This window comes from Moorena sp. SIO4A5 (assembly GCF_010672005.1).
Classification (GTDB): Bacteria; Cyanobacteriota; Cyanobacteriia; order Cyanobacteriales; family Coleofasciculaceae; genus Moorena.
Map to the genome: position 1 here is coordinate 1 of NZ_JAAHHZ010000039.1, position 57671 is coordinate 57671.

General features: G+C 43.2%; 50 protein-coding genes, 1 tRNA gene and 1 pseudogene (1 of these 52 running past the window's edge). 27 read left to right on the forward strand and 25 right to left on the reverse strand.

Annotated features, from left to right (window positions below):
• Window positions 1–191: 191 nt before the first annotated feature.
• The 3 genes from F6K57_RS14040 to dxs form a co-directional block, all read right to left on the reverse strand.
• The gene (locus F6K57_RS14040; protein WP_293041402.1) at window positions 192–809 is read right to left on the reverse strand and encodes a L,D-transpeptidase; all 618 of its coding nucleotides are present in this window, start codon (window positions 807–809) and stop codon (window positions 192–194) included.
• Window positions 810–899: 90 nt separating this feature from the next.
• Window positions 900–1961, reverse strand: coding sequence for an S-methyl-5-thioribose-1-phosphate isomerase (gene mtnA / locus F6K57_RS14045; protein ID WP_293020624.1), 1062 nt, complete (start codon window positions 1959–1961; stop codon window positions 900–902).
• Window positions 1962–2054: 93 nt separating this feature from the next.
• Window positions 2055–3962: a 1-deoxy-D-xylulose-5-phosphate synthase gene (dxs, locus tag F6K57_RS14050; RefSeq protein WP_293020622.1), complete on the reverse strand. Its 1908-nt coding sequence runs from the start codon at window positions 3960–3962 to the stop codon at window positions 2055–2057.
• An 89-nt stretch (window positions 3963–4051) separates the two neighbouring features.
• On the opposite strand from dxs, the gene F6K57_RS14055 reads away from it, so the two are divergent.
• From F6K57_RS14055 to F6K57_RS14075, 5 genes are all read left to right on the forward strand, one after another.
• The gene (locus F6K57_RS14055) at window positions 4052–5647 is read left to right on the forward strand and encodes a histidine kinase dimerization/phosphoacceptor domain -containing protein (protein ID WP_293068501.1); all 1596 of its coding nucleotides are present in this window, start codon (window positions 4052–4054) and stop codon (window positions 5645–5647) included.
• Window positions 5647–7209 (forward strand): ATP-binding protein, encoded by a 1563-nt coding sequence (locus F6K57_RS14060; protein ID WP_293068504.1) that lies wholly within the window; start codon window positions 5647–5649, stop codon window positions 7207–7209. The genes F6K57_RS14055 and F6K57_RS14060 overlap by 1 nt, the downstream gene beginning before the upstream one ends.
• Window positions 7210–7319: 110 nt before the next feature.
• A complete protein-coding gene (locus F6K57_RS14065; RefSeq protein ID WP_293068507.1) occupies window positions 7320–8930 on the forward strand; it encodes a DUF2079 domain-containing protein in 1611 nt (536 codons plus the stop codon).
• 127 nt (window positions 8931–9057) lie between these two features.
• Entirely contained in the window at window positions 9058–9237 is a 180-nt protein-coding gene (locus F6K57_RS14070; RefSeq protein WP_293020614.1) for a hypothetical protein, read from the forward strand.
• A gap of 46 nt (window positions 9238–9283) precedes the next feature.
• Window positions 9284–10915: an Hsp70 family protein gene (locus F6K57_RS14075; RefSeq protein WP_293068510.1), complete on the forward strand. Its 1632-nt coding sequence runs from the start codon at window positions 9284–9286 to the stop codon at window positions 10913–10915.
• A 189-nt stretch (window positions 10916–11104) separates the two neighbouring features.
• On the opposite strand, the gene F6K57_RS14080 is transcribed toward F6K57_RS14075, so the two are convergent.
• Complete coding sequence (locus F6K57_RS14080) at window positions 11105–11317, reverse strand: DUF433 domain-containing protein (RefSeq protein ID WP_293068513.1); 213 nt, start codon at window positions 11315–11317, stop codon at window positions 11105–11107.
• Between the two features lie 56 nt (window positions 11318–11373).
• Window positions 11374–11586, reverse strand: coding sequence for a hypothetical protein (locus F6K57_RS14085; RefSeq protein WP_293068516.1), 213 nt, complete (start codon window positions 11584–11586; stop codon window positions 11374–11376).
• A gap of 94 nt (window positions 11587–11680) precedes the next feature.
• Here F6K57_RS14085 and F6K57_RS14090 point away from each other — a divergent pair, with 94 nt between their 5' ends.
• The 3 genes from F6K57_RS14090 to F6K57_RS14100 are packed head-to-tail and all read left to right on the forward strand — an operon-like array spanning window position 11681 to window position 12848.
• Window positions 11681–12025, forward strand: a complete 345-nt coding sequence (locus F6K57_RS14090; protein ID WP_293068519.1) for a hypothetical protein — start codon at window positions 11681–11683, stop codon at window positions 12023–12025.
• 42 nt (window positions 12026–12067) lie between these two features.
• Window positions 12068–12679 carry a Uma2 family endonuclease gene (locus F6K57_RS14095; protein ID WP_293068522.1) on the forward strand — a complete coding sequence of 204 codons (612 nt, stop codon included), beginning with the start codon at window positions 12068–12070 and terminating at the stop codon, window positions 12677–12679.
• A gap of 34 nt (window positions 12680–12713) precedes the next feature.
• Window positions 12714–12848: a hypothetical protein gene (locus F6K57_RS14100; protein ID WP_293068525.1), complete on the forward strand. Its 135-nt coding sequence runs from the start codon at window positions 12714–12716 to the stop codon at window positions 12846–12848.
• Window positions 12849–12893: 45 nt separating this feature from the next.
• Here the strand turns inward: F6K57_RS14100 and F6K57_RS14105 are convergent, their stop codons facing one another.
• Together F6K57_RS14105 and F6K57_RS14110 are read right to left on the reverse strand one after the other, a co-directional pair.
• Entirely contained in the window at window positions 12894–13937 is a 1044-nt protein-coding gene (locus tag F6K57_RS14105) for a hypothetical protein (protein ID WP_293068528.1), read from the reverse strand.
• Window positions 13938–13968: 31 nt separating this feature from the next.
• On the reverse strand, window positions 13969–16017 hold the full coding sequence (locus F6K57_RS14110) for a pentapeptide repeat-containing protein (RefSeq protein ID WP_293068531.1): 2049 nt from the start codon (window positions 16015–16017) through the stop codon (window positions 13969–13971).
• Window positions 16018–16418: 401 nt separating this feature from the next.
• Here F6K57_RS14110 and F6K57_RS14115 point away from each other — a divergent pair, with 401 nt between their 5' ends.
• The 3 genes and pseudogenes from F6K57_RS14115 to F6K57_RS14125 all read left to right on the forward strand — a co-directional run.
• Window positions 16419–16589 carry a hypothetical protein gene (locus F6K57_RS14115; protein WP_293068534.1) on the forward strand — a complete coding sequence of 57 codons (171 nt, stop codon included), beginning with the start codon at window positions 16419–16421 and terminating at the stop codon, window positions 16587–16589.
• Between the two features lie 338 nt (window positions 16590–16927).
• Window positions 16928–17200 carry a type II toxin-antitoxin system Phd/YefM family antitoxin gene (locus tag F6K57_RS14120; RefSeq protein ID WP_293058220.1) on the forward strand — a complete coding sequence of 91 codons (273 nt, stop codon included), beginning with the start codon at window positions 16928–16930 and terminating at the stop codon, window positions 17198–17200.
• 43 nt (window positions 17201–17243) lie between these two features.
• Window positions 17244–17453, forward strand: a pseudogene (locus tag F6K57_RS14125) (Txe/YoeB family addiction module toxin); the annotation flags it as partial.
• A gap of 482 nt (window positions 17454–17935) precedes the next feature.
• Here the strand turns inward: F6K57_RS14125 and F6K57_RS14130 are convergent.
• On the reverse strand, window positions 17936–18145 hold the full coding sequence (locus tag F6K57_RS14130; RefSeq protein ID WP_075904992.1) for a hypothetical protein: 210 nt from the start codon (window positions 18143–18145) through the stop codon (window positions 17936–17938).
• A gap of 365 nt (window positions 18146–18510) precedes the next feature.
• Between F6K57_RS14130 and F6K57_RS14135 the strand changes: the two genes are divergently transcribed.
• Window positions 18511–19251 carry a Uma2 family endonuclease gene (locus F6K57_RS14135; RefSeq protein WP_293068539.1) on the forward strand — a complete coding sequence of 247 codons (741 nt, stop codon included), beginning with the start codon at window positions 18511–18513 and terminating at the stop codon, window positions 19249–19251.
• A 111-nt stretch (window positions 19252–19362) separates the two neighbouring features.
• Here F6K57_RS14135 and F6K57_RS14140 read toward each other — a convergent pair whose 3' ends face one another.
• Together F6K57_RS14140 and F6K57_RS14145 are read right to left on the reverse strand one after the other, a co-directional pair.
• On the reverse strand, window positions 19363–21168 hold the full coding sequence (locus F6K57_RS14140; RefSeq protein WP_293068541.1) for an ABC transporter ATP-binding protein: 1806 nt from the start codon (window positions 21166–21168) through the stop codon (window positions 19363–19365).
• 667 nt (window positions 21169–21835) lie between these two features.
• The gene (locus tag F6K57_RS14145) at window positions 21836–22906 is read right to left on the reverse strand and encodes an ABC transporter permease (RefSeq protein ID WP_293020597.1); all 1071 of its coding nucleotides are present in this window, start codon (window positions 22904–22906) and stop codon (window positions 21836–21838) included.
• A 253-nt stretch (window positions 22907–23159) separates the two neighbouring features.
• On the opposite strand from F6K57_RS14145, the gene F6K57_RS14150 reads away from it, so the two are divergent.
• The gene (locus F6K57_RS14150; protein WP_293068544.1) at window positions 23160–23315 is read left to right on the forward strand and encodes a hypothetical protein; all 156 of its coding nucleotides are present in this window, start codon (window positions 23160–23162) and stop codon (window positions 23313–23315) included.
• On the opposite strand, the gene F6K57_RS14155 is transcribed toward F6K57_RS14150, so the two are convergent.
• Window positions 23273–24148 (reverse strand): Npun_R2479 family HD domain-containing metalloprotein, encoded by an 876-nt coding sequence (locus F6K57_RS14155; RefSeq protein WP_293020595.1) that lies wholly within the window; start codon window positions 24146–24148, stop codon window positions 23273–23275. The two genes, F6K57_RS14150 and F6K57_RS14155, sit on opposite strands and share 43 nt — an antisense overlap.
• A gap of 430 nt (window positions 24149–24578) precedes the next feature.
• Between F6K57_RS14155 and F6K57_RS14160 the strand changes: the two genes are divergently transcribed.
• Window positions 24579–24650: transfer RNA gene (locus F6K57_RS14160), tRNA-Gly, on the forward strand.
• A gap of 13 nt (window positions 24651–24663) precedes the next feature.
• Here F6K57_RS14160 and F6K57_RS14165 read toward each other — a convergent pair.
• Both F6K57_RS14165 and F6K57_RS14170 read right to left on the reverse strand, forming a co-directional pair.
• Window positions 24664–25749: a glycerate kinase gene (locus tag F6K57_RS14165; RefSeq protein WP_293068547.1), complete on the reverse strand. Its 1086-nt coding sequence runs from the start codon at window positions 25747–25749 to the stop codon at window positions 24664–24666.
• Between the two features lie 89 nt (window positions 25750–25838).
• Window positions 25839–26189, reverse strand: coding sequence for a DUF565 domain-containing protein (locus F6K57_RS14170; RefSeq protein ID WP_293020591.1), 351 nt, complete (start codon window positions 26187–26189; stop codon window positions 25839–25841).
• A 101-nt stretch (window positions 26190–26290) separates the two neighbouring features.
• Between F6K57_RS14170 and F6K57_RS14175 the strand changes: the two genes are divergently transcribed.
• Window positions 26291–28228 carry a glycosyltransferase family 39 protein gene (locus F6K57_RS14175; RefSeq protein WP_293068603.1) on the forward strand — a complete coding sequence of 646 codons (1938 nt, stop codon included), beginning with the start codon at window positions 26291–26293 and terminating at the stop codon, window positions 28226–28228.
• A gap of 133 nt (window positions 28229–28361) precedes the next feature.
• On the opposite strand, the gene F6K57_RS14180 is transcribed toward F6K57_RS14175, so the two are convergent.
• Window positions 28362–29399, reverse strand: a complete 1038-nt coding sequence (locus F6K57_RS14180) for a DUF2235 domain-containing protein (RefSeq protein WP_293068550.1) — start codon at window positions 29397–29399, stop codon at window positions 28362–28364.
• A 685-nt stretch (window positions 29400–30084) separates the two neighbouring features.
• Entirely contained in the window at window positions 30085–33747 is a 3663-nt protein-coding gene (locus F6K57_RS14185; protein WP_293068553.1) for an ATP-binding protein, read from the reverse strand.
• A gap of 316 nt (window positions 33748–34063) precedes the next feature.
• Between F6K57_RS14185 and F6K57_RS14190 the strand changes: the two genes are divergently transcribed.
• The 4 genes from F6K57_RS14190 to F6K57_RS14205 all read left to right on the forward strand — a co-directional run bounded on the left by F6K57_RS14190 (window position 34064) and on the right by F6K57_RS14205 (window position 38306).
• Window positions 34064–34984 carry a circadian clock protein KaiA gene (locus F6K57_RS14190; protein WP_081431403.1) on the forward strand — a complete coding sequence of 307 codons (921 nt, stop codon included), beginning with the start codon at window positions 34064–34066 and terminating at the stop codon, window positions 34982–34984.
• A 127-nt stretch (window positions 34985–35111) separates the two neighbouring features.
• A complete protein-coding gene (gene kaiB, locus F6K57_RS14195; RefSeq protein ID WP_008182352.1) occupies window positions 35112–35426 on the forward strand; it encodes a circadian clock protein KaiB in 315 nt (104 codons plus the stop codon).
• A 103-nt stretch (window positions 35427–35529) separates the two neighbouring features.
• Complete coding sequence (kaiC, locus tag F6K57_RS14200; protein ID WP_143727893.1) at window positions 35530–37089, forward strand: circadian clock protein KaiC; 1560 nt, start codon at window positions 35530–35532, stop codon at window positions 37087–37089.
• A 149-nt stretch (window positions 37090–37238) separates the two neighbouring features.
• The gene (locus F6K57_RS14205) at window positions 37239–38306 is read left to right on the forward strand and encodes an LOG family protein (protein WP_293068558.1); all 1068 of its coding nucleotides are present in this window, start codon (window positions 37239–37241) and stop codon (window positions 38304–38306) included.
• A 105-nt stretch (window positions 38307–38411) separates the two neighbouring features.
• On the opposite strand, the gene F6K57_RS14210 is transcribed toward F6K57_RS14205, so the two are convergent.
• A complete protein-coding gene (locus tag F6K57_RS14210) occupies window positions 38412–39311 on the reverse strand; it encodes a DUF928 domain-containing protein (RefSeq protein WP_293058143.1) in 900 nt (299 codons plus the stop codon).
• Window positions 39312–39707: 396 nt separating this feature from the next.
• Between F6K57_RS14210 and F6K57_RS14215 the strand changes: the two genes are divergently transcribed.
• Window positions 39708–40151, forward strand: coding sequence for a hypothetical protein (locus tag F6K57_RS14215; protein ID WP_293020574.1), 444 nt, complete (start codon window positions 39708–39710; stop codon window positions 40149–40151).
• 8 nt (window positions 40152–40159) lie between these two features.
• The gene (gene bioF, locus F6K57_RS14220) at window positions 40160–41329 is read left to right on the forward strand and encodes an 8-amino-7-oxononanoate synthase (RefSeq protein WP_293068563.1); all 1170 of its coding nucleotides are present in this window, start codon (window positions 40160–40162) and stop codon (window positions 41327–41329) included.
• A gap of 19 nt (window positions 41330–41348) precedes the next feature.
• Here the strand turns inward: bioF and F6K57_RS14225 are convergent, their stop codons facing one another.
• Window positions 41349–43022 (reverse strand): CocE/NonD family hydrolase, encoded by a 1674-nt coding sequence (locus F6K57_RS14225; RefSeq protein WP_293068606.1) that lies wholly within the window; start codon window positions 43020–43022, stop codon window positions 41349–41351.
• Window positions 43023–43059: 37 nt separating this feature from the next.
• Between F6K57_RS14225 and F6K57_RS14230 the strand changes: the two genes are divergently transcribed.
• Window positions 43060–43281, forward strand: a complete 222-nt coding sequence (locus F6K57_RS14230) for a hypothetical protein (RefSeq protein WP_293068566.1) — start codon at window positions 43060–43062, stop codon at window positions 43279–43281.
• Window positions 43282–43288: 7 nt separating this feature from the next.
• Here F6K57_RS14230 and F6K57_RS14235 read toward each other — a convergent pair whose 3' ends face one another.
• The 5 genes from F6K57_RS14235 to F6K57_RS14255 all read right to left on the reverse strand — a co-directional run bounded on the left by F6K57_RS14235 (window position 43289) and on the right by F6K57_RS14255 (window position 47391).
• Complete coding sequence (locus F6K57_RS14235) at window positions 43289–44779, reverse strand: SLC13 family permease (RefSeq protein ID WP_293068569.1); 1491 nt, start codon at window positions 44777–44779, stop codon at window positions 43289–43291.
• Window positions 44780–44986: 207 nt separating this feature from the next.
• Window positions 44987–45439 carry a cupin domain-containing protein gene (locus F6K57_RS14240; RefSeq protein WP_293068572.1) on the reverse strand — a complete coding sequence of 151 codons (453 nt, stop codon included), beginning with the start codon at window positions 45437–45439 and terminating at the stop codon, window positions 44987–44989.
• Between the two features lie 683 nt (window positions 45440–46122).
• The gene (locus tag F6K57_RS14245) at window positions 46123–46542 is read right to left on the reverse strand and encodes a S16 family serine protease (protein ID WP_293068575.1); all 420 of its coding nucleotides are present in this window, start codon (window positions 46540–46542) and stop codon (window positions 46123–46125) included.
• 70 nt (window positions 46543–46612) lie between these two features.
• A complete protein-coding gene (locus F6K57_RS14250; RefSeq protein WP_075904737.1) occupies window positions 46613–47089 on the reverse strand; it encodes a nucleoside deaminase in 477 nt (158 codons plus the stop codon).
• A 158-nt stretch (window positions 47090–47247) separates the two neighbouring features.
• Window positions 47248–47391 carry a hypothetical protein gene (locus tag F6K57_RS14255; protein WP_293027367.1) on the reverse strand — a complete coding sequence of 48 codons (144 nt, stop codon included), beginning with the start codon at window positions 47389–47391 and terminating at the stop codon, window positions 47248–47250.
• A gap of 406 nt (window positions 47392–47797) precedes the next feature.
• Between F6K57_RS14255 and F6K57_RS14260 the strand changes: the two genes are divergently transcribed.
• The 3 genes from F6K57_RS14260 to F6K57_RS14270 all read left to right on the forward strand — a co-directional run bounded on the left by F6K57_RS14260 (window position 47798) and on the right by F6K57_RS14270 (window position 53529).
• On the forward strand, window positions 47798–48424 hold the full coding sequence (locus F6K57_RS14260; protein ID WP_293027370.1) for a Uma2 family endonuclease: 627 nt from the start codon (window positions 47798–47800) through the stop codon (window positions 48422–48424).
• A 218-nt stretch (window positions 48425–48642) separates the two neighbouring features.
• On the forward strand, window positions 48643–50100 hold the full coding sequence (gene murD / locus F6K57_RS14265; RefSeq protein WP_293068582.1) for a UDP-N-acetylmuramoyl-L-alanine--D-glutamate ligase: 1458 nt from the start codon (window positions 48643–48645) through the stop codon (window positions 50098–50100).
• Window positions 50101–50220: 120 nt separating this feature from the next.
• A complete protein-coding gene (locus tag F6K57_RS14270) occupies window positions 50221–53529 on the forward strand; it encodes a patatin-like protein (RefSeq protein ID WP_293068585.1) in 3309 nt (1102 codons plus the stop codon).
• A 364-nt stretch (window positions 53530–53893) separates the two neighbouring features.
• Here the strand turns inward: F6K57_RS14270 and F6K57_RS14275 are convergent, their stop codons facing one another.
• From F6K57_RS14275 to F6K57_RS14285, 3 genes are all read right to left on the reverse strand, one after another.
• Window positions 53894–54301 carry a metalloregulator ArsR/SmtB family transcription factor gene (locus F6K57_RS14275; RefSeq protein WP_293068588.1) on the reverse strand — a complete coding sequence of 136 codons (408 nt, stop codon included), beginning with the start codon at window positions 54299–54301 and terminating at the stop codon, window positions 53894–53896.
• Window positions 54302–55218: 917 nt separating this feature from the next.
• Window positions 55219–55524: a hypothetical protein gene (locus F6K57_RS14280; RefSeq protein WP_293027385.1), complete on the reverse strand. Its 306-nt coding sequence runs from the start codon at window positions 55522–55524 to the stop codon at window positions 55219–55221.
• A gap of 161 nt (window positions 55525–55685) precedes the next feature.
• Complete coding sequence (locus tag F6K57_RS14285; RefSeq protein ID WP_293027387.1) at window positions 55686–56189, reverse strand: RNase A-like domain-containing protein; 504 nt, start codon at window positions 56187–56189, stop codon at window positions 55686–55688.
• Between the two features lie 190 nt (window positions 56190–56379).
• On the opposite strand from F6K57_RS14285, the gene F6K57_RS14290 reads away from it, so the two are divergent.
• Window positions 56380–56763: a pentapeptide repeat-containing protein gene (locus F6K57_RS14290; protein WP_293027390.1), complete on the forward strand. Its 384-nt coding sequence runs from the start codon at window positions 56380–56382 to the stop codon at window positions 56761–56763.
• 9 nt (window positions 56764–56772) lie between these two features.
• Window positions 56773–57671, forward strand: the 5' portion of a protein-coding gene (locus tag F6K57_RS14295) for an endonuclease/exonuclease/phosphatase family protein (RefSeq protein ID WP_293068593.1). 283 nt of this gene lie beyond the right edge of the window; 899 of the gene's 1182 nt are visible here — the first part of the coding sequence; its start codon is at window positions 56773–56775; the stop codon falls past the right edge of the window.

Below are 57671 nucleotides of genomic sequence, written 5' to 3' on the forward strand. Positions count from 1 at the left end.
GGAGATGGGGAGATGGGGAGATGGAGATGGGGGAGATTTTATTAAGGGTAATTATCCGGAAATCATATAAGTTTCTATCGGCAGTGCGATCGCGTTATCAGGGGTAGGTTGCTGAGTCTCAGGTTCCCTGAGGAACCTGCCTCAATCCCCAGCACGAGGATTACTCGCGCCGGGGGAGTTGTCAAAAATAACTATTCCTGTACCTTTACAGAAGTTCCCAAAGCCACTCTGTTATACAAAGCTTTGACATCATCATTACGCATCCGGATGCAACCGTGAGACACTGCTTCTCCCACCAGTTCCTCAGCATTGGTACCATGGAAGCCGATGTAGTTTGTTCCATCACTCCAAAATGCCATCCACCTTGGACCAAGAGGGTTTTCTGGTCCTGGAGCAACGATTTCACCAGTTATAGGATGCTTCCAAACTGGATTTTGAACCATCTGTGTCACTTGGAAATTGCCTGTAGGGGTTTCCCAACCAGGCTGACCGATGGCAACTGGATAACTGGCTTCGAGTTTATCTCCTCGATAAACATAAACACGACGCTCACTTAGTTTAATCACTAAACGAGGGGTATTATTAAAGAAATCTTCCTCTTGCCGCAGATAGTGATTGACTTCTTCGAGAGGAGACAATTCTGGTGTTTCAACCCTTGGCAAAAAGCTTTCATAGCGAATTTCTTTCCAGTTAGTGAAACTAGTATTGGTTAGATCAGCGGCGGCGGTGGCTACCTCTGCGTATAATAACGGGATAGCTACACTTAAGCCACACACAATTAAGCGTTGGGTGGACAGTTTTCCGTTCACGATTTCCTCTTAGCTATTTGATATTTTATGTTATTTTAATTGATCATTTTAGTTACCCCTACTCCCTACTCCCTAAAACCAAGATAGATGTCACACTGATTGCTTAATGTTAAGTTGTGACAGCTCACTGGGGGCAACTGCACCTTTTTCAGTAATAATGGCAGTAATTAACTCCGCCGGAGTCACATCAAAAGCTGGGTTATAAAATTCCACTTTAGGGGGACAAATCACTGTCTCCCCAATCTGATAAATTTCTGAGGGGTGACGTTCTTCAATGGGAATCTCTTGGCCTGTAGATAGCTGAAAATCAATGGTTGAGATCGGAGCAGCCACAAAGAAGGGTATCTGATGAGCTTGAGCAATCAGGGCTAAACTATAGGTACCAATTTTGTTAGCCGTATCCCCATTGGCAGCAATTCGATCAGCTCCCACTACAACCGCATCAATTAGCCCTTGTTTCATACAATGGGCGGCCATGCTATCGGTAATTAAAGTAACGGGAATACCTTCTTCGACGCATTCCCAGGTCGTTAACCTAGCACCTTGCAAGCGGGGGCGGGTTTCGCCAGCATATAATCTGGCTAATCGCCCATCCCGCCACGCCGAACGCACCACTCCCAAGGAAGTACCATACCCAGCGGTTGCCAACGCTCCTGCATTACAATGGGTCAGAAGACACAGTTTGTCGGGGGTTTTCGGTAATACCTCTAATCCGCGATCGCCTATGGCTTGACAGGTTTGTAAATCCTCCAGCTGAATTTGTTTAGCTGTTTCAAGTAAGGAAGCTTTAATCTCTTCTACTGTCCCGATCGTTTCATAGGCATTTTTAAGCATCCGCATGATTGCCCAAAACAAATTCACGGCTGTAGGACGAGTTTGCCGCAACTGCTGCGCTACAACTTCAAGCTGTTCAAGGAAAGCCTTACGTTCTTGAGTTTTAATCTCTCTTGCGCCAAGGTAAATGCCATAAGCCGCTGCTACCCCAATAGCTGGTGCTCCCCGAACAATCATAGTTTTAATCGCCTCAACCATATCTTCACAGCGACTGATTTCTACAATGGCATATTTTTTGGGTAAGCTGTTTTGGTCAATAAGGATAACTCGGTCGTTTTCCCAAACAACGGGATACACTTGGTATGTGGATGAATTCATCGAAAATCTGTATATTGTTAATTTCTATATTGTTAACGGTTAACGGTTCCGTTAACCGTTAACCGTTAACTGTCAACTGTTAACATTCATAGATTAACTAACACCAGAGGGCTGTCTATTAAAGAATGCTTCCCTGATCTGTTCAGCAATTTGAGAGCCAGTTAGCCCCAAATCAGCTTTTGATTCATCGGGCTTGGCATGATCCACTAATTGATCCGGTACACCAAAGCGCTTGAGGGGAACTAATATATCATTATCCATCAGTGCTTCTGCCACCGCTGAACCAAAGCCACCCATTAAGCACCCTTCTTCTAGGGTAACTACACGACCAATTTTCTGAGCCAAGGGGAAGATTAATTCTGTATCTAGGGGCTTGACAAAACGAGCATTAATCACCGTTGTTTCAATACCATGCTCGCTAAGAATTTCAGCGGCTTGCATGGCGGTGTAAACCATACTGCCGTACCCTAGCATTAACAGGTCGTCACCATTACGCAAGAGTTCTGCTTTACCAATGGGTAGGGCTTCCCAACCATCTTCCATCAGGGGAACGCCATAACCACTACCCCGAGGATAGCGCATGGCAATCGGACCATCGGTGTGGTTTACTCCTGTAACTACCATACGTTGCAGTTCAGCTTCGTCTTTGGGAGCCATAATTACCATATTGGGAATGCATCGCAAATAGGCGATATCATACATCCCTTGGTGAGTAGGGCCATCAGCACCCACAATTCCCGCACGGTCGAGGCAGAAAAAGACCGGTAGGTTTTGGATACAAACGTCGTGAATGATTTGGTCGTAAGCCCGTTGTAAGAAGGTGGAGTAAATAGCTGCAACTGGCCGCATTCCTTCACAGGCTAGGCCAGCCGCTAGGGTGACCGCGTGTTGTTCCGCAATCCCCACATCAATGTATTGGTTAGGGAGTTTTTCTTGCAATTTATTCAACCCTGTCCCAGTAGCCATAGCTGCCGTGATGCCAATGATTTTGGGATTATTCTGAGCTAGTGTGACCAGGGTGTGGGCAAACACTTTGGAATAGCCGGGGGGTTTGGGTTTTTTAGCGGGAAGCGCTTTACCCGTAGCTAGGTTGAAGGGACTTTGGGCATGGTAACCCACTTTGTCCGCTTCTGCGATCGCATACCCCTTGCCCTTCGTAGTTGCCACATGCACCAGCACTGGTCCATCTAGCTTGTGGGCGTTGGTAAAGGTGGAAATTAACTCCTCTAGATTGTGACCATCCACCGGTCCGATGTAAGTAAAGCCAAGTTCTTCAAATACTGCTCCGACCTTAGGTACAGCTAAACGCTTCATCCCTTCCTTGAGCCGTTGCAAGTCTGGGGATAAAGACTCACCGACAAAGGGGAGATGTTTGAACTGTTCCTCCAAATTGTCAGTAATAAACTGCATTGGCTCAGAAAGCCGCACTTTGTTGAGGTAACGAGGAATAGCCCCCACATTGGGGGAGATGGACATCTCATTGTCATTGAGCACCACCAGCAGTTTAGTATGGGGTAAATGTCCTGCATGATTGATGGCTTCCAAGGCCATGCCACCGGTCAGAGCACCATCACCAATAACTGCTGCAACTTTGAAATTTTCCCCTCTGCGGTCTCGGGCGAGGGCCATACCCAAAGCAGAAGAAATACTGGTGGACGCATGACCTGCTCCAAAGTGATCAAACTTATTCTCGCAGCGCTTTAGATAACCAGCAATACCATCTTTCTGCCGTAGGGTATGGAATCGGTTATAGCGCCCCGTGAGCATTTTGTGGGGATAAGCTTGGTGTCCCACATCCCAGACTACCTTATCATAGTCAAGGTCAAGTGTTTGATACAGAGCTAGGGTTAATTCTACCACTCCCAAGCCTGGCCCTAAGTGACCACCACTAGTAGCTATGGTTTGGAGATGTTTCTCGCGAATTTGACGGGCAATTTCCTCTAGTTGACGAATCGATAGACCGTGCAACTGATTTGGATGAGTAATTTCACTGAGATGCATACCGTCTCTTTGAATTGCTACTGGATTGTGTTAATGTTTATCTTTCGACTCCCTAAAAGTATCCAATAATTTGGCGCTTCAAGGGTTATATGGAAGCTAAAGATTACCTGAAAAATGGCATTTCTGGTCAATTTTCCATTGTAAATTTTCCTGGCGACCAGCAGCCCCTCACCATTGCTCCCGATACTCCAGTAACGGAAGCGATCGCTACGATGAATCAAACTGGAAGGAGCTATGTGCTGGTAGTACAGCACCAGAAATTGGTAGGAATTTTTACAGAACGGGATGTGGTCAAAGTAGCAACAGCTGGAATGGTACACTCAGGGGTTTCCATTGCTGATGTGATGACTCAAGAGTTAATTACCTTGCCCATCATACCGACACCGGACATTTTCTTGGTAGAGTCCCAATTACGTCAACACCAGATTCGTCACCTACCCCTAGTGGATGAGCAAGGTCAAGTAGTACGTGTGGTGACCCCCCACACCATGGCAGCAATCCTCTCTGCTATCGTGACTAAGGTCGAAGACTTACAGCAACAGTTGACTCAAAAAGAAAGGGAATTAGTGGCAGCTAATCAGCGATGGCAGCAGGAAGTTGCTGTCAATCAGCAGTTTGAGGAGGAATTGGGGGAAAATGAACATGCTTGGCAGTTGAGCCAAGAACGTCTTGAGAGTATTCTGGCTGACCTAGAAGCAGTGGTATGGTCTTTTGATCCTTCGATTGACAAACTGCTTTATCTTAACAGTGCTACCGAGCAAGTCTATGGTCGCAGTATCACTGAGTTCTTCGGAAACTTACGCCTGTGGGAATCAGTGGTTCACCCAGACGATCTCGAAACCTATCAACTGGCAGAGCAAACCCTGCTGTCAACTGGTGCCAAAGATATTGACTACAGAATTTTGCGACCGGATGGAGCTGTGAGTTGGATTCGCCATCGTGCTCACCTCCTCAAGGATGCTAATAACACTCCCACTCGGATCTATAACATAGCCATCGACATCACACAGCTCAAACAGGTCGAGGAAAACCTCAAAGCTACCCTAGTTGAGAAAGAGGTGCTGCTCCAAGAAATTCACCATCGGGTCAAAAACAACTTACAAATTGTTTCTGGCTTGCTACACTTGCAATCTGTGACAATAGATGAACCCCAAACCCGACTACACCTTTCGGAAGCTCGCCATCGCCTTGAAGCCATGGCTCTAATTCATAAGAAACTTTATGGTGCCTCAGTGATAGGCAACCTGGATGTAGTCGATTATATCCAGAACCTAGCCGTGAACTTACTGGTAGCTTATCAAATAACTAGCGATAGGATTCAGTTGCACACCACTATTGAACCCATTCCGCTCAGTATTGATCAGGCCATCCCTTGCGGTCTAATCATCAATGAACTGGTATCCAATTCCCTGAAGTACGGGTTTCCCAATGGACGCTCTGGTGAGATTCACATTGAATTGCACCGTAGCGGGGACGATGACGTTGAATTGATTGTCCGAGATAATGGAGTTGGTTTACCAGAACAGTTAGATTGGCGTAATACCCAGTCTTTAGGATTATCGTTAGTTTATGACCTGGCAACGGAGCAACTAGAGGGGAGTATGTTTCAGGGCCATAGCGAGGGCACAGCTTTCAGAATATTATTCTCAACACCAACAATTGTAGAGGCAATAGGACAACAATAGTGGTTACCAGGGTGTTAGTTGTAGAAGACGAAGTTATTGTTGCTAAGACAATTGCTAGCCAGCTTAAGCAACTGGGGTATATGGTATCAGCTACTGCTTCATCTGGCTCTCAAGCCATTACCAAAGCCGCTCAAACTAAGCCTGACTTAGTGCTGATGGACATTTTCCTCAAAGGCAAGATGGATGGTATTACTGCTGCTAGGCAAATCCGTGAACATTTACGTATTCCTATCGTCTATTTAACTGCCTATGGGGATGAAGATACCTTGCAAGGGGCTAAAGTTACCCAACCCTTTGGTTATGTGACCAAACCCTTTAACGACAGAGACTTGCGGGTTGCTATTGAAATTGCTCTCCAGCAATACCAGATGGAGCAGTCGTTGCAGAGCAGCCAAGCTCAGTTGTCATCCATTTTAAACTCTATCGATGATGCAGTTATTGCTACCACGACCCAAGGTATCATTACCTTTATGAATGCTCCCGCTGAAGCTCTGACTGGCTGGAACCAATCCGAGGTATGGGGGCGAGATCTGACCTCAGTGTTGCCAATTGTTAATGATCTGACTGGTAATCTAGTCAAGTATCCCCTAGATAAAGTAATCAAGACCGGACAAGTTGTCTATCTGGGCGAGCATAACTCTTTGATTACAAAGGATGGTGGTCGAATTGCCGTTGGTAATAGTGCTTCACCCCTAAAAGACCAACTGGGAAACGTGAATGGAGTAGTGCTGGCGTTTTGGGATATCAGCGAGGATCCTCAGACAGAAATGTTAGAGCAGGTGTTGGAAAAAGAGCAAGAAATCCAAGATTTCCGCTCCCAGTTCGTCTCCACCGTTTGCCACGAATTCCGTAATCCCCTCAGTGTGATCCTAACTGCCGCTGAATTACTTAAGCGCTATGGTAATCTGGCCACTCAGGAGCAAAAGCAGCGTTATCTAAAACGAATTACTATTTCAGTAGAGCGCATGACTGAGTTGATGGAAGAGGTGTTGCTAATCGGTCAAGCTGAAGTAGGTCGGCTAGAATTTATTCCAACTCCGATGAACTTAGAGCAATTCTGCCAGGATTTAATTGCAGAACTATGCCTAGATGAAGCCAGCCGCAACCGGATTGTTTTTACCTCTGACGGGGCCTATACAGAAGTCTGTATGGATGATAGACTTATACATTACATTATAACTAATCTGCTTACCAATGCTCTGAAGTATTCTCCTTCTCATGAAATCGTGACCTTTCACCTAACTTGTGATTTGAAAGAGCAGTTGGTTGTGTTCCGCATCCAGGATAAAGGAATTGGGATTTCTGAAGCAGACCAAAATCAAATTTTCGAGTCTTTTTATCGAGCAAAAAATGTGGGAACAATTCAAGGGACTGGTCTGGGATTATCGATTGTGAAACGCTGTGTGGAACAGCATCAGGGAGAGATTGAACTGACTAGTCAATTGGGCGTTGGTACAACATTTACGATTAAAATCCCCATAGTAAGTAATGGGGAAGTCAGATGTCAGACGTGTGACGTGATAAGTGCTGATTGGCAAGGGCTCGGGAGTAGTAGCAATTAGCAATTACCTTTGTAGGGATTTAGTTCGGGTGTGTTTAAAACAAGAGTAGTTTTAAAAAAGCGAAACTTTATGTATGGAGCTTAATACCAAGGACAAATGACAAAGGACAAATGACAAAAAAACCTGGTTTAAAACTTGTTATTACTGCGGCGATCGCATTTTTTTTATTCACCTTAATTTTTACTCTACATCGACACTATACTTTTTATTCTTCCTACGATCAAGGAATTTTTAATCAAGTCTTCTGGAATGGCAGTCACGGTCGCTTCTTTCAGAGTACCCTTTCATCCCAACTGTCTACTAATGTAGTTCATAATGGGGAAGTTCCAAATGTATATTACCACCGATTAGGGCAACACTTTACTCCCGCGCTATTACTTTGGTTACCGTTATATGCTTTGTTTCCATTTCCCGCTACCCTAACGGTTTTGCAGGTAACCTTGGTAACAGCTGCTGGTGTTGTTTTGTATATCCTGGCCAGACAGTATCTGCAACCGATGTTAGCAGCAATGATTACGGTTAGCTTTTACTGTGCTAATGCTATTCTCGGTCCGACCTTAGCCAACTTCCATGACATCTGCCAAATTCCCCTGTTTGTGTTTGGGCTACTGCTAGCTATGGAAAAACGCTGGTGGTGGCTGTTTTGGTTGCTGGCAATTTTGATTTTAGCTGTGCGGGAAGATTCCGGGATAGGTTTGTTTGGTGTGGGATTCTATTTAATTGTCAGTCGGCGCTATCCTCGCATTGGTCTGGCAGTTTGTACCCTCAGTTTCGGTTACATACTTGTCTTGACCAATCTAATTATGCCTATATTTTCGGAAGATATTTCTCAACGGTTCATGATTGAGCGTTTTGGTCAGTACGCTGATGGGGATGAGGCGTCTACTCTGGAGATTATTAAGGGTATGCTGACCAATCCCTGGCGTTTACTAGTAGAACTGTTTACTCCCTTTTTTGGTACCATTCAGTATTTATTAGGTCAATGGTTACCGTTAGCATTTATACCAGCTATTGCTCCCGCTTCTTGGTCTATTGCAGCATTTCCCTTGCTCAAACTCCTGTTGGGTAAAGGTCAATCAGTGCTTGCGATTAATATCCGCTATGCGATGACCGTAGTACCTGGGCTATTTTATGGCGCGATACTTTGGTGGTCAGCTCATCCCCAATTTAGTGAAGCTGTGATCTCTGCTAGGTCTAAGTTTCGGCGCTTTTGGATTTTTTGTCTAACCCTTGCGGTAGTGTTGACCATTACCTCTAGCCCAAATCGAACCTTTTATTTCCTGCTTCCGGATTCCTACCAACCCTTTGTATATGTGCCGTTAACGCAACAGTGGTCTCGTGTAGGGTCGATCCGGTCATTACTGGCTCAGATTCCTGCAAATTCTAGTGTCTCAGCTACTACCTATCTAGTGCCTCATCTGTCAGGACGTCGGGAAGTCATCCGCTTAGGGGATTTACAGTTGCGCAATGATAATGGCGAGGTGGTGAAGGTGGATTATGCGATCGCAGATTTATGGCGGTTACAACGCTATCAAATTGCCTTTAAGCATGATGGTCAGCGGTTGCGCTCCTTAGTTAACATGATTGACCGGGTCACCAAGACTAACGAGTATGGCATCATTGGTTTTAAAGATGGTGTGATTTTGATGCAAAAAGGAGTAGCATCTAATCCAGAGGCGATGGCAGCATGGCTAAGCTTTAGGCAAGAGTTGGAGGTCTAAAGGGAACAGGGAATAGGGAACAGGGAACAGGGAGTAGGGAACAGGGAGTAGGGAGTAGGGAACAGGGAACAGGGAGTAGGGAACAGGGAGTAGGGAACAGGGAATAGGGAATATGGGATTAAAAATTATGACAATTCCGATAGGGATTGCTAAAGCGTCTTCCTGGGTACAGCTCCGGTTATTAGACCTCTTGCAAAAGTATTTTTATGATAGTGTTTATGTCAATTCTTGTCCACTGTTCCCTGTTCCCTGTTCCCTGTTCCCTACTTCTGCAAGAAGTCTATTGAGTAGTTCGGCCATAAACTGATATTTAATAATAAAGAATATCAATAAGATCAGTTCAATAAACATTAATGCCTAGCACCAGTACTACCTCCTACGCTATTGACTTTGGCACGAGCAATACGGTAATCACTCGCTGGAACCCTGTCACGGAAACGCCAGAAACGATCACGTTACCAGGACTTGCTCTGCAACTTAGTCAAAATCCTCCCTTAATTCCCAGTTTGGTGTATGTGGAAGATGCTGCTCAGGGTAAGGTTATGGTTGGACAGGCAGTACGCGATCGCGGATTGGACCTTACCAGTGACCCTCGATTCTTCCGCAGCTTCAAACGGGGGATTGGTGCTGAGGTTCAGGGATTTCTGCCAGAACTGGATGGCACCGTGATCACCTTTGAACAAGTTGGGGAATGGTTCCTCAACCAAATTATTGAAAATCTATCAGCCCTCCAGTCCGAGGCGGGGGATTCTGCGATTGAATCGGTGATTCTGACTGTGCCTGTGGATAGCTTTGAAGCTTACCGCCATTGGCTTAGTGGCATCTGTCAATCGTTGCCAGTGGAACAGGTGAGGATGCTGGATGAACCGACAGCGGCTGCCTTGGGCTATGGTATTGCCGAAGGGGATACTCTGCTAGTCATAGACTTTGGTGGTGGCACCCTGGATTTATCTCTGGTGCAGCTGAATCAGGAGGCTCAAGGGAATAAAAAACCTCTCGGGTTTATTCTTAAGTGGGGGCAAAAGTCCTTTGGTGAAGAGTCTAGCCAGAAGGTGAAGATTGCCCGTGTGCTGGCGAAAGTGGGACAAAACTTGGGTGGGACAGATATTGATAACTGGCTGGTGGATTATTTTGTGGAAACTCAAGGGTTAATGCGATCGCCTTTGACTACTCGACTAGCAGAACGCCTGAAAATTCAACTGTCTGAGCAGTCTGAGGCCACTGAAGTCTATTTTAATGATGAAACCTTCGAGAGTTACGAACTAAAACTAGACCGGGAGACCTTTGAAACTATTCTCAAAGAACACCAGTTTTTTGATACCCTTGATGATAGGATGACGGAAGTGCTGCAACAAGCAAGACGCAGCGGTATAGAAGTGCCAGATATAGATGGTGTCTTGTTAGTGGGTGGCACGGTGAACATCCCAGCAGTTCAGGCATGGGTAAACCAGTACTTCGACTCAAGCAAGGTTCGTTGCCAAAAACCCTTTGAAGCGATCGCAACTGGCGCACTTCAGCTCAGCCAAGGTATCGAAGTCCAAGATTTCCTCTACCATAGCTACGGAATTCGCTATTGGGATAGACGGCTAAAGCGTCACAACTGGCACTCTATAATTAGAGAAGGACAGCCTTACCCCATGAGTGAGCCAGTAGAACTATTCTTAGGAGCATCCGTAGAGAATCAACCGAGTATAGAGCTAATTTTAGGAGAGTTAGGCTCCCAAACTGGTGGCACAGAGATTTATTTTGAAGGCGATCGCTTGATTACTCGTCAGTTAGGCCAGGGTCAAACTGCTGTGCAACCCCTCAATGACAGGGATGGGGCAAGAAGTGTGGCTAACTTAACACCCCTGGGCAATCCCGGAAGCGATCGCATTAAACTCCAGTTTCAAGTTGATGCTGAACGTTACTTGAGAGTTACTGTTGATGATTTACTCACTAATGAAACCTTATTGGCAAATCAGGTAGTAGCTCAATTAAGTTAATTGGTCAGATCATGTTTGCTTGAATACTTATAAATAGTAGTTAATAGGGAAAAGGGAACAGGGAACAGGGAATAGTGCGTAGGGTGCGTCGTGCGTAGGGTGTGTTAGGAGCGGGCTTGCCCTCATGTTAAACTTCGTAGCGACTGTTACAACAGCCCGCTCCGTAACGCACCACCCAAGGGCTCGCTCCTAATTGCGTCGTGCAGCAAAAAGCAAACAACCTTGAATATCTGGCAGTTCCAAATCGGGGAAATCTTCTAAAATTTCAGTAACACTAACATTTTCAGCCAACATTTCTAAAATATCGGTCACTCGAATTCGCATCCCTCGAATGCAGAGACGACCACCACACTGACCAGGGGTTTGAGTAATGCGAGCGATCAAGCTGGTTTTTGAATTCATGAGGGTGTCTACAAGTTGCTTTGTTTGTATTTATTTTAGTTACCGCTATTCCTGAATCAATCGTTTAATTCAGCTATCACATCATCAACTGTCCCTCGAAAAACGTTACCTTGTTTATAGTCTTGGTGAGCTTTAGTAATATTAACAGCGATTTCTTCTCTTCTTTGTTCAATTTGTCTATGTCTAACAATATTAATTAAATCGCTCTGTTCCTCTAAAGAAAGAGCGTCAATCATTTCTAAAATTTGATTGAATTGACTTATTTGCATATTTTTGACTCTTTTAAGCTACGGGCGATCGGATTATGAGTCCGATAGAGTTATTGTAACTCACAATAAAAGATAAAATATTAGGGTAACAAGTGTGAAAATCAAGGGTTTTGGGTGGTGCCTTCCTTATAATCAATCGGTTGAAGCAGCAGATGTTGATTACTTTGAAGGCACCCTACAATACGCTAAGCACTATTGCCTCTTATCTCTTCCCTGTTCCCTGTTCCCTGTTCCCTGTTCCCTAAAATTTGTACCTCACCTAATTGAGAGGTTGTCTGAGAAGTCTCATTTGCTACATCCAAGCCCCCTAAATCCCCCAATTTTGGGGGACTTTTACCAGCAAATTGATTCTTGTTCCCCCCAGAATTGGGGGGCTAGGGGGGCAAAATTCAGTATCAAAAAACTTTTCAGATATCCTCTGAAAACCGCTATAGTTTAATTAGGTTTTGATAACAGTACGGTTTTAGTAGGAGATCCCTCTATGATTCTATCAGCAACCAAAACCGGTATCAGTCCAGAAGAATTTATTGCTCAGTATGGAGACGATCAACGTTACGAACTCATTGATGGAGAGCTAATTGAGATGGAACCAACTGGCCCCCACGAGCAAGTAGTGGCGTTGATTAGCCGAAAGCTTAATGTAGAAATAGATCGTTTAGATGTACCTTATTTTATCCCACACCGTTGCTTAATTCAGCCCTTGGAAACCTTCAACGCTTTCAGACCAGATCTGGTTGTGCTTGATGAAGGAGAACTAATCAACGAACCACTTTGGGCAAGGGAACCAGTGATAACTCTGGGTACTACTGTAAAACTTGTGGTTGAAGTCGTTAGTACAAACTGGCAGAATGATTATGCTCGTAAGTATGAAGATTACGAAACTTTGGGAATTCCAGAATACTGGATTGTAGATTATCTCGGTATTGGCGGAAAATACTTTATTGGTAGCCCCAAACAACCGACGGTAACGGTCTGCTGTATGGTAGATGATCAATATCAAAACGTAATGTTTCGTAGAGGGGATTGTCTCAAATCTTCGCTTTTTCCTAATCTTAAGTTATCTACAGATCAATTATTTATAGGGCTGCGCTGAGGCAAGGGGAAAGGATCTCTAGTTTGACCCGGTGGTGCGTTACGGGCCGGGCTGTCTCAACCGATATCAACAGGGAGAAAATCAAGGGGAGCCCGTCCCTAACACACCCTACGCCAATATTGCCTCTTATCTCTTCCCTGTTCCCTGTTCCCTGTTCCCTGTTCCCTAAAATTTGTACCTTACTTAATTAAAAAATTTGTAAATTAGATAGCTTCTAGTTTTCCGGAATAACCGGCAAATTCGGTAACTCAGTCTTGATATAACCTCTGTAATAAGAACTCTCCAAATAGGATTTAAATTGCAGCATATCTATCTGGTTGACTTCTAGTGGAACTCCACCAAAATCAATAATGGCTTCTATCGGTACATCCTTAATCAAGCTGTTTTTTACATAACCACTACGATTACTACTGAATGTACCCAATTTAACTTTTGTAGCTACATATTCTTTCCCTTGCTGAAATAGTCTACTTCTTGCAGAAGAATTGCGATTAGAATATAAACGCAACTGAACATTTTCTTTGGTACTTGTAATTAATATAGCACAACTTATTGATTGAGTACTTGAATTTATATTGGGAGATTTTTGGCAATTTTTAAATTGATATATAATACCTTTACGTTCAAATATTTTAGGTTTATCTTGAGTAATTATAGTGGGTGGAACTGTCGGAGTTGGTGAAATTTCTGGAGAAGGAACAACAGGAGGTGGACTGGTTTCTATTTTAGCGATTTTAGCATTTAATTCTTGATTTATATTCTCTAGTTTATCATTTTGTATTTCTATTTTTTTTAGTTCATATTGGAGATTTTTTAATTGTATATTAATCTCATCATCCTTAGTAATTTTAATTCCTACTAATTCGGGAAACTTTGTCACAATAAATTTTCGGACTTTATACCCTCCAAAGGCAAATAATGGTGCTGTAACAATGATTAGGATTAAGGCAAACTTAAAAGAGTTTTGCCATGTCTGCGTTTTCGATTCTCTATCCATTGGTTCACACACCTCATCAATATCATTTTCAATAAGTAGATCAGATAGTTCTAAGTCCGTTAAAATATCCATCACCGCTGTAATGGGGATTCTTCCATGCAGCTCATTTTTACGTTTGGAAAGCCGTTTTACTAATTCTTCTAATTGCTCTTGGGTTAAGCTATTATTTTTGGTAATTCTTCCCTCCAGCTTATCTTTCCGTTTGGAAAGCAGTTGTATTAATTCTTGGCATTGCTCTTGGGTTAAGCTATTTTTGCTCATCTGATTGACCTTAAATTTAGTTTTTTTATAGCTAAGCCTCTCTCCATCCCTCAATGAGAGCCATAAAAATATCAACTAAGGGATGGTCTATCGCTTGCTTAAAAGCTTCTTTTCCTCCTGATTCGAGGGCATGAATTACCTTAGATTTCAGGGTTGGGTTATTCTTTATTTCCTCAGCAGCCGTGGCTACAACTGTTAACTTTTCTATTTCAGTAGTAGTAGGATTATTCTGAGATAGTTGGTTTAGGAGTTGCTGGATTTCTTCTGCTGCTTCCGTTAGGTTTTTGTCAGGTGCTTCGTTAATATTTTGTTTAGGATCATTTTGCTGAATAGTAACAGACTGAGCTGTGTCAACATGGCTCTCCATGTTAATATTGGCACCACGCTGGTCACGCATGTCAATATTATTAATATTAGTAGTTTCTTTCTCTGCCATTGTTTCAACAACTCCCATTAATCTAGTATTGTCTTTACGTATACATTCTATTTGTTTATCAAAAAACTCTGTTTGTTCATATAAAAGCTTTATCTCTATATCTTTAGCCTCTAATTTTGCATTGTATTCTGCGCGAAATTTTCGCTCGTATTCGGCTTCATCAACCTTTTCAGGGACTTTTACACGAATAACAAAAGCACCGTCGCCTTTATTTTCCATCGTCTGTATGAATGGTCGCTCTTCTGTGTCGTTTTCCACTTGAAGGTCTTGAAAGGTTTTCAGAAAAGTCTGCCAGTCGATACCATCTTGAAAAACTAAATCGACAGTATGAGGAATTCTCTGAGCTAATTTAGCAAATTCCCCTGCTTCAAAATTTCTCTGTTGGTCAGCAGGACGACGTTTTGTATATTGAGCATTGTCAGGAGATAGTTTCAGGAAAATATAATCGCATTTAATTTCAATTAGTTTAGTAGTATTGCTGATTCCCCAATCTTCGATACATGCTCCCGTTAAGGTGGCTCCGGTTAAATCTGCTCCTTCTAGTAACGTTTGAACTAACTTAGCTCTGGAGAAATTAGCATTTTCTAAGTTAGCTCGGTTTAAGTCTGTTCCAATGAAGCTAGCATCTTGTAGATTAGCTCCCTTTAAATTAATACCTCTTAAGTCAAGACGATCAAAGTTTTTATCTTGTCCGTTTCCAGTTATGAGTAATTGTCTAACGTTTTTATTTTGAAGGTAGCTTGTTGCTAGTCTAGCTTGGTCAAGCTTAGTAGTATTTTGCCAACAACTACGAGTGAGAGTAGCCTTTGTTAAATCTGTACTTTTGAGGATAGCTCTCGTAAAATCGGCATCAGTTAGGTTAGCTTCGTAAAAACTGGTTCCTGCTGTAGCAACAAAACCAATCACAAGATTACGAATCCAAGCATTCTTGGGATCGTCCTTTAGAGCACGCCAGCCCAAGTACATGGTAAGTAAAACGAAGGCTAAAGCTAAGGCTAAAGCTAAGGCTTCACCTATGTCGAATGCTACAGCTGCAGCTTCCGCTCCAGCTACCGCTACCGCTTCGGCTACAGCTACCGCTATGGCTAGGGCTACGGATCCACCTAGAGCTTCGGCCATGGCGAAGGATCCAACTACCGCTACAACTTCGACTACGGCTAAGGTTCCGGCTACAGCAAATGCTACAGCTACACCTCCGGCAAAAGGTACGGCTATAGCTGCGGCTACCGCTACCGCTACGGCTAGGGCTACGGCTCCTTTGATATTTTGACGAATGATAACAGCAAATAAGACAACTATTACAATCAAAGCTATCCAGCTGTAAACTTGCTCTGCTACGCCGCTAGAGCGAACTATTAATACTACTAACGCCCCACCAAAGAAGGAGCACATTCCCGATAGTCCTGATGTGATCCATGAAAGCAACAGAAGAACAATTACCAATCGTCTTTGTAATCCTGCCTTCGCTTTACAGAACTTAGTTCCTGTTAAATTAGCATTCTTAAAATTTGCCCCTCTAATATCAGCTTCACTAAAATCTGCTCCTGAAAGGTCTTTCTCCTGAAATGACTGACCTCTAAGATTTGCCCTGCGGAAATCCCTTTCTCCTGCTGAATACTTTTCCAGAACTTCATTAGCTTTCATCAGCCAGAATTATATATAGCGGTGTTCAATTAGGTTAGGTACTTTCGTTATGGATTAATGGCAACAGAGAGCAGGAAACAGGAAATCTATAAAAAGCCTGAAGTCCTATCCGTCGCACATTTAATCTGCTAATTTTCTAACGAAAAGGGTACCTATGTACCTGATAGTTATGAAAAACGCTGTATATAGGAAATGTAACTGGGAGTATAAAACAAAAATTATCACAATTCATTTGATTTTCAGGTAAATGCTGCCTCGCTTCTTATTTAAACTATTTAGATCTGGGATGTCAACACACTTATTGTGGGAAAAGTCATGCAGGCAATATGCAGAAGGGAATAGAGAAAAAAAAGCAAAAATTTTATTTAATAAGAGAAAAAAACTCCTAGGTTTACATCATAGTGGGCGCATACCCTCTACTCACAACCTTGCTGCCGTGCCACCGTTGCGATGCTCTTTTGGAGCCCCTAAAAGCGATTGGCCGTAGGCCACGCTACGCGATGAAGCAAAGCTTCCGCGCTTGTGCGATCGCATCTATACTAGAGAAGTTTAGTTATAGTTTAATACTATAATAAATAATCATTGTTAATTTTTATAAATATTTATTAATAAACCTTGCCTTATTGTGTTGATTAACCTACAGACTGTTTCGGATAGAGACTCAGGGATAGGTTGTTGTAGCTGAAGCCGACTCTACCGTTGCGATGCTCCGTTCGCGTAGCGTGGCCAACGACCAAGGAGCCGCTAAAAGCGATCGCACCATTCCCTTGAAACCTTATTCTTTTACTTCAGCAAAGCTGCCTTCGATAAACTTTTATTATCGGTATTCAACCAGACTTAAGATGAATGCTTACAAGCAACTCAAGGAAATATTAACCTGCTATACTTAAGTATAAATGAGGAAAAAACCGTGAACTCTATTCCTATCAAGCAATTTAAGACTAACATTCAAGACTTTATTAAACAAGTCATTAATCAACATACTCCCCTCAAAATCACCGATCCCAATCAGGGAGACTTTATTATTATTAGTGCCGAAGATTGGGAACAACAACAAGAAACATTGTATGTATTACAAAATAGCCATTTAATGGAACAGATTAACCATTCTCAAGCTACCCATACCAAAAATAAAGGCTACTCTCCCAATCAACAAGAACTAGATGAGATACTTAGTATTTGAGGGCAAAACTTGGGAAATTTACGAATAACTTCGTAAAAAAGACAAAAAACTCCATCAAACCCTTTGTAAAATCATCAAAGAAATGCTGAGAGACGATCCCGCTAAAGGAATGGGAAAACCTGAACCGTTAAAACATAATTTATCGGGGTTGTGGTCAAGAATAATTTCTCAAAAAGATCGCCTTATTTACAAATTTGATGATAACTATGTTTATATTTTTGCAATAGGTGGTCATTACGATCAATTTAATTAATTTTAGTTGATGTAGGGTGGGCAGTGCTTAATACAGATCAGCTGACAAAACCCGTTACTAGGCACTGCCCACCATAGGTGTAGCCCCAATCATACAGCCGTTTTCAGATGAATTGACCTCACTACCTTTAGCTGCAAGCCCCCTAAATCCCCGACTATCAAAAAGCGAAGCATCCGCTAATTCCCCCCAAAATTGGGGGGTTAGGGGGGCGGGGGACTTTAACTCAATTTCCCCCCAAATTTGGGGGGCTAGGGGGGCAAAATTTGCTGTAAGCCGATAGCTGTTCGCGTAGCGCATTAGCTGATAGCTGATAGCTGATAGCTGATAGCTGATAGCTTACAAAAAAAATAGCCGTAGAAATACTATCCACGGCTAGATCAATACTGTAAACGCAATTGTCTTGTCTATCAGTTTCCGAATCAATCCGGATGTGATCCTACCGGACCAGACCGGGGGGGAAACCCCCCCATAAATTTAACCTATTAACGCCAAGTTTGATACTTGGTTGCAAAACTAATTACTTGCCCCGGAATGCCGGTTGCTTGCAAAGGGCTCCAGTCGGAAACCGACCCATACCCCAGTGCAGAAAGACCGTAAATAGTCTTAATTACTGCTTCAGGAGAGCCCTTAATGTACTTAATACGTTGTTTTTTTAGATTATTGTCGTGATTCGGAATAAAGTCTGTAGACATGAGTAAAAAACTAAATTACGTTTATACTGATTATTGTAATGATTATAAATTATTTGTCAAGGGTTTTTATAAATTTTTTTTCCGGGGGTAATTTTAGGATAAAAAAAAAAGCGAATGCTAAATTATCAGCATTCAGCTATCAGCTATAGCCAAGGAAACAGGTGTACCTGATAGTGAGGAAAAACGCTGTTATCATTTATTATCTGAATGGTTGCGATCAGAGATTGATAATTTTTCAAATTTGTTCAGATATTACTTGACTATATCTAGCGATTGGCAGATCAGTTAATTATAAAAATGGTGCAAAAAAAAATTAAATTGCTATAGACTAATAAGTACCACCTACTTATTAGACCCTAGCCGCGATGTCTTTGACTCAAGAATTAAAAAATCCAACAGAAATTGCAACAACTGTACCGGAAGATGTTATATTCCCCCCTAGGGATTTACTCAGTGACGAACCACCTTTGGAAACTGATCTACATCGACTACAAATGACCCTACTCATCCAATGCCTAGAGTGGTTGTGGGATGAGCGTGATGATTTCTATGTCTCGGGAAATCTGACTATTTATTACAGTCCTCGACAACGTAAGTCTGAAGAATTCCGTGGGCCTGACTTTTTTGTGGTGCTGGGAACTGAGCGCAAACCTCGGAATAGTTGGGTAGTGTGGCAAGAAGAGGGGAAGTATCCTAATGTGATTGTAGAAATTATTTCCCCGACCACGGCAGATACGGACCGAGGATTAAAGAAACAAATCTACCAGGATACATTCCGTACTCCCGACTATTTCTGGTTTGACCCCAACACCCTGGAATTGAAGGGCTTTCACTTGGTAGATGGTTGTTATCTCGAACTTGAGCCTAATCAAGAAGGTTGGTTGTGGAGTCAACAGTTGGCACTATATTTGGGAATTTATGACTCAAAATTACGTTGGTTTACCGCAGAAGGACAACTAGTTCCCACCCCTACTGAAGCAGCCGAACTCGAAAAGCAACGAGCCGAACAAGAATGTCAAAAAAAGGAACAAGCTCAGGAGCAATTATCTCAAATGGAGTCATTGTTAGCTCGTTATCGAGAACAGTTTGGTGATTTGCCTGAGTGATATAGCATTTCTCATAGCTATGAGATACACAGGTTTTTTTTCCTGTTCCCTGTTCCCTGTTCCCTGTTCCCTAAAACCCATAATGAAAGTACCTCACCCCATTGATAACTGCTAGATCTGTAATGAATGTAATTGTGTATAGGTTCCATGTTTCGCCAGCAGTTGAGCGTGATTGCCAACTTCTACAATATGCCCTCGTTCCATAACTACAATCCGGTCAGCTTTCCGAATCGTTGACAGGCGATGAGCTACCACAAACGTTGTGCGGTTTTCCATCAAGTGTTCCAAAGCGTCCTGAATCAAAGCTTCCGAAGCAGTATCTAGAGACGATGTTGCTTCATCGAGAACTAACACCCGTGGATTACGAATTAAAGCACGAGCAATCGCTAATCGTTGCCGTTGACCACCAGAAAGTTTTGCCCCATTTTCCCCAATTAGAGTATCAAGTCCCGAGGGCAATTCCTGAATAAATTCTAAAGCATTGGCATCCTGAATCGCCTTGATTAACTGTTCTTCATCCAATTGTTTACTGCCGTACACAATATTCTCTCGCACCGTACCTTCAAATAAGATAGTCTCCTGGGAAACCACTGACAGGAATTTCCGATAGGTCTGTAGGTCGAGGCTACTCATATCTGTACCATCTAGTAAAACTCTTCCGGTCGTGGGAGCCATGAAACCAATAATCAGACTTAATAAGGTAGATTTTCCGGCTCCGGATGGTCCGACGATGGCAATGGTTTCCCCAGGATTGACCTGTAGACAAAAGTCTTCAATGGCAAACTGTTCCGTATCGGGATACTTATAACTAAGGGACTCAAAGGTGAATTCACCACGCAGCTGTTGCAGAGCTATCTTACCAGGATTGCGCTCTAGGTCAGGACACTCCAGAATTTCACCCACTGAGCGAATGGATTCAAAACCTTTGCCAATCTGTGGCAATACAGCTAAAATTTGCACTATCGAGCTAGTCAGGGAATCAAAATAACCAGTCAGTAACACCACATCCCCCACTGTGATTGCCCATTGCTTGGTATAGACTAACCAGGCTGAGGTGATCAAGCAAACCAGACTGAATAACCGTAGGGTTACCCAAGAAGAAGAATCGGTGATGGCGTTAATCGAGTCAAGTCGCACCGCTGCCTGTTTGACCGTCACTAACTTGCCATCAATCCTTTCTATCTCAGTCTGTTGAGCACCATGAGCTCGTGTGACTGGGATTAGCTGAATCATCTCGATTAAGCTAGCTGCCATTTCTTCTAGTTGTTGTCGGAAAGCAGAATTGCGATCGCGAATCGGTCCTCTGAGTACCGAGATCAGAATCACAGCCGCTGGGACAGTTCCCAGGAAGAACAGCAGGAACCAAGGAGCACGAATAGCAGTAGCGACAATTGCTACTAAGATAGTTAGCATAGCTGCAGGGACAAACTGGAACAGGGTTGTTGCCAACCCTTGAATTTGTTCCACATCCCGCAAGAGTTTGGTTTGTAGTGCTCCCTTGCTGTTATTTTTGTAGAACCCAATTGAAAGCAGTTGCAGCTGCTGGGTGATTAGTGAGCGCAGATTCGACTCCATGTTGCGAGTCGCGAGACTCATAAACCGGATGTGTAAGTAATGGGTGGGGATATTTTGCACTACAGAAATCCCTAAGATAGCCCCATTAATCCATAACTCCGACAGTGGGTGAGTGCTTGGGTTGGCAATAATATCAATTACATTAGCAATCACCAATGGTCTGATCCATTCCGGACTGTGTTTGATCACATACACCGCCATCGACAGTCCGATTTTACCTAGGTCTTGGCGGTAGAGATAAAGTAGTGTCCGGAAGGGATACTCACTCCGATACTCTTGAGGAGGTGACTCCTTGGGTAGATTAGATGGTGCCGTAACACTTGCCACTGATAATGCTTTCATGTCCCCAGTCTGTATGTCTCTTCTAACTGCTACTGTCTTGCCACATGGACTGTAAAGAAACAGACAAGGAATTGTCGATGATTATAAAGAAACAAAAAATATTTTTTTTATCGAAACTAGGTCTTTTTTACAGTATTTATCGTTGCCAAAAATAGTACTATGTTAAAATTAATTGGAGCGCAAAATGATAACAGCCACTAGCCAGATTTACTATTGTTTAATTGCCGTGATATTCTTCTTTGCTCTGGATTGGGTTTGTATTTTAGGTTCTTCAGTACCTTTTATGCTAAATTTCAACTTAAAAAACTCATAAAGCTTACTGTATAAGGAAAATGAGGCTATTTAACTAACAAAATTTTCTGAATACGGCCTCTTTACACTACTCCCTGCTCCCTTAGCTAAAGTGTTTATTTAGCATAACAAGTACGGAAGAGCCGTATTTTATATATTATTGTCTGAGCCAGTAAGTATTTGATAATGGGTAAACACAGCCACAAAACATTCTATTTATAATATTATTGTTCCCTGAGATTTTTTGTTAAAACTGAAGTCTGTGGACTATTGTGGTAAGGGCTAGCGCTCAAGGAGAGCAAGGCTGATGATTGAACCCAGAAAAAAAGGCTTTTTCCAAACTCGACCCATCCTTCCCCCTTGAGTATTAAAATAGCTAGCGCTGTAAACTTCTAGGATCGAGAGCATCCCGCAACCCATCCCCAAGTAAATTAAACGCCAACACCGTCAGAATAATCAGCAGTGCTGGGGGCCAAATCAACCAAGGCTGTAGCACGATGATTGAGGCATTGGTTGCCAAAGACAACAAATTTCCCCAGGACGGGTCCGGTTGCTGAATTCCCAACCCAATTAAACTCAGCACCGACTCGGCCACAATGAAACCAGGAACTGCCAAGGTTGCTGATATAATCACATAGGAAGCTGTCTGGGGCAGAACGTGCCGTACAATGATATAAAAGGGATTCGCCCCCATAGTTTTGGCAGCTTGGACAAATTCCCGCTCCTTAATCGATAACACCTGTCCTCGGATCACTCGTGCTAAGCCAGACCAGCTAATAAACGAGGTAATCAAAACAATTAACAAAAACCGTTGGGCACTAGTTAGACCAGGTGGTAGCACAGCAGCTAAGGCGACGAGTAGGTAAATACCAGGAATAGTCATCAAAACTTCTACCAGACGCATGATGATCCCATCTACCCAGCCGCCGAAATAGCCAGAAATTCCCCCAATGATTAGACCAAGGGGAAAGGAGATCGCAATTCCGACTAGACCAATACTAAGACTAATCCGACCCCCATACACCAAGCGACTAAACTGATCACGAGCTTGCTCATCGGTACCTAATAGATTAATCTTACCCTCACCCACTGTACCGAACAGGTGACGGTTGAAGGGAATCACTCTAAACAACTTATACTCCGGAACTGGAACAAATAGACCCACTGGCGAAGGCTTTTGCCAGTCTACAATCAGTTTGCGATCGCCTGTCTCTAAATCCGTTGGTCCTTGGGTTGTGGGATAGACATGGGGACCAATAAACTTTTTGGTTTGCTGGTTACGCCAGTAGATCTTGGTAGGTGGTAGCAGGGAACCATCTGGCTGAGACACATAAGGATCATAGGGAGCAACAACATCTGCTGCAATGACAATTAGATAAAACGTCAATAATAGCAATGCCCCAAAACGGGCGAGAGGGTTCTTGGTAAGTTTTTGCCACCAGTTCATAGGATTCTGACTAGGATTCTGACTCCGGAAGGGCGAAAAGCACCTCGCGTTTACTTAGTATGGGTCTTATTAGTATGGGTCTTATTAGTATGGGCGTGTCTTGGATTAGCTATGTTTTACCCATACCCCATACTAATAAGATGGTATCGAAATCTGGTGCAACCATCCTTGAGCCAACACCCTTGACCCAACACCGTTCACCCTTAAGCCTTCACCTTTAATAGCTTCTGGTTATATAGCGCTTATCATATTAATGAGGTACACAGGATTTTTTCCCTATTCCCTATTCCCTATTCCCTATTCCCTATTCCCTATTACCTGTTCCCTAAAACCCGGGATTAAAGTACCTCAACAGATTGGTAACTGCTATACATTAACCTTTTGTGTCATTTTCACCATTCCATTTTGATTTTCTGAGTGTTCAACCACAAACACATTGGAGAAGAGATTAGCCGTAATTTGTTTACCTTCCTGAGTTAAGGATAGGTAACGCAAGGCATCCTGAATATAAGGATATACCCCATTCCAGTAAAACTTAGAGTAGCCTTCCCGCAGATCTCCAGGATGGCGGTAGCCAATGGCTTTGTTAAATCCAGTTTCTTCAAACTCGTAGAACAAAGCACTAGTTTTTTTGAGATAGCGTGGGTCACTCAGTTGACCAATCAAGTCAGAGGCGCGAATTAATCCAGGATAGTTACCTGTATCTTGATGATCCCCTTGCTTCGGCACAGGGAAACGAGTCAGTTCAATGTTGCGCTTGATAAACTCGGCATCAATCAGGTTGTGACCACCAAAGCGCTCATCAATAAATAATTTTGCCCGATCGACATGATAAGGAGTCAGAGCAGCATCGGTAGACCCTTGGCGTAAATGAACCATCTCCCCATTTTGACCAGTAGCGTAGAGTCGTTCATTTTCTCGGTCTTGGCGACATACTCCTTTAACATAGCCAATATCATGACATGCCAAAGAAATGATAAAGTGTAACCAATCATGAGGAGTTACACCACCTTCACGGATATGTTTGCCTCGCAAAATCTCTTGTCCGACGAGGGTAACTAGGATGGAGTGTTCCACATTGTGATAGAGGGCATCACTGTTGGCAATATTTTCCATGGCCATGCTGCCAGCCCAAGCAATTATATCTTCGTTGTCAGGTTTGAGTCCCCCGTAAGTTCGGCGGTAGCCTTCCCGGAGTCTTATAACAAAGGCGTTAATTAGAATTTCAGTGGTGTTAAACATGATTTTTGATTGACTTAAATGCTAAGACAAAGTCCAGTATTCCCATGACACTGGCTTAGTTTTACTAGTTTGGTAGAATTCAATTTTTGGTAGTTTAACCTTTTGTATAGCTCCCTTAGGGTTAACGCCTTAGATCTAAACTCTGAGATCTAAACTGGGTAATCCTTGGACGCTATATCAGCAGCAATGGGGAACGCTAATATTTGTCTTCAGCTTACCAAAAACCCAAGCTGAAAGCCCCGATCAGATCATGTCCAGGTAATTAACCTTAATAAAAATCTTCCCCATCTCCCTATCAATCTTTTTTATAATGAGTATTTTTGCGGACTTGATCTACCAATTCTCAATCGAGTCAAGTCCTTGACCCAATTAAGAAGTGGTATAATACCAATACTAGTTAAATAATAGTTAAAAAAATAATTAAAGGATTGCGGGTGTAATTCAGTGGTAGAATGTCAGCTTCCCAAGCTGAACGTCGTCGGTTCGAGTCCGATCACCCGCTTGTTGGATCCATGCTAACCAGTATACCCTGGTGAATAAATCACACCAGGTGTGTGGTCAGGATTAATTTCAACCACCAAGTCTACTAGATTTGGGTTTCTAGTCAGGGGTGTAATGAATAATTCTGGATGGAGAGCTTTCCAAAAATAGTTGACAAAATCTCTAATTTGTGCATCTCCCATCCCGGACTTCCCCTGAGCAATCATCTGTTTCTCTGCCTGTAGTCGCCATTGCTGACTGAGGCGGTAGTCAGTAGGGTAGAGTACCATCAATCGGTCTAATCGTTCCCACAGCGGTACATAAAGCCTCAGTTGCTGATTCATATCCCGAGCAAACTCTCGGTCTTCCAGGGTCTGAATCGGTTCTGGAAGGGAGCCATCAAACACCTCTGGCTCAATGGGTCGAACCCCAACAAACCACCCTTCAAACAATACAATATCAATACTTTCGACCACCTCTGGAGTGATTCGGTCTCCAGCCCCCCCAAAAGCTGACTTATCAAACCGAGGCACGAGGATTTCTGCGGTAGGGGAAGGGGATCGTAATTGGTCTAATAGCTGTAAACCCAGCTCAACATCATGAGTGCCAGGGGGACCACGCCAGATCAGCCTGGGGTCTTGTTCTTGAAGCTGTTGTCGCTCCTTGTAGGTTTTGTAGAGGTCATCGATAGACAGGGTGAGAGTGCGTTCGCCTAATTTGTGGATAATCACACTTAAGACTGCCGCTAGAGTCGTTTTCCCAGTGCCCTGCCCTCCTAATATGCCTTGAATCAAAGGACGTCCCAGCTGTTTACGACAGGATACCAACGCCATGGCTAAAGGAAGCCAGAGGTTCCAAAGGGATAAGAGAGTCTTTTGCTGTGTTTCAGGAGTAGTTTCAAAATACGGTAGAGCGAGAATATCTGGGTAGACTATCTCAAACAAATGCGATCGCGCTTGGATTACCTGTTCACCATTATCCTCTGTGATGCCAAACGCCTTTGCCTTTTGGTGATCAGCCAGTTCCTCAGCCAACAGTTGCTGACATTCAAGGGGATTTGGTTTTTGTCCTGATACCCACTGCTCTAGAATTGGACCAACGCTCTTGGTGTCTCTTTTCATTTATCGTTTGTCGGTCAGTAGTTGCATGGGAAATATCGCTTCTGAGGACTCAGCAGTGATTACTAACTGATTAATAACTGATTACTATTTCAAGAGCCAAGCTTGAAGGCTTCTAAATACATACTGTATACCAGACCAATCTTAAAAGCATTGACTAGATCTGCCAACCATGAAACCCGGTCAACGGTTTGATTTGATTTACCTTTTGGAAATTTACCGCTATAAATCAACCAGCTAAGTGGTTCTGTAAAAATAATCAACATCCCAGATAGTATCAATTCCTGGCCAGTTCCTGCTGTAGTACACAGGCCTTGTCCTACCAAGAAGCCACACAGAAAGCTAATCAGGATCATGGACAGGCGTCGCCAGGGATTAGCAAACCATAGCCCCAGCCGCGTCGATAAAAAATCAACTAAATTATTAAGACGGGTATTCTGCATCTACTACACTCAATGAAACAAGAATAACACACCTGTAGACCATGCTATCCCTTTTGGACTCATGATAGCCTGCTAGACCTCAATCACCCCCTAGCCCATTGATGAAGTTTAAATTAACTAATAGGTTTAAAAATTGGTGGCAATCTTGGCAACAGCATCCCACCACCCTATGGACACTTTCTATTCTGTGGTTACTCCTGATCAGCTGGCTAGCTTTTTTGTGGAATTTGGGCAACATCGGTTTAGTAGATGAAACTGAACCCTTGTTTGCTGAGGCCGCTCGCCAGATGACGGTTACAGGTGACTGGATTACCCCTTATTTCAATGGTGAGACTCGCTTTGATAAACCACCCCTAATCTACTGGTTGATGGCAATTGGTTACCGGTTGATTGGGGTGAATGAATGGGCAGTAAGACTGCCGTCAGCCCTGAGTGCGATCGCATTAACTGGATTAGGCTTTTACACCCTACGATATTATGGGATTTCCCGTCCTGCTGGCTTTACCCCTGATCTAGATTCTAGTCAGCACAGGGATAGCCAAATCAACCCTTCCTATCTCCAGCGGCAGTTGTGGATCTGTGCCTGGATTGGTTCGACCCTGATGGCAGTGAATCTTCAAACCATTATCTGGGCAAGAACCGGTGTCTCAGATATGCTACTCAGCGCCTGTGTAGGGGGTGCATTACTAAGCTTTTTTCTAGGGTATGCCCATGGAAACCAGAGGAGCACAGCAGCACAGGAGCTCGGAAGCAGCGAAACAACTGTTGCTAAAAGCCCCTCACCCCCTCACAAACACCCTTGCGGTTGGTACCTAGCCTGTTATGTGCTCATTGCTCTAGCTATCCTTACCAAAGGACCAGTTGGTATCGTTCTACCCACACTAATTATTGGTGGTTTTCTGCTTTACCTGGGCAATGGCAGGGAAGTATTGCAGGAAATGTGCTTATTTAGAGGCATTGTGATTATTTTGGCTCTGACACTGCCTTGGTATGTATTAGTAACCCTAGCCAATGGGCAAGGCTATATCGACTCGTTTTTTGGCTATCACAATATTCAACGCTTTACTCGCATCGTTAACCGCCACGCTGCGCCTTGGTATTTTTATTTTCCAGTAGTACTAGTAGCTTTTGCCCCTTGGTCGAGCTACTTGCCGTTTGCGATCGCACGACTAAAATTTTGGCGGCGGGTGCGGTGGCGTAACTCACCCCGTTCTACTCATTTGGGTTTATTTGCTCTGTTCTGGTTTGTAGGGATTTTCGGCTTTTTTACCATTGCTGCCACTAAACTACCCAGCTATGTCCTACCCCTAATTCCAGCTGCCGCCATTCTTTTGGCTTTATTGTGGAGTGACCAACTCACCCATACTAGTAACCTTTCCTGGTCTAGCCCTCTGCCCCTTTCCCCATCCATGCTACTCAGTAGCCTATTTAACCTCTTGTTGTTAATTGCCCTTGCCACCGCCATTTTCTTGGCTCCGGAATATATCGGTAGTGGACCTGCAGCACCCAACTTACCGGAGCAGTTGCAAGAATCGGGCTTAATGGTGAGGGGAGGTATTATTTGGAGTTTAACTGCTATTGTAGCAGCACTATTGCTGTGGCGACGTTGGTTGTTTGGGGTATGGATAGTCAACCTAGTGGGATTTTTAGCCTTTCTTATTTTCGTGTTGACCCCGACTTTCTTATTAGTGGATCAAGTGCGTCAATTACCCCTACGGCAATTATCTGCCATTGCTGTTCAAGAAAAGCAATCCTCAGAAGAATTGATTATGATTGGTTTCAAAAAACCCAGTGTGGTTTTTTACACCCAGCAACCCGTCACCTACATGAGCAAAGGCAAAAAAGCACGAAATTACATGAAAGAAATAGCAGTGACTCAGCCTTCACCTCCCTCAGTTTTGATGTTAGCTAGGAATAAAAGGCTAAAGAAAGCCAAGCTAAAACCTGACCAATATACTACCTTAGCTAGTCTTGGTCCCTATAAACTGATTCGGGTTTCAAAACAAATTTTTGTTGATAACTATAAAATTAAAAATTGAAAATTAAGTTGTCACACTTCATAATTCATACTTCATACTTCATGCTTCATGCTTCATAATTCACAATTTTATTCAAATAACAAATTACTAATTATTAGCTGTTGACTAGTCAACCAAAATTGACATCATTATTTTACTTCTGTTGCTTCTGTTCTAATAGTTGATTGAGTCTGGAGACGTGCTTTTTAGGCAGATTGCTCGGTCGATAATCTGGCCGCCTCAGCCAGCGTTCTCTTACACTCTCGTGAAGGTCATTAAAGTTATCAGAAATAATCTCTCTTTGCTTGCGCCGTGTGAACTTAAATAGACCCAGATCATTGTTGAAATCAATTTCATAGTCAATGTTGATACCAGTAGGAATTGCGCTTGGGTCAAACTCAAGACCAAGACCGATCTTGGCGATTGAGTCCATCATCCACTGCAGTGCGCAGTCGGACAAGCCGCTCTGCTCCTGGGAGCCACCACCGACGGAGCCGTGAACCCCTGGAAACCATACTTCAAGAACCTTAAGGTCGCTTTTGTCCATTGGAGTCACGTCAAACACTTTGCGCTGCTCATCAATGGATACAGCGTGCAACCCATGCTTAATAATCGGACTCAAAGAGGTATCGTGGAATCTATACTTTTCGTTGACCTTTTTGTCAAACCGCAAAAAGGGGGATAAATTAGGGATACCAAGGGAACCAACGGTATCCCAGCAGCCAAGCAAGGTAATGGGAACACGTTCTCCGTATTTTTCGCGGAATGCTACCATTTGTTGGTGATTGGGCTTGATATCCCGAGAGCGGTACAGTTCGTAGGCTTCCGGAGCTTTACGGATCTCGGAACGGGATAGCAAGCCTGAGTTATAAATCATTCCAGCGAGACTGCGCACGGTGTAAGCCCCACGACTGAAACCGAACAGGTAGATTTCGTCACCAGGGACGTAGTTCAAGCAAAGAAAGCGATAAGCATCCTGGATATTGCTATCAATCCCTCTTCCAAAAGCGCCACCGAAAAGCTTGCTCTTCAGAGAGTCTTCTGTGCCAATTCCCTCATCGTAGAATACGATTTGTAGAATTCCGTCACTACCCAGTGGTTTAACTGCCTGAGCAATCTTAACCACATTGGTTGGGTAAGTACTTGATAAATCTTGCCATGTTCCATCACAACATACCACAAGACGTTTCATGGTCTACCTCCTTTAAAAAACTTACTTACTCTTACTTACTATTTGAAACTATTTCAATTAATTAAAGTAAATACTTTCGAGCAACTCAGATGATAGAGCGATCGCTCTATTCATTAACCATAAGCCATATTAGATATTTGCACTTATTTTTGTAAAAAGTATTACTTTTTAATCATCCTTTTTTCAACCGTTTATAGTTTTTTGGTTTGCCGTTGCAATTTTTAGTTTTATTATTGTTAATTAGTTTTACAAAAAATTAATTAACAATAATAAAACTAATTAACGATTACGGTATTAATTAGCAACAAATATTAACTGTGATTAACTATAAATGCTAAGGGAAACGTGATCAAAATCCAAATAACTTTGGGTGGATAGGAGCTGTCTTATCCATATTAGCTTTAATTTCGAAAGAAGGCTCACGCCATAATCGTTGATTTGCGGTGGGATGAATTGCGACCAACCAACACATTGGGCGCAGGGCATCCTTATGGTAAACTATCATGATCAGATAGTTAGGAATTGCTTTTGTTTGTACTTGAATGCAAAAGAGGGAGGTTAACAAAACAGTTTGCCATAATTGACTAGATGATCCCCACGGCTGGCTTTGTTCGCAACAAGTGTCTCCAAGACTGGATGGATAATCACGGTGTCAGATAATATGACCGACTTGCATCCCACTCCTTTAAAGGGTTGGGTTCATGACCTGCTTAATCTGTTTCAATAACTGGGTCATTGACTGAGAATTCCAGTGTACAATCTGAGTAGCAATTTTCTCAAGCAGCAACTCCAACTGAGAATTCAAGTTACTACTGTTACTACTCTGGATTACTGGATCGTGCTGCTTAGGGTCTAATCGATGATCCAAAACCAGAATGGGTGGTTGCTCTGGCAATTGAGCAAGAGTTATCAATCCTTTTGAATGTTCTGAAGGATTAGTGAGATCTGTTAATCGAATCAGCAGCAAGTCCACACTTTTTCCCTGAATTTGACGGTATACTTCTGCCCAAGAACAGGCGAGTAAGCTGCAATAACCAGCAGTTTGTAAGTATTGAATCAGTGCCTGTAGCCAAGATGTTGATGATTTTCCAGCCATTGACAACCCGTAGGATAAGTCAGACGATTCAACGTTCAATCTGTTAACCTGTAACGGATTACCCCTAAACTTTGTCCTCTGCTCCCCCGTGTCCATCACTAAAATGGTAGGCTTGCAACTGATTCCAGCTGCCACTTGAATGACTTGCAGTATGGCAGCCATCTTTTGTTGATTATTTGGTGCTAAACAGGGATAGACCGAAAGACCAGTTACTTGATTAGCTGCTTCTGTAGTTTGGTGATCCAGGGTTACTAGTGGTAAACTACTCAAGCCAGGATATGATGAAAACTGATTCAAGTAGATGAAAGGGTCTATCAGTCGAGCACCATTTAATACAATCACATCTGGATTCCAAACCCGGCTCAATAACTCAGCTTGATCGAAATCATCGGCTTCGAGTACCCGATAATTGAGGTCTAAGTGTTCTAGACTCAATAGTGAAGTTAACTCATAAGTCAGTTCAGACGAGTCAGGGTTCTGGTAAGATTCTACAGAATAGCCTTTTCGTCCATCACCAGGATTGAGATAGAGAATCGTTAGCACACTACTGGTATTACTCTCGTCTTTAGCCAGACGAGAAAGGTTTTCTCGTAATGCTTCCTCTTGTACCGGCAAACTTAAGAAACCATCAGCTTTGTTGTGGGTTGCCTGCTGTTTTTCAGCCTGGGTTGCTGTTACCAAAACCGGAATGTGATTAGTTTGGGCATCGGACTTTAGCAGTGTTAGGACATCCCAACCAGAAAGTTTTGGTAGTAGGGGATTGAGTAAGATAGCATAGGGTTGTAAACGACGGGCTTTTTCGATTGCTTCCGTACCAGAGCGGGCAACCACTACCCAATAGCCTAAACTCTTGAGCTGTTCCGTCAATCCTTCCAGGTAACGAGGTACAGCTTCCACAATTAACACTAAACGGTTGGGCGTCGAAGATGGGGGGTGAGAAGTTGCCGTCGGGGCAATCCCTGATAGTTGCTCATCCCAATTGTCCAATTGATCAGAGGAAGCCTGGGGAGGACAAGGGGGGAAGAGTAAGGTAAACTGACTACCGACCCCTGCCTTGGAAATAAACGAGACATCTCCACCATGCAAGTGAGCTAGATGTTGTGTTAAGACTAATCCCAGACCCGTCCCCTCAAAGCTACGAGTGAGAGGCTTTTCCAGCTGTTGGAATTTCTGAAAGATCAAGTGCTGTTTATCAGCGGGAATACCAATGCCAGTGTCCCAGACCGTGAAAGCAATCCAACCTTGCCACCAATTGACCTTCAGACCAATTTCACCACTGCCATCGGTAAACTTAAGGGCATTAGAAAACAGATGCACCAACATTTGCCGTAAGCGCAACTCGTCAGCAATCAGCATTTCTAAACCCGGTTCAATCTCTAGGGTGAATTTTGTGGGATAATCTCGATTGTTGTCCTCGGAGTGTTTTGAGTCTATCTCAGAGCGAGCTTGGTCATAAGCGCGATCGCATACAGTCCGAATTTGCACCGGTTCGACGGTAAGTTTCAGCTGACCAGTCTCCATACGGGTCAAATCCAGAATATCGTTGACCACAGCCATTAGCTTACGTCCACTCTGATAAATTAACTGCGCATAACGGGATTGACGTTGATTGAGTTCCCCTAGGGCTTGGTCTTTCAACAAAGTTGACAAACCCAAAATCGCAGTTATAGGTGTTTTCAGTTCGTGGCTAATGCAAGCTAAAAACTCATCTTTGAGTCGGTTGAGTTGCACTAAATCAGCATTTTTCGCTGCCAGTTCTTGGGCAAAGAGTCGTTGCTCTGTGGTATCTTGAGCCAAGACTAGGTATAATTTAGAGTTGGGTGACTCAGACCTAGAGATTGGAGATCTCGAATAGTCAAAAGCGACCTTAGGCTCGCAACTGTCAGTTTCTAGTCCTCCTTCCCAAAGAGCAGCGATAGCAGGTGACAGAGGAATTTTGACAAACGAGAATACCCGCTCCTGGCTGTTTGAAAGAGTTGGATCAGTTGGCGCAGCGGTTTCCTGGCAGGGGGTATGGTTTCCCCTGGTTTTCTTGACTGGTGATGAAAAGAGCAGCACGCGCTCGTGAATAGTGGTTGCTGCTTGATAGGGAGTATCAAGAGCACAGTATTGCCCAAGCGCAGCTTGTTCAGAGGTTTTGTCTCCCTGGTCAGAAACATTGCCCACAGATAATGGCCATTGTCCTGGAGAGGTCGGAGCAGATTGGTCATGAAAGGTTGGGGAATTCTGGGTATCAGGCTGACGCCACTGGAAGTCTGATGTCAAGGGCTCTTCCATCGATTGCTTCAAACCTTCCTTACTGACTTCCCTGGAGACATCATTGGATAACAGACGATTGTAAGAAGAACGGTAGGGTATCTTTTCCCTAGCTCCAGGGTTTTTCTGGGCAGAGGTACTATTCTTAGTGCCTGTGGTGCTACTATTTCCCGGATTCCCCTGGGATGATGTCTCAATCTGCTCACGCCAGGTCAGATTCTCGGCTAAAACTTTTCCCGTCGAGGTTTGTATGCTTAGGGGTAATGGCAGTTGTTCTAACAGTTGGACTAATGGGTTAATGCCCTTGAACTGGGGAGTTTTAGTTAGGGCTTCCTCCTGAGTTTTCAGTCCTGAGTTGATTCGAGATGATAATCCTAGGGAATTGACCCAAGAACTCTTGGCTGTTAATCGATAGTCTGGGTGGTGAGTCCTGAGGGGATTAGGGTTCAGTCCCTTGGGTTGAGTACGCTTTACTATCGATTCAGAACGTTGTTGGGTGAATGTGGATGCTAATGATTTTAACAGCAGCCAACTGTTAAGGAGTCCGATAAATTTCTGGTCCCCATCTACTAATGCCCAGTGTTCCTGATCTCGGATGGGGAATTGGTTAAATTCTCTATCCCAGTTGCTGCCCAACTCCCCTAACCCCCCCTCCCTACTTCCATGGTCTTGTAGGTAGTACCAGAATTGGTTTAGACTCAGCTTACCTGGTAGGATGGTTATGGGTTCAATGATGTTTGGCTCTAGCCAAGATAGTGGTTTGTGAAGAAAACCAGTTGTCATTGTTGTTCCTGAGCTACATACCTTAGCTAAGGAGAGCAGGTGAGGCATGATCTGCCTTAGCTTCACTACTCCCACAGGATATTGGTGTTCGCTGACTACCACAATCGAGTCATGCCTTGAACCATTAAAAATATCTAGCAGAGTAGCCAACTCAGAGGTCCTTTGACAAACAGGAACTAGCTGGGCAAATTTTTGGATACTGGGAGTAGGCATGGACATAACCAATCTAGCTTCAACAGCGGTTGAGCGCTACAGTAGCAACACATCCTCCTAAAGTAGCAACAAAGGAATTCACTCAAGCCCAACAGGGCTAGACTATCCCCTAATGCTTGAAGAGCAAGTACTTTTCAATATACTGCTCAACACTGGGGATATAGTGAGGCGCGAAATCAAAATTAATTTCAATTATCAGACTGTTTCAATTTAATTTAATTTATATTAAGCCCATTGTTAAAAAAAATGTTAAAATCTTACTGGTTTAAGCACTCTTATATAGTAAGAGTAACCAGTTTGATATTCGGGACCTGTTGTGTTGCTTTCCCAACTAACCATATGTACGCTGATCAGTTCTGATGCCCTAGCTCAATCCCTTTCTCAGGTTTTGGGTAGCGAGCAATATATTGTACACTCTACTAGCTCAGAATCTGAGTTTTTCGAGGTGGTTGAGCAACATAAACAGGATCTTGATTGTTTGGTATTGCAGGATACCGACACACTTCCCCAGGTGATCCAGTACTTGTACCTGCAAGGAACCACCTTACCTGCAGTATTTTTGCGGTCGGACTCCCCAGAAATTCCCCCTAGGGTTGACAGAAATCAACAGCTCGGCTCTAACCAGACGACCCATAAATTCACCACCAGATCCAGGGCTTATCTGTTCCATCCGGCAGAAGTCGAACTTAGTATTCACCAATTACCTGAAATTGGCGATTTCATCCAAAAGGCGATCACCGGGTTTTTGTCCCTGGCTCCCGCCTGTAACTTACCCAGGTCATCTGACCCGGTTTATCCTACCCTCGCAGTAGCTAATTACAGTTTCTTGAGTAAGCAGCAGCATCGGTTAGCTGAAAAGCTCAGGGAAAGACTTGGATACCTTGGTGTGTACTACAAGAGAAATCCTCGGCTTTTTTTTCGTAATCTATCTCTCAACGACAGGGATGAGCTGTTAGAACACTTAAGATCAGAGTATCGTCAAATTGTTCTACAGTACTTTGCACCGGGAGATACCCTAAACCAAGACATTGATCATTTTGTAGAACAAGTGTTTTTTGCGGATATTTCTATATCTAAGATTGTAGAAATTCATATGGAACTGATGGATGAATTTTCCAAACAGTTGCAGCTGGAAGGCCGTAGAGAGGATATACTGCTTGACTATCGCCTGACGTTAATCGACGTGATTGCTCACTTAGGTGAAATGTATCGCCGTTCCATCCCCAGAGAACTGTAAGATCAGCAGAATCGGATCAACATTGAGTAGTAAGCTTGATGGGAGGCTCTCCTAAAAAACCGTTTCCTTGAGTTCCTTGATCCCTTGTATTGACCTTTAACCCATCTTCTCCTAAACTTACGAGCCTATGAGTTCCTATAAAAAAACCTATGTTCTCAAGCTTTATGTAGCTGGGAACACCCCCAACTCCGTCAGGGCTTTGAGAACACTGAAAACTATTCTCGAACAGGAATTCCAAGGGGTTTACGCTCTCAAAGTAATTGATGTTCTTAAGAGCCCCCAACTAGCTGAGGAAGATAAAATTTTGGCAACACCAACCTTGGCAAAAGTTTTACCGCCTCCTGTGCGAAAAATCATTGGGGACCTCTCGGATCGGGAAAAAGTCTTGATCGGCTTAGATTTGCTCTATGAAGAACTCCGTGAAGGAGATTTGGATTTCTAAATAGATTATACCATTTTAGATTAAAGCGTGAAAATTTAGCAAGTCAGCAACACCATTAAACTAAACTTTTTTTTTTGATTAAGAACATTTACTTACGACCAATATGAATCAATTGAATCAAAATGAACAATATCAAAACTCAGTAACAACGGTCGGTGTCCAGAAAATACGGACAATGATCGAAGGATTCGATGAGATCTCTCATGGCGGTTTACCATCTGGTAGAACCACCCTGGTCAGTGGAACGTCTGGCACGGGAAAAACTCTATTAGCCGTTCAATTTCTTTACAACGGCATTAGCAATTTTGATGAAGCTGGTGTGTTTGTTACATTTGAAGAATCACCCACAGATATCACCAAAAATGCATCGAGCTTTGGTTGGGAGCTAAATAAACTAGTTAATGAAGGCAAGCTATTTATTCTGGATGCTTCCCCGGATCCAGAAGGACAGGACATTGTCGGCAACTTCGACCTGTCTGCTCTGATCGAGCGTATTCAGTACGCCATTCACAAATACAAAGCCAAGCGAGTTTCCATTGACTCAATCACTGCCATCTTTCAGCAGTACGATGCTGCTTCGGTGGTACGGCGAGAAATTTTTCGCCTAGTGGCACGCCTGAAAAACATTGGTGTAACCACCATTATGACCACAGAGCGAGTTGAAGAGTATGGACCAGTAGCTAGATTCGGGGTGGAAGAGTTTGTCTCAGATAATGTGGTCATTGTCCGTAATGTCCTGGAAGGGGAACGCCGACGCCGCACTATAGAAATTCTCAAGCTGCGGGGTACCACCCATATGAAAGGAGAATACCCCTTTACTATTACCGATCAAGGGATCAACATCTTCCCCTTAGGAGCAATGCGACTGACTCAACGGTCTTCCATGGCCAGAGTGTCTTCGGGAATCAAAACTCTTGATGTGATGTGTGGTGGTGGTTTCTTCAAGGATTCCATTATCCTGGCAACGGGTGCCACAGGTACTGGCAAAACCTTGTTAGTGAGCAAGTTTATCGAAAATGCTTGCATACAAGGTGATCGCGCCATCCTGTTTGCTTATGAAGAATCTCGGGCTCAGCTATCTCGTAATGCATCGTCTTGGGGCATTAATTTTGAGGAAATGGAACAAAAGGGTTTATTAAAAATTCTTTGTTCTTATCCAGAATCAGCGGGCTTAGAAGACCACTTACAACGGATTAAAACAGAAATTGCTGAATTTAAGCCCTCTCGGATTGCCATCGACTCTCTTTCTGCTTTAGCACGGGGAGTCAGCAACAATGCCTTTCGGCAGTTTGTGATTGGTGTGACGGGCTATGCCAAGCAAGAAGAAATAACTGGCTTTTTTACCAATACCACCGATAAATTTCTGGGCTCTGACTCCATTACCGATTCCCATATTTCCACAATTACTGACACAATTATAATGTTACAGTATGTGGAAATTCGTGGTGAAATGTCCCGTGCTATCAATGTGTTTAAGATGCGTGGCTCTTGGCATGATACAGGGATCAGAGAGTACACTATTAGTAAGGATGGACCAGAAATTAAGGATTCCTTCCGCAATTACGAACGAATTATCAGTGGTTCTCCCACTCGTATTCCCGTCGATGAAAAAAGCGAACTCTCTCGGATTTTTAAAGGCGTTCGTGATAAGTCGGTGGAATAATCTTGAGTCCGCTTAATCACTTCGTATTCAGGAAAATCGTTAATTGTTAATTGTTAATTGTTAATGGCTCCTTGACTATTGACAATTTTTAATTTTCAATTTTAAATTGATGAAAAACCTTTAATGATAAGTAGTCAACTGGATACGATATGACTCTATCTCCTTCTGCGGATGGCTTCAAGTCACTGTCAAACGATTTAGCAACACTGATTGACCAGCTACCTAATCTGGAAAATCGTAAATTGATCAAACGGTCTCTTGCAGTGCTAGTGCGACTAACTGGGGAAGAAATTGACCGTCTAGATTGGAAAATAATCACCGCTTCTCTAGAAGATATGGAGCGGGCATTTCAAGTTTTTTATCCCTATCGTCATGTCCGGAAAGTTACCATTTTCGGTTCATCGCGCCTTGCTCCAAATACTCCTGAATATCAGCTGGCAGCTGAATTTGCTCATCATTTAACCCAGCAGGGATTTATGGTAATGACTGGTGCTGGTCCTGGCATTATGGAGGCAGGAAACAAAGGTGCTGGCTCTAAGCATTCGTTTGGTCTGAATATTCAACTACCGTTTGAAAACGAAGCAAATTCGTTTATCGCAGGGGATCCCAAGCTGATTGAGTTCAAGTATTTTTTCACTCGCAAGCTATTTTTTATCAAGGAAACGGATGCGCTTACCTTATTTCCTGGTGGCTTTGGTACTCAGGATGAAGCCTTTGAGTCTTTAACCCTTTGTCAAACAGGACGATTAGAACCAACTCCTTTAGTACTGATTGATAAACCTGGTGGCACCTACTGGAAAGATTGGGATGCTTATATTCAAAAGCACCTCATGCAACGGGGTTTGATCAGTCCAGAGGATTCCAGTCTCTATACCATCACAGATAACTTAGATGTGGCTTACGAAACAATTAATCGGTTTTACCGGGTTTATCACTCTAGCCGCTATGTCAGAGATCAATTCGTCATTCGCCTCAAATCTGAGTTGTCAGATCCTGAGGTTGAACAGCTAAATCAGGATTTTAGCGATATCTTGGTTCAGGGACGGATTGAGAAAAGTCAGGTTTTACCAGAAGAACTACCTGATGAAACTGCTGAACTTCCCCGTCTGGTTTTCTACTTCAATCGACGAGATGTTAGCCGTCTTTACCAGCTACTCGCTACTATTAATCACATGGGTGTTTCTCAAGAGAGTACAACTCATCCGGAACTGAAATAAGGCTTGGATGCTTGCATCCTTAAAATACACAGCAGGCTCGACCAATGACCAATAACGGTAAATGACCCACTCGAGTGCTGGTAATGGAATTAGACGGACTTGATCTTAAAATTCCAGAAGGGGTGCAAGCGCGATCGCATCTAAGTCAACAGACTGCAATAATTTCACCCAATCCTTGATTAGCAGGTCATTGTCAGAATTTTGCTGACGTAGCTTAGCTAGAGCATTAAGGGTATCATACCACAGCCCTGATCTGGCATAGATAATCGCTTTCTGTTCTAATGTCCCTTGGTCTAACTGATTTTTGAGGGATGGGTTGAGTGACATCCGTTTTACCCACCCTGTCACTACAGGAGACCCCAGTGGCTCACATTGAACCACAAAGTACCAACGATACTGTTTACCAACCTCAAGGGAGGCGACTGTTGATGGAAGTTCGATGCCTACTACACTTGGTGAGGATGATGAGGCAACAAATTTAGTCCAGTAGATTTCGTTATGGTTTTCATCTTGTAGCACAAACTCCAAAGGCAAGTCCGGTGTCAGGGCATAGGGAACATAAAACCAGAAGGTGGGATGAGAAACAACGGTTAAGCCGAAAACCGATTCTGTTCGCGTAGCGTGACCTACGGTCAATGAAATTTGACCCTCACTGGCAATGGTGGTAGTAGCAGGGACCAAGGCAGTCAAAGGTTCTTTGACTTGTGGACATCGCCCACGCCTTGCGGCTGCTTTTCGTTTACCGGGTACGCCTCGTTCCGGTACATCTGGTGGCATCCAAGCTAGACTGATGGGTAATGGCTGTGAAGTTCTTGAAGTCCTTAGCTCTTGCTCTCGGTGGTTGTGAGCCACTTCTGCTGTTGGGGAACGTTGAGCTGAATCCAACCGGGAATTGTTAGTATTAGCTGTTGAAATACGTGGCAAGGCAATACTGCTACTAAAGCTGACAATTGCTAATGTAATTCCTAAGATTGGCGGTGCTAACGGTAGTTTTATCTTGCTCATGATTCATAAAGAGTAATTTTCAAGGAATGTTTCCTTGTGATTGGTCAGGTTATTGGTCAGTTGTTACTTCCTATCCCTAGTTTTTTGGATCTCGTTGCTACTCTCATTATCACTCAATTGAATGAACTATCTAATTTTTTCTACTGACCAGTGATTATTTTCTATATCTAGTTTGATATACAATCTGGTAATTGACTAATCCAGAATTGAAACATAGTTCATTTTCAGGACTTACGTAGCTACTCTACCTGGTGAATTTAGACTATTTCGTAGCAAAAAAATATTATTGTGTCAACTACCTTTTGATAGGGATGGAGAGTTAACAGTTCTGGCAATTCATCACCAACTGCAATCTATAATTTAATTGGGGATAAATGAGTCAATACCATTAGGATCGTGATTAGTTTAGTACCAGACGTGAAAAATTACCAAAAATCTTTTTTTAATCAAAAACTGTTTATCATTGTCTTGTTGCTCAGTGTGGGAGTAACATTACTCAGTAGCTGCTCCCCTAACAAAATGGAGAAGTGCAAGCTGATTGAGGTTGAACCCAGGGAAGTTGAGCTAGACATCAAAGACACTGATATTGAAGGATGGGAATTGGAGGTACTTTGTGGTGACCAACTTTGGGACATCCCATGGTCAGAGATTAATCGCCACTTTAAGATTGACCTCAAGAAGTATTATTCGAAGAATCCACAAGCAGCTCAACGGCAGCTGCAACGACTGGAGCAACGACTAGTTTTCTATAAACAAGACAACAAGAGGGGAAATATCCTATACGGTTCTTTGGATAGTAATCCAGAGTTAGTTGGGGTGAAGGCGAAAAAAGATGATTAGCACAAATAATGCCTACTGACCCTTATGCTTGGCTAAAGCCATCCCTGGCCACGATTGAGAAAGCCAGTTGGTATCGTTCTGTACAAACTGTACAAAGTATGCCTGGTGCTGTGGTGCAACTGGAAGGGCGAGAGGTGATTAACTTTGCTAGTAATGACTATCTGGGACTGGCGGGCTCACCTCCCTTAATTGCAGCCGCAGTTAGTGCTACTAAGGACTATGGTACTGGTAGCACTGGTTCGAGATTACTCACTGGACACCGGGAACTGCATAGACAATTGGAAAATGCGATCGCATCTCTCAAACAAACTGAAGATGCGATAGTCTATAGCTCTGGGTATTTAGCGAATATAGGCACGATTGCAGCGTTAGTAGGGAAACGGGATTTAATCCTAGGGGATCAATACAACCACTCCAGCCTCAAAAATGGGGCAATTTTGAGCGGTGCCCAGGTAATCGATTATGAGCACTGCAATATGGCTTCTTTGCAGGGTAAACTGATTGAATACCGACAACAGTACCGGCGCTGCTTAATTGTTACTGATAGCGTCTTTAGCATGGATGGTGATTTATGCCCCTTGCCTGAGCTATTAGGGTTAGCAAACCAATTTAATTGTATGCTTCTGGTGGATGAAGCCCATGCTACCGGAGTTTTGGGCGCTACAGGCGCTGGGTGTGTCGAACATTTTGGCTGTACTGGAGAAACGATTATTCAAGTGGGCACCCTCAGTAAAGCTTTGGGGAGTTTGGGAGGGTATGTTGCGGGTTCAGCGGTTTTAATTGATTTCCTCCGAAATCGTTCTCCTAGCTGGATTTACACCACTGCCTTATCTCCAGCAGATACAGCAGCAGCATTGGCAGCAATCCAAATTGTCCAACAAGAACCAGAACGGTGCGCTCAACTGAGGAATAATGTAGAGACTCTCAAACAGTTAATTACTCAGCAGTTGCCTAATCTCAACTGTTTGCCTTCTGAGTCGCCTATCCTGTGCATTTCCATAAATAGTGCTACTGAGGCTCTTACTGTTGGCGAAACCTTGAAAGCAGCTGGTATCTTTGCCCCTGCTATTCGTCCTCCTACAGTGCCTACCAGTCGAATTCGGATCTCAGTTATGGCAACTCATACACTGGATCATTTCCAGCAGTTAGTTGCTGCTTTGGGGACCTGTCAGCTATAGCGCTTACTTATAATGGCGCTCATTGTTGGTCAGACCTAAAAATAGGTAATAAAACACGAGTTGGATAATCCTCTCCACAACTCACCTTCAAAGTAATAATCTGAGCATCCATCAATCGACTTTCACTAGGGAAAGCCCCGGTGCCGGAATTGACTGGATAAGCCGGAAAACAAGCCCCACTTAAGCTCAAGCGCAACTGATTTCCTTTGGCAATACGCACACAAGTTGCCTGCAATCTAATCCGCCACGGATTAGTAGTATTGTCCCCAGGATTGACCCGTCTATATCCCTGAGTGACATGGGTTACCCTGCCATCGGGATGGACTTCTGACAACACTGCACAGATATCAAAACTCGGAGTATCAGCGGTGCAAAACACCTCAAATACGACATCCCCTACCAAATGTAAATCTTCTGCTAAGGGTTCAGAGGTGTAGGTTAAAACATCTGTGCGACAATCTATGGCAGTGCGATCGCATGAACCGACTGGCATCCCTGCATGACCCCCCATTGCTGGAACTGGACGCCAAGGGTCATGAACTAATAAGTCACAGGATAGATCACAGGTATGCTGGATTTGGGATACTCCCTCTGTCTGCGATCGCTGTTGCATTTCTTGAGACTCTTCTGGGACTAATTTTCCAGAATCTTCCCTGACACTGGCTAAACCGGAAGTTACCAGATAATAAGATTTTTGATTGCCATCAGGCCAACGATCAAAATAACGCCACCGATTAGTTCCCATCTCAAATAGACAAACAGGCGGTTGCTCAACCACGTTGGTATCAATTCCCTTTAGGAACTGGTCAAACCAACGCACTTGCAAGGCATCAACCGGACTATTCGCCTGGGGACCGTAATCCACTGCTCCCACTTTACGCCCCCAAGGCAGGTGCGCCCAAGGTCCAATGATCAGATGCTGGGGCGAACTGCCATGAGATGCCATATCCTTATATAAATGAAGTGTCCCTCGCAAAAATGGGTCAAACCATCCCCCAATGTGTAACATGGGCATGTCTACATCCTGCATCATTCCCTTGGGAGATAGTTTTTGCCAGTATTCATCTGGGTGAGGATGGTCTAACCAGTCGTGATAAAAAGAGTCTGGTGCTAAGTCTTGGAGAATTTGAGGGCGAGCGGGAATTGGGTCATACAGGGGTAAATTCCGAGATGCTGCATACAGCAGTTGATAGGCTTGCTGATCTGACCGCAATCGTGCCGTTTCTGTTGCTAATTGTATCCCCCAACCCAGATTAGCTTGTAAACAAAACGCTCCTCCCTCATAGGCCCAATCGCCATATAAATCATAGCCAATCATCGCTGGACAGATCGTTTTCAGAGCGCTGGGATAGCTGGCAGCAGCGTACAGTTGAGTCATCCCCTGATAGGAAAAGCCATACATGCCCACATCCCCAGTGCTACCGGGTAAAGTTGCTGCCCAGTTCACACTATCAAAGCCATCTTCTACTTCGTGGGCAAACAAATCAAACTTACCCTCTGAAGTGCCCCTCCCCCTGACATCTTGAATCACTACAATGTAACCCTGGGCAGCATACCAAGTGGGATGAGCATAGACTACCGTAGATGCGATCGCTCTGCCATAGGGTTGCCGCATCAGCAACACCGGACACTCACCGGCGCTATCGGGACGGTAGATATCCGCATCCAGCCGCACTCCATCCCGTGTTACCATTGATGCCGTTTCTTGTTTTACCTTCAACCTTCCAACCTTGGCCAAAAGGCCACGCTACGCGAACAACCTTCCAACCTTGGCCAAAAGGCCACGCTACGCGAACAACCTTCCAACCTTGGCCAAAAGGCCACGCTACGCGAACAACCTTCCAACCTTGGCCAAAAGGCCACGCTACGCGAACAACCTTCCAACCTTGGCCAAAAGGCCACGCTACGCGAACAACCTTCCAACTTTCAACCTTCTAACCTTCAACTTGTAACTTCTAGTCACCCCAACATGGGGATAGCTACAAAATTCATCAACAAACTTACTAGAATTACCCCCACGATATTTAAAACTAATCCTACCTTAGCCATGGTATAAATTGGGAAATACTCTTGAGAGTAAACAATGGCATTGGGAGCAGTTGCGACTGGCAGCATAAACGAGAAGGAAGCAGAAATTGCTGCGGGCCACATCAACAAAGCAGGTGATACATTTATAATCGGTGCAGCAGTAGCTAAAATAGGCATAATCAGAGCTGTGGTTGCTGTATTCGAGGTCACTTCTGTCAAAAAGGTCATAAATACACAGATGCAAACCACCATCAAAACCGTTGAAAGTCCCTGCAATCCAATTTGTAAATTATACCCTAGGAATTGAGACAACCCTGACGCAGCAAACCCTTTAGAAATTGCAATTCCACCACCAAATAGCAGCAATATTCCCCAAGGAATTTTGACAGCGGTTTCCCAGTCTAGGAGGTTAATTTTATCCCCCGTCTCTGTTTTTACAGGAACTATAAACATGATCACAGCAATTAGGGCAGCCACACTGGTATCATGAACAAAGTTAGCCACGCCCAGATAGGTTGCCCAACCCGTTAATGTAAAGGAACCGATGGTGATATCTGCCCGAAAAATCCACAACAATGCCATTAACCCAAATAAAATAGCAACGTATTTTTCTCCCTGAGACATTTTCTCCAGTTTCTGGACTTCTTTGTCTGAAATATTAAAATAGTCTGAGGATAAACTGTTATTATCAAGCTTGACTATTATTTTAGTTAAATAGATCCAAGTTAACAATATAAATATCAAAACAGCTGGCACTCCCACCATCATCCATTGAAAAAACGTAATGGCGGTATTGTCTGGAAAGTTTTCTTTTAATTGTGCCAGAAATATCAGGTTAGGTGGAGTCCCGATCGGGGTTCCAATCCCACCAATATTAGCAGCGTAGGCAATTCCAAGCATTAGGGAAGTTCCCAGAGTTTTCCCTACATCAATATTGGGATTAGCAAGAGCCGTTTGTTCGATAATAGAGATAGCTATTGGCAGCATCATCAAGGTGATAGCTGTATTCGATATCCACATCGACAATACTGCTGTTGCTAGCATAAACCCCAAAATTAACCTGGTCGGTTTGGTACCAACAACGCTAATAATGTGGAAAGCAATCCGCTGATGTAGGTTATATTTTTCAACCGCTTTAGCAATAAAAAAAACTGCCATCAATAACAATACTACATCAGAAGCATAGGCGGAAGCAACCTCTTCAGCAGAAACAATTCCTAAAAAGGGAAATAAACCCAAGGGAATTATCGAGGTGGCGGCAATCGGGATAGTTTCAGCAATCCAAAAAACTGCCATGAGAAGCGTTGCTCCTAGCATTATCACAGCAGTTGGTGGTAAATTTTCAGGGAGTAATGCTGGAAAACATGAAAGGAGCCAGCATAGGGTAAAAATACTAACTCCTAGGTAAAAGCTTTTTTTCATCAACAGGACTTACGCAGTAACTCTACTTGTAGTAGTAAGGTGCTTTATTAACGAAGCCTACACTATAAGTGAGTTTAGAGTCGAGTTTTGCGTAAGTCCTGTTATTGCTGGATTTAACAGGTTTGGGATTTACTCTGGGATTTTATTAAATAGAAAGTGATGAACAGTCCCAGATATCCAGCTATTTAGTTATTCAACATAAATTCTTCAACAAGCTACCAACACATCTTGACGCCCAAGCACTCTCATATCCTCTTCATCGAATTCAACCGGTGTACCACTGCGAACTAGTTCAGCAAAGTCGTCATTAGGCACCATCCAGCACAGGGTATACAAACGCTCAGTGCCAGTATTTCTAATTTCATGAATTCCTGTAGGCGGAACTAATAACGTATCTCCAGTCCGCAGCGTAACGATTTTGCCATCACAGCTGGCTAATCCTTGACCCTTGAGGATATAGAACATTTCTACTCCAATTTGATGATAATGGAGCGGAGTCTTTCCTCCTGGCTCAAAAATCTCTACACAAAATGTTATTGAAGCATTAGCACTGTCTGGATCGAAGACAATGGCTAAGCGATTTTTATCCTGGGGACTAATACGATAAGCTTGGTAGTCTTTGGGAGACCTAACTACGGGAATCATGCAACGATTATCCATGGTTGATTTATTACTGTTGAGGGTTGACTTTTGATAATTTAATTTATCACTTAATTAGTTAAGTGCTTTGAGAGTTGTCGGAGCATCTTTGACCAACTCAAAGCCAAGCATTGGTTAGAATTGTAAATGGTAACTTGTAGTGAGTAATGTTCGTCAATCATCTAGTAAGATAGTGGCACCATAGTCTTTGAATAGCTGTAGTTTACTTTATCTACCAATTCCTAGCTATTAAATTTAATATTATCTAAATTTTTTTGGGACGATTCACTTACATTCGGTAGAGTTTGTAAAGAAATATGAAATAGTCCTTGAATTCCCCTAAACCTCACAGCCTATACTCCACATTTTTTTGGGGGCGATTGACTTAATCCGTAACAGTTTGTAAAGAAATATGAAATCGCCCTTGAATTTCCCTAAACCCCATAGCCTAGACTCCACCTCAACCAGCAATCTCTATTTGTTTCTAGGTAGGTAATAAATAGGAGTAGATATCTAATTGCTAGGGGGTTGACAAAATTACCTTTTACCTGATCGCTTTTCTGGTTTTCCATGGCCTCGAATCAGATCATCCAAGATTCGGTCTAATCTTTCCACAGCAGCATTAGTCGAAACCTGTTGCGCGCGCTACTTGTTCTTGTAGAGCCGTGAATCGTTCGATACTTGGAGTAAGCGATCGCTTTAATTCAATTACTAAACATCTGAAACAGTTTAGTTATCTTGTGATGACCATCCCGTGCATCTTGCTGAGATTTGACTTCCTGTTGGTGGAGTAGGGCATTCTCCAACACTTGTTCAATGCGATCGCATAAAATAAATTCCATTTGGTTACGCACATCGTCCGGCACGTCAACTAGGTCTTTCTGATTCTGTTGCGGTAATAGCACTCGTGTGATACCAGACCGGTGCGCTGCTAACACCTTTTCTCGCACTCCACCAATGGGGAGTACTTCACCACTGAGGTTTATTTCTCCCGTCATGGCAGTATCCGTGCGTACCGATTGATTCATCAACAGGGATGCGATCGCTGTTACCATAGTTACCCCTGCAGAGGGTCCATCTTTGGGAATTGCACCGGCAAGTGTCGAAAGCTCGTAAGAGAACAACCAGGAAGCCGAAGAAGTGATTCATTGGAAGCGATCACCATAATCTTTGATTTGGTGTAGGAGGATGTCACTAATACTCTACCTTATCGGTTTTATCTTGCCATTCTTGGAAAGCTCTTAAGGCTTCATCCCGCATCAATTGAATTATTGGAAGTTTGCGATCGCTTATGGGCAAGTCCAATTCCTCGTAAATGAACTGGTCATCAAATCCAATTTGAGCCGCATCAGCTTTAGTATTGGCATAGTAAACCTTGTCCAGCCTAGCCCAGTAGATCGCCCCGAGGCACATCGGGCATGGCTCACAGCTAGTATAGAGTTCGCAACCGGTCAGTTGAAAATTCTGTAAGACCTTGCAGGCATCACGGATAGCTACAATTTCAGCATGTGCCGTAGGATCATTCGTGGAGGTGACTTGATTATGAGCTTTGGCAATAATCTCTCCATCCTTGACAACCACTGCTCCAAACGGACCTCCCTTTCCAGACCTAACGCTGATCACAGATAGAGCAATGGCCTCGTTCATAAACCGACTGTTGGGCTGTGTCATGAATTTCCATGGTTTAGAATTCTCGCTTCGCCATGATAGCTCAGTGGTCAGGTGCGCAATTTGAAGAAGGTGGGTTACGGCGCTTCCCAAGACTGATTGATAATCTCTCAAATCTTTCCCGCGCCTAACCCACCCTACGGAATATCTAGGGCTTTGCCTTAACCTAGGGTCATTTTGATGTGCTCCATAATTTTCTGCTTCCTAGCCTCTGAATATAAGGAAGGCTGCTGCTGAGGCAGTTGGGTAGTTTTCTCCAGGTGCTCCATGATTTTCTGTTTGCGTTGTTCTTCTGAAGTAGCCATAGTTAATATGTTTAGAAATATTGCATTACATTAACTTATGTTAAGATTCCTCGGCTCAGATGGCAAGGTCAAATCCCCATATTCCCCTCAGGCTTAAAGCTGCTGGAGTTTTTGGGGTGCTAAACCCAGCATCTGTTGATATTTGTTTATTTTTGATATAATTAAAGTCTTTAAATGCAATCCCAAAGTTCTTCTCAATCAGCTGGTGGTTGCGATTGCGTTCGCGAAGCGGTTCTTTTGGAACATTGAATTGTCCACAATCCCTGTCAAAAAATTTTTTTCTCAGCTTGATATAGAGGATGCTTAGCAGTTATCAGCACTTTGTAACTTACCCAATTGATAACTGCTATAGAGAGTAATTCTATACTAAAAAAATGACCTATTATTAGCTTCGGAGATAAAACTAATGGTAGTGACGAAACCGAGAGCAGATCGGGTGGTTTTACATAACATTTCCTGGAAACAGTTTGAAAATCTGCTGCTAGATTTAGGTGACCATCGATCTGCTCGTTTAGCCTATGATTATGGTACCCTTGAGATTATGACTCCTTTAGCTGAACATGAATATTATAAAGAGGTGATTGGTGACCTAGTTAAGGAGCTGGCAGATGAACTAGATTTCGACTACGAAAGTTTAGGGTCAACAACCTGGCGGCGAGAGAGTAGCTTAGCTGGGGTAGAAGCAGATAATTGTTTTTATATCCAAAATGAAGCCGCGATTCGAGGCAGGTTGGACTTAGATCTCAACCAAGATCCCCCCCCAGATCTCGCTCTAGAAATTGATGTAACTAGTAAATCACTGCCTCGTTTGCCAATCTATTCTCGCTTGGGAGTCCCAGAAATCTGGTGCTATGATGCTGGCAAACTAACAATTTACTTACTGCAAGAGGGTGAGTATGTAGAACAAGCCAAGAGTAGGGTTTTTCCTGAGTTACCGATTCAAGAGCTTCCTAGTTTAATTGAGCGCCATCGGGCTAATGGGAGGCGGGCAATTCGGCGAGCAGTGCGAGATTGGGCAAGGAACTATTTTTAAAATATTCGATATTTTTGGATAATATTTAAGTCCTATTAATGTCAAGTAATAAAGAATTATAGCGTTGATAATACTTATAAAGTAAAGTCAAATTTATTCCCCCTACTCCCTACTCCCTACTCCCTACTCCCAAAAAGTAAGTAACTTATCCAATTCAAAACCGCTATAACTGCTATAGTTATAAACGGCAAACCATCAGATGCACTACCAATCAAAGTATGCCTAAGGCTGATGTTATTGGATTAGGACGCTCAGGTCTTGCAGCCGCAAGACTTCTAAGAAAAGAAGGTTGGGATGTCACTCTCAGCGATGCTGCTAGCCCTGAACGCATCGCTGTACGTTATACCCCAGAAGACTGGCAACACCAACAACAACAGCTTGCCAGAGACGGAATTAATCTTAAACTGGGTTATTCCCTAACCCTAGACTCTTCAGACTTACCCCAGCTGATTGTAGTTAGTCCTGGTGTTCCCTGGGATATACCAGTGTTAGTTGCGGCCAGGACCCAAGGCATTGAAACCATAGGGGAAATTGAACTAGCTTGGCGTTATCTCCAATCCTGTCCATGGGTAGGTGTTACTGGTACTAACGGCAAAACTACTACCACCTCCCTGATTGCTGCTATTTTTCAAGAAGCTGGTTTCCATGCCCCCGCCTGCGGTAACATTGGTTATGCCGCTTGCGAACTCCTCCTAGCACCAGAAATCACGGGTAAACCCCAGGAAACATCCCCAATCGATTGGGTAATTGGGGAAATCAGCAGTTACCAAATCGAATCTTCCAAAGACCTTGCCCCTCGTATTGGTGTCTTGACAACCTTGACTCCTGACCACCTCAGCCGTCACAAAACCCTGGAAAACTATTATGACATCAAGGCATCTTTACTGCGTCGCTCCCAGTTACAAGTTATCAATGGGGATGACCCTTACCTGGGTAATTTGGGAGTAAACTATTGGCCCGATGCCTATTGGATTAGTATCACAGCTGGTCAGGGGGACAGGAATTTTAAACCTTGGGCCTACATCCAAGATGACTGGGTGATAGCAGACTCAGAACCGATCTTGCCAGTGAAATCCTTACAGATGGTTGGAGATCACAATCGACAAAATTTATTAATGGCAGTGGCAACAGCACGATTGGCAGGAATTGATAAAAATGCGATCGCATCCGCCATTGCCAAGTTTCCTGGTGTTCCCCATCGCCTAGAAAAGGTGATTACCTGGCAGGGGATAGACTTCATCAATGATAGTAAAGCCACCAACTATGATGCGGCTCAAGTCGGTTTAGCCTCAGTAGCTGCACCCACTATTCTAATTGCTGGTGGTGAAGCCAAAGCTGGTGATGATACCAGTTGGATTGAGACCATTAAACTCAAAGCAGCGGTTGTCTTACTCATTGGTGAAGCTGCACCTGCTTTTGCGGCACGCCTTAAGGAAGCTAGCTATTCCAGTTACGAAATTGTGGAAACTATGGCGAAAGCGGTACCAAGAGCAGCAGAACTAGCTCAACAGTATAATTCTAGTGTTGTCCTGCTTTCTCCTGCCTGTGCTAGCTTTGACCAATACCAAAGCTTTGAACATCGCGGGGATGATTTCCGCAGGTTGTGTCAGCAGCACCTTACTACTATAGCAAAGGGAACAGGGAACAGGGAGCAGGGAACAGGAACCCACCCCTAACCCCTCCCAGGAGGGGAACGGGAGTAGGGAATATGGCATCAAAAATTATCACAATTCCTACACGGATTGCTATATTTAGCCAGTAATTAACGGTAACGTCCATAATTGGAGAGCCATATTATGTCTAGCCAAAACTTTCGCAAGCCAGAATTTAGCAGAGAACTGCGCTTAGGACTAGTGGTTTATGGTGGAGTCTCTCTAGCCATTTATATGAACGGTGTTTGCCGCGAATTTTATAATGCAGTTCGCGGTAGAGGTATCTATAAACTAGTTAAAGCTCTTACTGATTCTGATATTATTGTTGATATTCTCTCAGGCACGTCAGCAGGAGGAATTAATGGGGTTCTGCTTAGCTACGCTTTGACCAATAGTAGTCAGGATGAAGTTATAGATTTTGAAAACTTTGCCCAAATTTGGCGGGAAAATGGCAACATCCGCAAGCTCATGCATAAACCTAGCATTAGTCAAGGTAAAAATGATGGGGAATCTATTTTAGATGGCAAGGGCTACTATCAAGATGCACTAGCTAAAGCCTTTGAGCAAGGGCAGAGTAATAAAAAGAAAGCACCCTCCGACGAGTGGGTATCTTCGTTTAATGAATTAGATTTATTTGTGACAGGAACTGATGTTGTAGGACGGGTTGATACCGTTTTTGATGATACCGGACGGGTGATTGATCTTAAAGACCACCGCACTATCTTTCATCTCAAGCACCGTCAAGGTCGCAAAGAGCCCTTTAATCCCAATTTTAACCCAAACAATTCAACGGTTCAAGATACCTATCAAGCTCTGGCAAAACTGTGTCGTATTACATCGTGTTTTCCAGTTGCTTTCCCTGTGGTTACCGTTGAGTTAGATAATCCTAGCAATCAGGTCGATGCCAAGTTAGTAGAATGGGGAATCCTGAAGAATCGCAAGTTACCGGAAACCCCTCCAACGGGTGGGTATCAATTGCACTTTGTGGATGGAGGGGTGCTAGATAATCGGCCTTTCAGTTACACCATCAAAGAAATGTATTATCGTGCCGACTATTATCCAGTTGAGCGCAAGTTATTTTATATCGATCCCAGTCCAGATAATTTTGCTGGCAGCCAAAAGTTTAATCAGATGGCAAAGCCTGATGTCTGGGAGGTAATCCAGGAGTCGTTGTTAGGAATGCCGACCTATGAAAGTATTAGTAATGATTTGGGGTTAATCAAAGACCGTAACCATAAAATCCAGCGCTACCAGTCTCTGCTAGAAGATGCGGAATCCCCCTTATTTGCCAAGGCTGACAACTCCCAACAGAAAACCCTCCCAGTGGAGACGGGAATTTATTGGCGTAGTCGTCTGATTAGCTTACGCGATCGCACATTACCTCTAGTCTTGAGAATGTCTCAAGTCAGTAGCACCAAATCTTACCAAGAAACCTTAAACAAGCAAGTCCTTTTGGAGAAAATAGCTAAGCTACTGACCCAAGACATTACTGAACCGGAAAAACTGGAAAATCACGACATTATTCTCCAAGACCCTAGTCAACAGATTAGCAATATCGATATCGAATATGCCTTAAGGAAGCACTTCTATATCGTTAAAAAAGTTTGTCAGTTGATGAATCAGGAGCAATCATTATCTGAGTATAAAACCCTCCAATACCTAGCTTTAAGGCTAGGTCGTCATATTAAACTCCTAGAAGTCATTAAAATAGCATTAACTAAGCTGTTAACTCATCCCCATATTAGTCAATACTTCTATGACCTGATATCATCCTTTCAAACTAATCAAAGTTCCGAGTCTAAAGATAATCAACTGCATCCTACTCAGATTTATAACCGTCTAATTCGGTTATACCGTTTCTTGCTCGATGCTGAGGGGCTAGCAGAATTTGTACCACAAAACCATCAGCAATCTTATTTAGAAAAAGTCCCAGCCTATTTCTTGCAAAAATTACCAGAAGAAGCAGCAGAACAATTAGCCGCTAACTCTGAAACCCAGACAGTTGGAAAAACCACCATTGACTGGTTGCCCCAGCGGCGAATTTCCAGCATTTTTGAACAATTTAAGCAAAAAGTTAATCAAGTAGAGCAAGAACCAAATCAACTTCAAAAAATCTGGCATGCTGAAAAATTAAAAAATAACGATACGGAAAATAATGGAGAACAATACTCCTCCGTTTTGTGTAAGATAGAGGAAGCATCAGAGAAATTCATTGAACTAAGTGGGGTAAATCAGTCTGAAGAACTCTTGACTCGTTTTAAACGATTTCGAGAACTCGATAAAGTTCTGTATCCCTTTGAGTATCTATCTGAAATTGAGGAAAAAAATCTGATCGAGACGATTCGGATTAGTCCAGATGATGCTCAGCTGGGTTTTGGTAAAGGGCAAAAGTTAGATAGTAAACTGGCGGGAAATACCTTAAATGCTTTTGGCGGTTTCTTTAAGAAGTCGTGGCGTTCTAATGATATTATGTGGGGGCGCTTAGACGGATTAAACCGGATAGTTGAAGCTTTACTTACTCCTGAGGGGATTGCTAAGTTTCCTAAGTTTTTGAAACGACAAGCTCAAGAATATAACATTCCTGAAGCGGGAGAAGAATTTGATCAGTTTAAAGAACAGTACTTAGATTTTTTAATTCAAGAGTCTTTCCCTAACGCTACCGCTGATCACCAGGATAAAATTAAAGGTCATCTACGTAAGCTGGCGACTCCTAATCCAGATCTTTCTGAGGCTGATATCAAAACAATACTGGATGATTTAGTGTTGGAAGGACATCGTGATATTCTCAGCACTGACCTACAGAATGTGATTGAAGATGAAATTTCTGAACAACTAGAGTGGAGTAACCAGCGAGTTCAACCTGCTGCTCCTAACGATAGTCAAACCACAAATCTAACCACAAGTCTAACCACCAAACCCCAGTATAGTCTAGTTGAGGGTAGTTTTAGTGAAACGATTAGTCTACTAGCAGCTCAGGAATTAGCTAGGAAAAGCATTGACTCCTTACCCCAGGGTAAAGAAACGTTCTTTCTCAACCATTACCAGGTGGGTTCAGAGACATTCTCAAATGATATTCCCACTACTATCCTAACAAATCTCGCTACCCGAGCTGCCCTGATTGTGCGAGATATGCTGATCACTGTATTAAGCGATCGCACTCCAGGCTTCGGTAGTAGTTTGATCTATCAAGTCTTGAATAAATCCTTACAACTATTTTATTGGTGGCAACAGATTACCCAATCATCAGGGATTAAAAAGGGTGATGGTAGTCGCCAGAAGTTGATTTCCCTGGTAGTGCAAGTAGCCTTGTTGCTGATTGCTGTCCTGTCTGTGGTTATTATCATATATCGGTCATGGATATGGTTTGCGATCGCATTTCTGACTGGCCTGTTGTCTTGGCTTTTAGGGAATCCTTGGAAAGCTATAAAAGAACGATTAATTATCAAGGATTAATTATCAAGTATGTGTGCGTTGACGTAGCGATTCTCCTTTGGAGACACTACGTCAACCGATAGCTGTTTGCCCCATCTCCCGCTAACCATTTCGGGCAAAGCCCGACGCTGCGCGAACGGGTATACAGCGGTTTGCAATTCAATTAGGTACAAAGTTCTGGGTTTTTAGGGAGCAGGGACTGAGGCCGTGGGCCACGCGGGGCGCGTTCGGAGCAGGGAGCAGGTAAGAGGGAATAGGGAATAGGGAAAAAATTCAGTGTACTTGATAGTTATGCAAAGCGCCGTAACGGGAGGGGAATTGGAGTTGAATGATGGGCAATAGTTCGGGACTAATCACAATTACCAATTACCAATTACCAAGATCACTAAAAAGATTGCTGCATCGCTTTGAGTTGCTCTAGCTGTTGATGTTGTTGCTTTATTTGCAGTGACAGGGAATCACACACTAGCTCACATAGCTCAAAGATAAAGGGATTAGCTATTTGGTAAAAGACATTGATTCCTTGTTGATTGCGAGTGACAATCCCTGCTTTAGCCAGGATTTTTAAATGCTTGGATACATTGGCTTGACCTAAGCCTGTTTCTTCGATAATTTGACTAACATTTTTGGAGCCTGACTTCAGACAACAGATAATTTGCAAGCGACTTACTTCAGATAAGACTTTAAAGAAATCAGCGATCAGAGTCAAGGAAGTAGGGGATAACTGGGATATCTCACAGTCTGGAGGTTGCTCAGTCCTCAGAGATGATTTTGCCAAAGAACTTTTAAGCATAATAGATTGGCTGACAGTGGTAATCAGGGCTAGGCTTTATCTATTATATTATTATACGGTAGTTTTAGGGCTGATTGACTGACAAAACTCCTAAAACCCTTGATTTTATCTAAAACCATTACCAGGGTTGGGTTTCACTACTGATTTGCTCGCTTGTCTAACCACAAAACTTGGTCGAGCCAGCGAGCTTTGATAAACCGCTTCTGCAAATCCGATAGATCAATCGCATCAATCAACCCACCTATCTCTTCTTTAAATTTTTCCCGATAAGACCGTTTTTTTTACATGATTCACTCGTCCTGTTTACTTTAGAGGATGCCCCAGAACTATACCCCACTGTTATGGAAAAAAACACCTTGACAATGGCTAGATATAGCACTAGGCATTAAGGTGTTTGACATTGAGAAAAGCTGAAAAGCACTTTTAGTAAACTTTTAGGTGCGACCCGTGGCGAATTTAATTCGCCAAGGTCAAGCGCACCTTTGCCTTTTGCCTTTAGCATGCATGGCTTTTGCCTTGCGCGTAGCGCTATACATGTATGGATTGTGTTTGGGGATTCATCACCCCAGTTATAACCGGGAATTAAGACAACGTGGGTAAGGAGAAATTCTCAAGTTTCGAGTATAGTTTAATCGGGGAAATAATACCCTTTTTTTCATAGTGGTCATGGGAATTTGGCGGAAGCGAGCCAAGCAGCGCACTACCTCACAGGCTAGAAGCCTGTGCCACGCTACTTGAGGTGCTACCAGCTTAAGCGCTACGCGCACGCTACGCGAACAGCTAAAGTCTAGCGGTTTTTATCCTAATGAGGTACACATAATTTTTGTCCTGTTCCCTCTTCTGATTTCCCTGTTCGCTGTTCCCTATTCCCTAAAACCAGAAACTCTGTACCTCACCACATTAAAAGCCGCTAGACTTTACTCTCCTCCGGATACTTTATCAAGGCAACTTTCCAACAGGTCGAGCATTTCTGTTAGCCATTTTCTAGCACTTTCTTCAGTTTCAAAATAGCGATTGGCATAGTCACCCACATCTTTCCAGGGAAAGGAGCGAGAAGCCAAAGCAACCCTTCCTTCGGTAATTATGGTACGATGCCACTTGGCAAGTTCTGGATTGTTGCAGCCAAGAACTACCTCTTCATCACTTTTACCTTCAAAATCAGCTTCAGCAAACTCCCCAGCAAGAAAACTGTAGAGATTTTCGTAGTTAGGTTTTTGGCTCATGGGTAGATTTTTAGTGTATATTTAATTGCTAATGTTGAGTAATGACTAAATATTAGATAATTAGAGACTGAAGATTCAATAAATACAAGATATTATAGTTTAAGCAAGGGTCAGTCTAAACTATAATATCTACACTATAAAATCTACAATCCCCTGAGCAGTTATCTAGCGGGATATGACGTAAGAAGTAAGCAATCTCCCTTTGCTGTTTTTTCCATAACCACACGCAACTTCCTACTATTAGAAATATTGCTCAGAGAAGCAGGACGGCTAGCCACACGACCAACTACGTCCCTAGCCCTATAGTTAACAGCTCGCTTCTCACCTATACCAGCATCAAGAACCCAACTATTTAATCTATTCCGGTTGGCTCTCAAAGCAGCTTTAATATTAGTGGCAGCAGTTTCCAAATCGGGATAGGTGCTAGCTGCGCTGATTCTGGGAGCATTAATTAATCGGTCTACTAGTTGTTGATCACTTTTACCAACATGGCGATCAATGGTGTGACCACCAAGGTACTCCTGTCGTTGTAACCAGTCGGAGGTAAAATTACTCGGCACGCATTGCGCAGAAGCTGATTGACTCACGCAGAAACCCTGTACAACAGTCAAAACAGCCAAGAATCCAGCACTCTTGGCTAGGGATTTTTTCCAATGGGTAAGCATTTTATAATCTTTGTTTTTACCTACTATTCCCAGCAGCTTTTTAATTGTAACATCCTGAGCGACTGCATCAAGACAATGAAAGGAGGGTGAATTGGCGACTGACTGTATCAGGGATGAGCTGATTGCCCTCAAAGCTGTATAGAGTAAAATTTTGATAATTATTATATACTAATTTTGGTCAAGTCAACCGATGTCTGATCAAGAAATTCGGCCAGAAGCGCAACCGTTAATCGATCGCTGTATAGATGGGAAAACTAAGGACTTTTTGGAGATAGGGAGAATTGCTGGTCTTAATACAACATCCGATTGTGCAGGCGCTGATCTCAGCGGTGCTAATTTGAGTAATGTTAACCTCAGCAGTGTCAATTTGAGTGGTGCTAACCTTAGCCTTGCTAAACTCAACGGGGCTAATTTATATGGTGCTAATTTATTGGGAGCTAACTTGTTCCGTACTGACCTGAATGATGCTAATCTTAGTGATGCTAATCTTAGTGATGCTAATCTCAGCGAGGCTATCCTCAGTCGTGCTATTCTCAGCAGTACCAATCTCAGTTCAAATAAAAATACTATATAAGTTCTGATTATGTCTGAATTTACTCCAGAAGAATGGGGAAAAATCCGAGAAACTTTGGCTGACGATCCCACTAAGTATGGATTGCCTAAACGGGAATATGGCTCGGTGGTGTTGGGGTCATTTAATATCAGAAAACTGGGGAGGGTAACTAACCGCAGTCCTGAAACCTGGGATTTTTTGGCTCATGTGTGTAAGCACTTTGATTTGCTGGCTATCCAAGAAATTATGGATAACCTGAATGGTTTCCAGGAGTTGAAGGGGCGGATGGGGTCAGAGTTTGGTACGATTGTGTCTGATCGAACTGGGGTGTTTCCTAATGAACCAGGATTAGGGGAAAGACTGGGATTTATATATAATTGGTCGATGGTTCAGCGGGGTGAAGTGGTCTCAGATATTTCTTTTGACCGTACTAAGGTGTTAGAAACCTTGGCTCGTAACTATGATCAGATCAATCAGGCTATCTTACCCTATGTGGACTATCTAAAAGAACTGGATCAGTGGAACTCAAATCAGTTAGGAAAACGCCCTCAGAAGCCGAATGTTAAGATGCCAGTGTTTCTAACCTTTGCTCGCCAACCGTTCTGTGTCAGCTTTAGAATTGTTGGTCATCCTGGTACTAACCCCTATGAGTTTATGGCGGTTAATGCTCATCTGTATTTTGGTAACTATATCTCAGATCGCCGTCAGGAATTTGATGCACTGATGGCATGGATATTAGGACGGTTTATCGAACATGATCGAGCGTATTATCCCAATTTTATCTTATTAGGAGATCTGAATTTAGATTTTGATAATCCTACTACAGACCGTGACCGGATTGAAAAGCATATCAAGATGTTTAATGCTAAGGTAAAAGGGGAAGCAAATGTTAATTTTCCGTTCTTAGACCCCCATCCAAAGACAAAGCA

What these genes read in the sequence shown, in the direction of transcription:
- mtnA (WP_293020624.1), bottom strand. Translation starts at nt 1,961, where the DNA reads ATGAATTCATCCACATACCAAGTGTATCCCGTTGTTTGGGAAAACGAC.
- dxs (WP_293020622.1), bottom strand. Translation starts at nt 3,962, where the DNA reads ATGCATCTCAGTGAAATTACTCATCCAAATCAGTTGCACGGTCTATCG.
- F6K57_RS14055 (WP_293068501.1), top strand. Translation starts at nt 4,052, where the DNA reads ATGGAAGCTAAAGATTACCTGAAAAATGGCATTTCTGGTCAATTTTCC.
- F6K57_RS14065 (WP_293068507.1), top strand. Translation starts at nt 7,320, where the DNA reads ATGACAAAAAAACCTGGTTTAAAACTTGTTATTACTGCGGCGATCGCA.
- F6K57_RS14070 (WP_293020614.1), top strand. Translation starts at nt 9,058, where the DNA reads ATGACAATTCCGATAGGGATTGCTAAAGCGTCTTCCTGGGTACAGCTC.
- F6K57_RS14075 (WP_293068510.1), top strand. Translation starts at nt 9,284, where the DNA reads ATGCCTAGCACCAGTACTACCTCCTACGCTATTGACTTTGGCACGAGC.
- F6K57_RS14080 (WP_293068513.1), bottom strand. Translation starts at nt 11,317, where the DNA reads ATGAATTCAAAAACCAGCTTGATCGCTCGCATTACTCAAACCCCTGGT.
- F6K57_RS14085 (WP_293068516.1), bottom strand. Translation starts at nt 11,586, where the DNA reads ATGCAAATAAGTCAATTCAATCAAATTTTAGAAATGATTGACGCTCTT.
- F6K57_RS14095 (WP_293068522.1), top strand. Translation starts at nt 12,068, where the DNA reads ATGATTCTATCAGCAACCAAAACCGGTATCAGTCCAGAAGAATTTATT.
- F6K57_RS14105 (WP_293068528.1), bottom strand. Translation starts at nt 13,937, where the DNA reads ATGAGCAAAAATAGCTTAACCCAAGAGCAATGCCAAGAATTAATACAA.
- F6K57_RS14110 (WP_293068531.1), bottom strand. Translation starts at nt 16,017, where the DNA reads ATGAAAGCTAATGAAGTTCTGGAAAAGTATTCAGCAGGAGAAAGGGAT.
- F6K57_RS14130 (WP_075904992.1), bottom strand. Translation starts at nt 18,145, where the DNA reads ATGTCTACAGACTTTATTCCGAATCACGACAATAATCTAAAAAAACAA.
- F6K57_RS14135 (WP_293068539.1), top strand. Translation starts at nt 18,511, where the DNA reads ATGTCTTTGACTCAAGAATTAAAAAATCCAACAGAAATTGCAACAACT.
- F6K57_RS14140 (WP_293068541.1), bottom strand. Translation starts at nt 21,168, where the DNA reads ATGAAAGCATTATCAGTGGCAAGTGTTACGGCACCATCTAATCTACCC.
- F6K57_RS14145 (WP_293020597.1), bottom strand. Translation starts at nt 22,906, where the DNA reads ATGAACTGGTGGCAAAAACTTACCAAGAACCCTCTCGCCCGTTTTGGG.
- F6K57_RS14150 (WP_293068544.1), top strand. Translation starts at nt 23,160, where the DNA reads ATGAGGTACACAGGATTTTTTCCCTATTCCCTATTCCCTATTCCCTAT.
- F6K57_RS14155 (WP_293020595.1), bottom strand. Translation starts at nt 24,148, where the DNA reads ATGTTTAACACCACTGAAATTCTAATTAACGCCTTTGTTATAAGACTC.
- F6K57_RS14165 (WP_293068547.1), bottom strand. Translation starts at nt 25,749, where the DNA reads ATGAAAAGAGACACCAAGAGCGTTGGTCCAATTCTAGAGCAGTGGGTA.
- F6K57_RS14170 (WP_293020591.1), bottom strand. Translation starts at nt 26,189, where the DNA reads ATGCAGAATACCCGTCTTAATAATTTAGTTGATTTTTTATCGACGCGG.
- F6K57_RS14175 (WP_293068603.1), top strand. Translation starts at nt 26,291, where the DNA reads ATGAAGTTTAAATTAACTAATAGGTTTAAAAATTGGTGGCAATCTTGG.
- F6K57_RS14180 (WP_293068550.1), bottom strand. Translation starts at nt 29,399, where the DNA reads ATGAAACGTCTTGTGGTATGTTGTGATGGAACATGGCAAGATTTATCA.
- F6K57_RS14185 (WP_293068553.1), bottom strand. Translation starts at nt 33,747, where the DNA reads ATGCCTACTCCCAGTATCCAAAAATTTGCCCAGCTAGTTCCTGTTTGT.
- kaiB (WP_008182352.1), top strand. Translation starts at nt 35,112, where the DNA reads ATGAGTTCCTATAAAAAAACCTATGTTCTCAAGCTTTATGTAGCTGGG.
- kaiC (WP_143727893.1), top strand. Translation starts at nt 35,530, where the DNA reads ATGAATCAATTGAATCAAAATGAACAATATCAAAACTCAGTAACAACG.
- F6K57_RS14205 (WP_293068558.1), top strand. Translation starts at nt 37,239, where the DNA reads ATGACTCTATCTCCTTCTGCGGATGGCTTCAAGTCACTGTCAAACGAT.
- F6K57_RS14210 (WP_293058143.1), bottom strand. Translation starts at nt 39,311, where the DNA reads ATGAGCAAGATAAAACTACCGTTAGCACCGCCAATCTTAGGAATTACA.
- bioF (WP_293068563.1), top strand. Translation starts at nt 40,160, where the DNA reads ATGCCTACTGACCCTTATGCTTGGCTAAAGCCATCCCTGGCCACGATT.
- F6K57_RS14225 (WP_293068606.1), bottom strand. Translation starts at nt 43,022, where the DNA reads ATGGTAACACGGGATGGAGTGCGGCTGGATGCGGATATCTACCGTCCC.
- F6K57_RS14235 (WP_293068569.1), bottom strand. Translation starts at nt 44,779, where the DNA reads ATGAAAAAAAGCTTTTACCTAGGAGTTAGTATTTTTACCCTATGCTGG.
- F6K57_RS14240 (WP_293068572.1), bottom strand. Translation starts at nt 45,439, where the DNA reads ATGGATAATCGTTGCATGATTCCCGTAGTTAGGTCTCCCAAAGACTAC.
- F6K57_RS14250 (WP_075904737.1), bottom strand. Translation starts at nt 47,089, where the DNA reads ATGACACAGCCCAACAGTCGGTTTATGAACGAGGCCATTGCTCTATCT.
- F6K57_RS14255 (WP_293027367.1), bottom strand. Translation starts at nt 47,391, where the DNA reads ATGGCTACTTCAGAAGAACAACGCAAACAGAAAATCATGGAGCACCTG.
- F6K57_RS14260 (WP_293027370.1), top strand. Translation starts at nt 47,798, where the DNA reads ATGGTAGTGACGAAACCGAGAGCAGATCGGGTGGTTTTACATAACATT.
- murD (WP_293068582.1), top strand. Translation starts at nt 48,643, where the DNA reads ATGCCTAAGGCTGATGTTATTGGATTAGGACGCTCAGGTCTTGCAGCC.
- F6K57_RS14270 (WP_293068585.1), top strand. Translation starts at nt 50,221, where the DNA reads ATGTCTAGCCAAAACTTTCGCAAGCCAGAATTTAGCAGAGAACTGCGC.
- F6K57_RS14275 (WP_293068588.1), bottom strand. Translation starts at nt 54,301, where the DNA reads ATGCTTAAAAGTTCTTTGGCAAAATCATCTCTGAGGACTGAGCAACCT.
- F6K57_RS14280 (WP_293027385.1), bottom strand. Translation starts at nt 55,524, where the DNA reads ATGAGCCAAAAACCTAACTACGAAAATCTCTACAGTTTTCTTGCTGGG.
- F6K57_RS14285 (WP_293027387.1), bottom strand. Translation starts at nt 56,189, where the DNA reads ATGCTTACCCATTGGAAAAAATCCCTAGCCAAGAGTGCTGGATTCTTG.
- F6K57_RS14290 (WP_293027390.1), top strand. Translation starts at nt 56,380, where the DNA reads ATGTCTGATCAAGAAATTCGGCCAGAAGCGCAACCGTTAATCGATCGC.